Source organism: Pseudomonas sp. UBA3153 (assembly GCF_002364635.1).
Lineage (GTDB): Bacteria > Pseudomonadota > Gammaproteobacteria > Pseudomonadales > Pseudomonadaceae > Pseudomonas_O > Pseudomonas_O kuykendallii.
Genome location: NZ_DEYR01000063.1, coordinates 57309 through 109382, shown reverse-complemented (window position 1 = coordinate 109382; position 52074 = coordinate 57309). Strand labels below are relative to the sequence as shown.

Annotated in this window: 50 protein-coding genes and 2 pseudogenes (1 of these 52 cut by a window edge); 22 read left to right on the top strand and 30 right to left on the bottom strand. The window is 66.7% G+C overall.

What is annotated here, in order from left to right; translation table 11 throughout:
- From B2X67_RS14980 to B2X67_RS14965, 4 genes are all read left to right on the top strand, one after another.
- Positions 1 to 484: NAD(P)/FAD-dependent oxidoreductase (locus tag B2X67_RS14980; RefSeq protein ID WP_286785981.1), on the top strand; the 484-nt coding region annotated here is incomplete at its 5' end.
- 108 nt (positions 485 to 592) lie between these two features.
- On the top strand, positions 593 to 1561 hold the full coding sequence (locus tag B2X67_RS14975) for a YbgA family protein (RefSeq protein WP_286785980.1): 969 nt from the start codon (positions 593 to 595) through the stop codon (positions 1559 to 1561).
- A gap of 42 nt (positions 1562 to 1603) precedes the next feature.
- Positions 1604 to 3025, top strand: coding sequence for a deoxyribodipyrimidine photo-lyase (gene phrB, locus B2X67_RS14970; RefSeq protein WP_286785979.1), 1422 nt, complete (start codon positions 1604 to 1606; stop codon positions 3023 to 3025).
- 190 nt (positions 3026 to 3215) lie between these two features.
- A complete protein-coding gene (locus B2X67_RS14965) occupies positions 3216 to 3533 on the top strand; it encodes a YkgJ family cysteine cluster protein (protein WP_273233521.1) in 318 nt (105 codons plus the stop codon).
- Between the two features lie 46 nt (positions 3534 to 3579).
- Here the strand turns inward: B2X67_RS14965 and B2X67_RS14960 are convergent, their stop codons facing one another.
- Positions 3580 to 4857, bottom strand: coding sequence for a uracil-xanthine permease family protein (locus B2X67_RS14960; RefSeq protein WP_282338978.1), 1278 nt, complete (start codon positions 4855 to 4857; stop codon positions 3580 to 3582).
- Positions 4858 to 4859: 2 nt separating this feature from the next.
- Entirely contained in the window at positions 4860 to 5498 is a 639-nt protein-coding gene (gene upp / locus B2X67_RS14955; RefSeq protein WP_090228767.1) for a uracil phosphoribosyltransferase, read from the bottom strand.
- 256 nt (positions 5499 to 5754) lie between these two features.
- Between upp and B2X67_RS14950 the strand changes: the two genes are divergently transcribed.
- Complete coding sequence (locus B2X67_RS14950; protein ID WP_273233519.1) at positions 5755 to 6312, top strand: hypoxanthine-guanine phosphoribosyltransferase; 558 nt, start codon at positions 5755 to 5757, stop codon at positions 6310 to 6312.
- A gap of 374 nt (positions 6313 to 6686) precedes the next feature.
- On the opposite strand, the gene dauA is transcribed toward B2X67_RS14950, so the two are convergent.
- The gene (gene dauA / locus B2X67_RS14945) at positions 6687 to 8414 is read right to left on the bottom strand and encodes a C4-dicarboxylic acid transporter DauA (protein ID WP_282338977.1); all 1728 of its coding nucleotides are present in this window, start codon (positions 8412 to 8414) and stop codon (positions 6687 to 6689) included.
- 142 nt (positions 8415 to 8556) lie between these two features.
- Between dauA and B2X67_RS14940 the strand changes: the two genes are divergently transcribed.
- Entirely contained in the window at positions 8557 to 8844 is a 288-nt protein-coding gene (locus B2X67_RS14940) for a PA4642 family protein (protein ID WP_282338976.1), read from the top strand.
- Between the two features lie 356 nt (positions 8845 to 9200).
- On the opposite strand, the gene mqo is transcribed toward B2X67_RS14940, so the two are convergent.
- Entirely contained in the window at positions 9201 to 10718 is a 1518-nt protein-coding gene (gene mqo, locus B2X67_RS14935; RefSeq protein ID WP_286785978.1) for a malate dehydrogenase (quinone), read from the bottom strand.
- Between the two features lie 748 nt (positions 10719 to 11466).
- Here mqo and B2X67_RS14930 point away from each other — a divergent pair.
- Both B2X67_RS14930 and B2X67_RS14925 read left to right on the top strand, forming a co-directional pair.
- The gene (locus B2X67_RS14930; protein ID WP_090228754.1) at positions 11467 to 12051 is read left to right on the top strand and encodes a YajG family lipoprotein; all 585 of its coding nucleotides are present in this window, start codon (positions 11467 to 11469) and stop codon (positions 12049 to 12051) included.
- A gap of 353 nt (positions 12052 to 12404) precedes the next feature.
- Positions 12405 to 12647, top strand: a complete 243-nt coding sequence (locus B2X67_RS14925) for a hypothetical protein (RefSeq protein WP_273233512.1) — start codon at positions 12405 to 12407, stop codon at positions 12645 to 12647.
- A 64-nt stretch (positions 12648 to 12711) separates the two neighbouring features.
- Here the strand turns inward: B2X67_RS14925 and B2X67_RS14920 are convergent, their stop codons facing one another.
- Positions 12712 to 13875 carry a 1-acyl-sn-glycerol-3-phosphate acyltransferase gene (locus B2X67_RS14920; protein ID WP_090228748.1) on the bottom strand — a complete coding sequence of 388 codons (1164 nt, stop codon included), beginning with the start codon at positions 13873 to 13875 and terminating at the stop codon, positions 12712 to 12714.
- Positions 13876 to 13974: 99 nt separating this feature from the next.
- On the opposite strand from B2X67_RS14920, the gene B2X67_RS14915 reads away from it, so the two are divergent.
- From B2X67_RS14915 to B2X67_RS14895, 5 genes are all read left to right on the top strand, one after another.
- A complete protein-coding gene (locus B2X67_RS14915) occupies positions 13975 to 14157 on the top strand; it encodes a CPXCG motif-containing cysteine-rich protein (RefSeq protein ID WP_282338974.1) in 183 nt (60 codons plus the stop codon).
- Positions 14158 to 14418: a putative signal transducing protein gene (locus tag B2X67_RS14910; protein WP_282338973.1), complete on the top strand. Its 261-nt coding sequence runs from the start codon at positions 14158 to 14160 to the stop codon at positions 14416 to 14418.
- Positions 14419 to 14427: 9 nt separating this feature from the next.
- Positions 14428 to 15042 (top strand): SOS response-associated peptidase, encoded by a 615-nt coding sequence (locus tag B2X67_RS14905; protein WP_286785977.1) that lies wholly within the window; start codon positions 14428 to 14430, stop codon positions 15040 to 15042.
- Positions 15043 to 15133: 91 nt separating this feature from the next.
- A complete protein-coding gene (locus B2X67_RS14900; RefSeq protein ID WP_282338971.1) occupies positions 15134 to 15949 on the top strand; it encodes a M48 family metallopeptidase in 816 nt (271 codons plus the stop codon).
- Positions 15950 to 16013: 64 nt separating this feature from the next.
- The gene (locus tag B2X67_RS14895; protein WP_286785976.1) at positions 16014 to 17003 is read left to right on the top strand and encodes an NAD-dependent epimerase/dehydratase family protein; all 990 of its coding nucleotides are present in this window, start codon (positions 16014 to 16016) and stop codon (positions 17001 to 17003) included.
- 187 nt (positions 17004 to 17190) lie between these two features.
- Here B2X67_RS14895 and B2X67_RS14890 read toward each other — a convergent pair whose 3' ends face one another.
- Positions 17191 to 18834 (bottom strand): VRR-NUC domain-containing protein, encoded by a 1644-nt coding sequence (locus B2X67_RS14890; protein WP_286785975.1) that lies wholly within the window; start codon positions 18832 to 18834, stop codon positions 17191 to 17193.
- A gap of 92 nt (positions 18835 to 18926) precedes the next feature.
- Complete coding sequence (locus tag B2X67_RS14885; RefSeq protein ID WP_090228731.1) at positions 18927 to 19184, bottom strand: hypothetical protein; 258 nt, start codon at positions 19182 to 19184, stop codon at positions 18927 to 18929.
- A gap of 183 nt (positions 19185 to 19367) precedes the next feature.
- Between B2X67_RS14885 and B2X67_RS14880 the strand changes: the two genes are divergently transcribed.
- Both B2X67_RS14880 and B2X67_RS14875 read left to right on the top strand, forming a co-directional pair.
- On the top strand, positions 19368 to 20252 hold the full coding sequence (locus B2X67_RS14880; RefSeq protein WP_286785974.1) for a pseudouridine synthase: 885 nt from the start codon (positions 19368 to 19370) through the stop codon (positions 20250 to 20252).
- A gap of 141 nt (positions 20253 to 20393) precedes the next feature.
- Positions 20394 to 21398: an Ldh family oxidoreductase gene (locus B2X67_RS14875; protein WP_286785973.1), complete on the top strand. Its 1005-nt coding sequence runs from the start codon at positions 20394 to 20396 to the stop codon at positions 21396 to 21398.
- A gap of 76 nt (positions 21399 to 21474) precedes the next feature.
- Here the strand turns inward: B2X67_RS14875 and B2X67_RS14870 are convergent, their stop codons facing one another.
- The 5 genes from B2X67_RS14870 to B2X67_RS14850 form a co-directional block, all read right to left on the bottom strand.
- Positions 21475 to 22383, bottom strand: coding sequence for a hypothetical protein (locus B2X67_RS14870; protein WP_286785972.1), 909 nt, complete (start codon positions 22381 to 22383; stop codon positions 21475 to 21477).
- Entirely contained in the window at positions 22380 to 23102 is a 723-nt protein-coding gene (locus tag B2X67_RS14865) for a hypothetical protein (protein WP_286785971.1), read from the bottom strand. Before B2X67_RS14865 ends, B2X67_RS14870 begins: the two co-directional genes overlap by 4 nt.
- 220 nt (positions 23103 to 23322) lie before the next feature.
- Positions 23323 to 24900 (bottom strand): aldehyde dehydrogenase (NADP(+)), encoded by a 1578-nt coding sequence (locus B2X67_RS14860; protein WP_286785970.1) that lies wholly within the window; start codon positions 24898 to 24900, stop codon positions 23323 to 23325.
- Positions 24901 to 24966: 66 nt separating this feature from the next.
- Complete coding sequence (araD1, locus tag B2X67_RS14855) at positions 24967 to 25962, bottom strand: AraD1 family protein (protein WP_282341341.1); 996 nt, start codon at positions 25960 to 25962, stop codon at positions 24967 to 24969.
- Between the two features lie 44 nt (positions 25963 to 26006).
- Positions 26007 to 27308, bottom strand: a complete 1302-nt coding sequence (locus B2X67_RS14850; protein ID WP_282341339.1) for an MFS transporter — start codon at positions 27306 to 27308, stop codon at positions 26007 to 26009.
- 191 nt (positions 27309 to 27499) lie between these two features.
- On the opposite strand from B2X67_RS14850, the gene B2X67_RS14845 reads away from it, so the two are divergent.
- Both B2X67_RS14845 and B2X67_RS14840 read left to right on the top strand, forming a co-directional pair.
- Positions 27500 to 29239 (top strand): IlvD/Edd family dehydratase, encoded by a 1740-nt coding sequence (locus B2X67_RS14845; RefSeq protein WP_273235113.1) that lies wholly within the window; start codon positions 27500 to 27502, stop codon positions 29237 to 29239.
- A gap of 99 nt (positions 29240 to 29338) precedes the next feature.
- Complete coding sequence (locus tag B2X67_RS14840) at positions 29339 to 30061, top strand: FadR/GntR family transcriptional regulator (RefSeq protein ID WP_090231813.1); 723 nt, start codon at positions 29339 to 29341, stop codon at positions 30059 to 30061.
- A gap of 128 nt (positions 30062 to 30189) precedes the next feature.
- On the opposite strand, the gene B2X67_RS14835 is transcribed toward B2X67_RS14840, so the two are convergent.
- The gene (locus B2X67_RS14835; RefSeq protein ID WP_286785969.1) at positions 30190 to 31287 is read right to left on the bottom strand and encodes an NADH:flavin oxidoreductase/NADH oxidase; all 1098 of its coding nucleotides are present in this window, start codon (positions 31285 to 31287) and stop codon (positions 30190 to 30192) included.
- Positions 31288 to 31474: 187 nt separating this feature from the next.
- On the opposite strand from B2X67_RS14835, the pseudogene B2X67_RS14830 reads away from it, so the two are divergent.
- Positions 31475 to 31939 (top strand): annotated as a pseudogene (locus tag B2X67_RS14830) (biotin/lipoyl-binding protein); the annotation flags it as partial.
- Between the two features lie 9 nt (positions 31940 to 31948).
- A pseudogene (locus tag B2X67_RS14825) lies at positions 31949 to 32362 on the top strand (FUSC family protein); the annotation flags it as partial.
- 9 nt (positions 32363 to 32371) lie between these two features.
- Here the strand turns inward: B2X67_RS14825 and recJ are convergent.
- The 16 genes from recJ to B2X67_RS14745 all read right to left on the bottom strand — a co-directional run bounded on the left by recJ (position 32372) and on the right by B2X67_RS14745 (position 46981).
- Positions 32372 to 34087 carry a single-stranded-DNA-specific exonuclease RecJ gene (gene recJ / locus B2X67_RS14820; RefSeq protein WP_286785968.1) on the bottom strand — a complete coding sequence of 572 codons (1716 nt, stop codon included), beginning with the start codon at positions 34085 to 34087 and terminating at the stop codon, positions 32372 to 32374.
- A gap of 58 nt (positions 34088 to 34145) precedes the next feature.
- Positions 34146 to 34553 (bottom strand): DUF1330 domain-containing protein, encoded by a 408-nt coding sequence (locus B2X67_RS14815; RefSeq protein WP_286785967.1) that lies wholly within the window; start codon positions 34551 to 34553, stop codon positions 34146 to 34148.
- Positions 34554 to 34659: 106 nt separating this feature from the next.
- The gene (locus B2X67_RS14810) at positions 34660 to 35199 is read right to left on the bottom strand and encodes a YaeQ family protein (protein ID WP_273232298.1); all 540 of its coding nucleotides are present in this window, start codon (positions 35197 to 35199) and stop codon (positions 34660 to 34662) included.
- Between the two features lie 114 nt (positions 35200 to 35313).
- Positions 35314 to 36324 carry an SDR family oxidoreductase gene (locus B2X67_RS14805; RefSeq protein ID WP_286785966.1) on the bottom strand — a complete coding sequence of 337 codons (1011 nt, stop codon included), beginning with the start codon at positions 36322 to 36324 and terminating at the stop codon, positions 35314 to 35316.
- Between the two features lie 285 nt (positions 36325 to 36609).
- On the bottom strand, positions 36610 to 36894 hold the full coding sequence (locus B2X67_RS14800) for a DUF3509 domain-containing protein (RefSeq protein WP_286785965.1): 285 nt from the start codon (positions 36892 to 36894) through the stop codon (positions 36610 to 36612).
- Between the two features lie 226 nt (positions 36895 to 37120).
- Complete coding sequence (gene thrC, locus B2X67_RS14795; protein ID WP_286785964.1) at positions 37121 to 38530, bottom strand: threonine synthase; 1410 nt, start codon at positions 38528 to 38530, stop codon at positions 37121 to 37123.
- Between the two features lie 61 nt (positions 38531 to 38591).
- Complete coding sequence (locus B2X67_RS14790; protein WP_286785963.1) at positions 38592 to 39896, bottom strand: homoserine dehydrogenase; 1305 nt, start codon at positions 39894 to 39896, stop codon at positions 38592 to 38594.
- 140 nt (positions 39897 to 40036) lie between these two features.
- Complete coding sequence (locus tag B2X67_RS14785) at positions 40037 to 40510, bottom strand: GFA family protein (protein ID WP_286785962.1); 474 nt, start codon at positions 40508 to 40510, stop codon at positions 40037 to 40039.
- Positions 40511 to 40583: 73 nt separating this feature from the next.
- Positions 40584 to 41315 carry a bifunctional protein-disulfide isomerase/oxidoreductase DsbC gene (gene dsbC, locus B2X67_RS14780; protein ID WP_282341314.1) on the bottom strand — a complete coding sequence of 244 codons (732 nt, stop codon included), beginning with the start codon at positions 41313 to 41315 and terminating at the stop codon, positions 40584 to 40586.
- Positions 41316 to 41399: 84 nt separating this feature from the next.
- Positions 41400 to 42296, bottom strand: a complete 897-nt coding sequence (gene xerD, locus B2X67_RS14775; RefSeq protein ID WP_286785961.1) for a site-specific tyrosine recombinase XerD — start codon at positions 42294 to 42296, stop codon at positions 41400 to 41402.
- 224 nt (positions 42297 to 42520) lie between these two features.
- Positions 42521 to 42871 (bottom strand): 50S ribosomal protein L19, encoded by a 351-nt coding sequence (gene rplS, locus B2X67_RS14770; protein ID WP_090227287.1) that lies wholly within the window; start codon positions 42869 to 42871, stop codon positions 42521 to 42523.
- Between the two features lie 45 nt (positions 42872 to 42916).
- Positions 42917 to 43660 carry a tRNA (guanosine(37)-N1)-methyltransferase TrmD gene (trmD, locus tag B2X67_RS14765; protein WP_286785960.1) on the bottom strand — a complete coding sequence of 248 codons (744 nt, stop codon included), beginning with the start codon at positions 43658 to 43660 and terminating at the stop codon, positions 42917 to 42919.
- Positions 43661 to 43674: 14 nt separating this feature from the next.
- A complete protein-coding gene (gene rimM, locus B2X67_RS14760; protein ID WP_286785959.1) occupies positions 43675 to 44211 on the bottom strand; it encodes a ribosome maturation factor RimM in 537 nt (178 codons plus the stop codon).
- Between the two features lie 6 nt (positions 44212 to 44217).
- Positions 44218 to 44469: a 30S ribosomal protein S16 gene (rpsP, locus tag B2X67_RS14755; RefSeq protein WP_090227279.1), complete on the bottom strand. Its 252-nt coding sequence runs from the start codon at positions 44467 to 44469 to the stop codon at positions 44218 to 44220.
- A 220-nt stretch (positions 44470 to 44689) separates the two neighbouring features.
- Positions 44690 to 46066: a signal recognition particle protein gene (ffh, locus tag B2X67_RS14750; RefSeq protein WP_282341307.1), complete on the bottom strand. Its 1377-nt coding sequence runs from the start codon at positions 46064 to 46066 to the stop codon at positions 44690 to 44692.
- Positions 46067 to 46138: 72 nt separating this feature from the next.
- Positions 46139 to 46981, bottom strand: a complete 843-nt coding sequence (locus B2X67_RS14745) for a DMT family transporter (protein ID WP_282341305.1) — start codon at positions 46979 to 46981, stop codon at positions 46139 to 46141.
- A 163-nt stretch (positions 46982 to 47144) separates the two neighbouring features.
- Here B2X67_RS14745 and B2X67_RS14740 point away from each other — a divergent pair, with 163 nt between their 5' ends.
- The 3 genes from B2X67_RS14740 to B2X67_RS14730 all read left to right on the top strand — a co-directional run bounded on the left by B2X67_RS14740 (position 47145) and on the right by B2X67_RS14730 (position 50803).
- Positions 47145 to 47945: a cytochrome C assembly family protein gene (locus B2X67_RS14740; RefSeq protein ID WP_286785958.1), complete on the top strand. Its 801-nt coding sequence runs from the start codon at positions 47145 to 47147 to the stop codon at positions 47943 to 47945.
- Between the two features lie 12 nt (positions 47946 to 47957).
- Positions 47958 to 49214, top strand: a complete 1257-nt coding sequence (locus B2X67_RS14735) for an HlyC/CorC family transporter (RefSeq protein WP_286785957.1) — start codon at positions 47958 to 47960, stop codon at positions 49212 to 49214.
- Between the two features lie 278 nt (positions 49215 to 49492).
- Positions 49493 to 50803, top strand: coding sequence for an MFS transporter (locus B2X67_RS14730; protein ID WP_286785956.1), 1311 nt, complete (start codon positions 49493 to 49495; stop codon positions 50801 to 50803).
- 202 nt (positions 50804 to 51005) lie between these two features.
- On the opposite strand, the gene purT is transcribed toward B2X67_RS14730, so the two are convergent.
- On the bottom strand, positions 51006 to 52074 hold the 3' portion of the coding sequence (purT, locus tag B2X67_RS14725) for a formate-dependent phosphoribosylglycinamide formyltransferase (RefSeq protein ID WP_286785955.1). It continues 113 nt past the right edge of the window; only the last 1069 of its 1182 coding nucleotides appear in the window; its start codon lies beyond the right edge, outside the window; its stop codon occupies positions 51006 to 51008.

Below are 52074 nucleotides of genomic sequence, written 5' to 3'. Positions count from 1 at the left end.
GGCCGCGCCGAAGCTGGCCGGGGCCGCGGCCACGGTGGCGATGGAGCCGACCTGGGCGGTGGCGCTGGCCTTCGCCACGCCGCTGGAAACCGGGCTGGAGGGTTGCTTCGTGCAGGACGGCCCGCTCGACTGGCTGGCGCGCAACCGTTCCAAGCCGGGGCGCGACAACCAGCCCGACACCTGGGTGCTGCACGCCACCAGCGCCTGGACCCGGCAGCACCTGGACATGCCCAGGGAGCAGGTCATCGAACACTTGCACGGCGCCTTCGCCGAGATGATCGGCTGCGCGGTGCCGGCGCCGACGTTCACTTTGGCGCACCGCTGGTTGTATGCGAAGCCGTCCCTGGCCCATCAATGGGGGACGCTGGCGGATGTCGATCTCGGCCTGTACGCCTGCGGCGACTGGTGCCTGTCCGGGCGCGTCGAGGGCGCCTGGCTGAGCGGTCAGGAAGCCGCGCGCAAGCTGCTGGAGCACCGCCGCTGATCCGTTGTCGCAGGGCGCCGAGGCCGTCGTAGATTGACTTGGCGAACGCTTTCTTGAACGATCAAAGTTGTACGCGATCAATTTCCTGTACAACCTTGGAGAGTGCATATGGCCAGTGCTATTCCCGCATCGACAAAGCCCCGGCTCGGCATCAGCGCCTGCCTGATGGGCTCCGAGGTGCGCTTCAATGGCGGCCACAAGGAGTCGCGTTTGTGCAGCCAGGCACTGGCGCAGCATGTCGAGTTCGTCGCGCTCTGTCCCGAGGTCGCGATAGGCCTGGGCATTCCGCGTGCGGCTATCCGTCTGATCGATCATCCCCAGGGACCACGCGCGGTGGACAGCCGTGATCCGTCCCGCGATCACACCCAGGCGCTTCACGACTACGGCCAGGGTATGGCGGCAGAGCTGGATGGCCTGAGCGGCTACATCTTCATGCAGAAGTCGCCGTCCTGCGGGCTGCACCGGGTCAAGCTGTATGGCGACAACGGCAACCCGGTCGAGGGCGGCGGGCGCGGCATCTTCGCGGCCGCCATCACCGAGCGGCTGCCGGACCTGCCGGTGGAGGAAGAAGGCCGTCTCAACGATCCGGTGCTGCGCGAGAACTTCCTCACCCGCGTGTTCGCCTACGCCGAATGGCGGGCGCTGCTGCGTGACGGCCTGACCCGCGGCGCGATCATCGGCTATCACTCGCGCTACAAGTACCTGCTGATGGCCACCGACCCGGTGCAGTACAAGGCCATCGGCCGGCTGCTCGGCAGTCTCGGCGAGCACGATCCGCAGGTGCTCGGCTCGCGCTACTTCAGCGCGCTGATGAGGGCGCTGCGCAAATGCGCCACCCGCGGGACCCACAGCAACGTGTTGCAGCACCTGAGCGGTTACCTGCGCGGCAGCCTGGATAGCGACCAGCGCCAGGAAATCCAGCAACTGATCGAGCAGTACCGCCAGGGCATCGTGCCGCTGGTGGTGCCGATGACGCTGCTCAAGCATCACTTCCGCCAGCACCCGCATCCCTACATCGAGCGCCAGGCCTACATGCAGCCGCATCCCGAGACCCTCAGCCTGCGCAACGCCCTCTGAACCCCGCGGCATCGCGCCGCGCTTCACCGGATAAGGACCTCCATGTCCCAGCTGATCTGGTTCCGCAGCGACCTTCGCGCGCAGGACAACAGCGCCCTGCATGCCGCTCTCGGCGCGGGGCCGACCATCGCCGTTTACCTGATCGCTCCCGGGCAATGGCGCCGGCATGATGACGCCGACTGCAAGGTCGACTTCTGGCTGCGCAACCTGGCCGAACTGCGGGGCGCGCTCGGCGCGCTGAACGTGCCGCTGCTGATTCGCCAGGCGGACGACTGGAGCGCCGCGCCGCGCCTGCTCGCGGCCCTGTGTCGCGAGCATGAGATCCGCGCGGTGCAGGTGAACGACGAGTACGGCGTCAACGAAAGCGCGCGCGACGCGGCGGTGGAGCAGGCGCTGAAGGCCGACGGCGTGGCCTTCCGCCGGCACCTCGACCAGTTGTTCTTCGCCCCGGGCAGCGTGCTCACCCAGTCCGACGGCTATTTCAAGGTCTACGGGCAGTTCCGCAAGCAATGCCTCCAGCGCCTGCACGCGGCCTTGCCACATTGCCTGCCGGCGCCCAGGGCGCAGGCGCCGATGAAGCTGGCCAGCGATTCGCTGCCAAAGACGGTCGAGGGTTTCGCCACGCCCTCCCGTTCGCTGATCGAGCTGTGGCCGGCCGGCGAGAGAGCCGCGCGCAAACGCCTGGATGCCTTCGCCGACGAGGACATCGGCGATTACCACGTCGAACGCGACTTCCCCGCGCAGCCCGGCACCAGCCGCATCGGCGCCTACCTCTCGGCCGGCGTGGTCTCCCCGCGGCAGTGCCTGCACGCCGCTCTGGCCAGCAACGGTGGCGAGTTCGACAGCGGCAATCCTGGCGTCACCACCTGGATCGACGAGCTGCTCTGGCGCGAGTTTTACAAGCACATCCTGGTCGGCTACCCGCGAGTGTCCATGCACCGGGCCTTCAAGCCGGAAACCGAGCGCCTGCCCTGGCGCCAAGCGCCGGCGGACCTGGAAGCCTGGCAGCAGGGGCGAACCGGGATTCCCATCGTCGACGCGGCGATGCGGCAGATGCTTGGTTGTGGCTGGATGCACAACCGCCTGCGGATGATCAGCGCGATGTTCCTCAGCAAGAACCTGCTGATCGACTGGCGCGAGGGCGAGCGCTGGTTCATGCGCCACCTGATCGACGGCGATCTGGCGGCGAACAACGGCGGCTGGCAGTGGAGCGCCTCCACCGGGACCGACTCGGTGCCGTACTTTCGCATCTTCAACGCGGTCAGCCAGTCGCAGAAGTTCGACCCGCACGGCGACTTCATCCGCGAGTGGGTGCCGGAGCTGGCAGGGATCAAGGGCAAGCAGATCCATTCGCCCGGCGCCAAGGGCGGCGACCTGTTCGGCCGCGCGGAGTACCCGGCGCCGATCGTCGACCTCGGCGAAAGCCGCCAGCGCGCATTGGCGGCGTTCAGGAACCTGCGCTAGGTGTCGACCGGGCGCCCGCCTGCGGTGCGCATGGCGCACCCTACATGAGACCGCGGCGCACGCTCCTTAGATTGCGCCGCGCGCCCCGGTGACGTTCGTGCAGGCCTCGCCTGCGCAAACTGCGCGTCCTGCTCAAGCCAGCCATCCGCCCATCGCCTGCCGCGCACGCCACCGGCGTACACTGCGCGGCATGTCCGACTCCTCCCGCCATGTTCCCCATCACCAGATCACCGCGCCCGCGGTGTCCTGCTCGACCTGCGCAGCCTGTTGCTGTCGGCTGGAAGTGCTGCTGCTCGGCGACACCGGCGTGCCCGAACGTTACATCGACACCGCGGAGTGGGGCGGCGACGTGATGCGCCGGCTCGACGACGGCTGGTGCGTGGCGCTGGACCGGGACAGCATGCGCTGCACCATCTACGCCAACCGGCCGCAGGTTTGTCGGGACTTCGAGCTGGGTTCGGCGGAGTGCATGGACGAGCGCGAGGGTATCGTCGGCGCCTATCGCTAGGCGGGAAGGGGCGCCGCCGCACCGGGGGCACGGCGGCGGGAGCGGATCACTCCTTGGCGTCGAGCTCCTGGGGCTCGATCAGCGGCTTGCTCTTCCAGTGGCCGCCGCCCGGCAGCAGCAGGTTCAGGCCGATGGCGACGATGCCGCACAGCGAGATGCCTTTGAGGCCGATGTCGCCGTTGCCGATGACCATGCCGCCGATGCCGAACACCAGGGTCACCGAAACGATCACCAGGTTGCGCGCCTCGGCCATGTCCACCTGGTGGCGGATCAGCGTGTTCAGGCCGACCACGGCGATCGAGCCGAACAGCAGGCAGAGAATACCGCCCATCACCGGGACCGGAATGCTCTGCAGGCCGGCGCCGAACTTGCCGATGAAGGCCAGGACGATGGCGAAGCCGGCCGCCCAGGTCATGATCTTCGGGTTGTAGCTCTTGGTCAGCATCACCGCGCCGGTGACTTCGGCGTAGGTGGTGTTCGGCGGGCCGCCGAACAGGCCGGCGGCCGAGGTGGCCAGGCCGTCGCCGAGCAGCGTGCGATGCAGGCCGGGCTTCTTCAGGTAGTCGTTGCCGGTCACGCCACCGACCGCGATGACCCCGCCGACGTGTTCGATGGCCGGCGCCAGGGCGACCGGAACCATGAACAGGATCGCGCCCCAGTGGAATTCCGGCGCGACGAAGTGCGGCATGGCCAGCCAGGGCGCGGCGGCGATGCCAGCGGTGTCGACCAGGCCGAAGGCGAACGACAGCCCGTAGCCGACCACCACGCCGGCGAGGATTGGCACCAGGCGGAAGATGCCCTTGCCATAGATCGCCACCAGCAGCGTGGTCAGCAGCGCCGGCATCGACACCAGCATCGCCGTGCCGTAGGGAATCAGCTGCGCGCTGGCGTCGCCGGTCTTGCCCATGGCCATGTTCACCGCCACCGGCGACAGGCCCAGGCCGATGGAGATGATCACCGGGGCGATCACCACCGGCGGCAGCAGGCGGTCGATGAAACCGACGCCCTTGATCTTCACCGCGAGGCCCAGGAAGGTGTAGACGAAGCCCGCGGCGACCACGCCGCCGAGCACCGCCGGCAGGCCGAACTCACCCTTGGCGACGATGATCGGCGCGATGAAGGCGAAGCTCGAGGCGAGGAACACCGGCACCTGGCGCCCGGTGACCAACTGGAACAGCAGGGTGCCGAGGCCGGCGGTGAACAGCGCGACGTTGGGGTCCATGCCGGTGATAAGCGGCATCAGCACCAGCGCGCCGAAGGCGACGAAGAGCATCTGTGCACCGGAAATGATCTGCTTCCATAGCGGATCGTTGTACTGCTGCATGCTCAGTTGTCCTTCTGCTTGGTGCCGAAGATCTTGTCGCCGGCATCGCCCAGGCCCGGGATGATGTAGCCCTGCTCGTTGAGGTGCGAATCGATCGAGGCGGTGTAGATCGCCACGTCGGGATGCGCCTCGGTGACCGCCTTGATGCCTTCCGGCGCGGCGACCAGCACCAGCGCGCGGACTTCCTTGCAGCCGGCCTTCTTCAGCATGTCGATGGTGGCGATCATCGAGCCGCCGGTGGCCAGCATCGGGTCGATGATCAGCGCCAGACGCTGGTTCAGCTCGCCCACCAGTTTCTCCAGGTAGGTGTGCGCGGCGAGGGTTTCCTCGTTGCGCGCCAGGCCGACGACGCTGACCTTTGCACCGGGAATCAGGCTGAGCACACCGTCGAGCATGCCGATGCCGGCGCGCAGGATCGGCACCACGGTGATCTTCTTGCCGGCGATCTTCTCCACCTGCACTTCGCCGCACCAGCCTTCGATGGCGCAGGTTTCCAGCGGCAGGTCGTTGGTCGCTTCGTAGGTCAGCAGCGCGCCGACTTCCTGGGCCAGTTCGCGAAAATTCTTGGTGCTGATGTCGGCGCGGCGCATCAGGCCGAGCTTGTGGCGGATCAGCGGATGGCGGATCTCACGGATGGGCATGGGAATTGGTCTCCGGCGGGCAAAAAAATCGCGATAGAGTACTGCATTGGCTGGCTCAACGCGCGTTCCGCAGCATCTTGCATAGGCTATTTTTGCGCTGAGTCAGTTCCCCGCGATGATGGCCGCCATCCCCCGCGGCCCGCCGCCGAACGATGTCGCCGCGGGCTTGCGGGGCGGGTGCCGGATAGGTACCTTTGCCGCCCTTCAAAGCTGACGCCCCGATCAACTTCGCCGTCCCACCCAAGAGGATACCGCCATGTCCGCCGAGCTCGCCCACATTCGCCAGGTGATGGCGGAAGCCGATTGCCTGCACACCGAAGCCGACGTGGAAGCGGCCATCGCGAAGATGGCGCTGGCCATCAACGCCGAGCTGGCGGAGCGCAATCCGGTGGTGTTCTGTGTGATGAACGGCGGTTTGATCTTCTCCGGCAAGCTGCTGCCGAAACTGAACTTCCCGCTCGAGTTGTCGTACCTGCACGCGACCCGCTACCGCAACCAGACCAGCGGCGGGGAGCTGTTCTGGAAGGCCAAGCCGGAGATCTCCTTCATGGACCGCGACGTGCTGATCATCGACGACATCCTCGACGAGGGACACACCCTGGCGGCGATCATCGACTTCTGCCGCCATGCCGGTGCCGCCAACGTGCACACCGCGGTGCTGGTGGACAAGGATCACGACCGCAAGGCGCGGCCGGATCTGAAGGCGGATTACGTCGGGCTGTCCTGTGTCGATCGCTACGTCTTCGGCTACGGCATGGACTATAAGGGCTACTGGCGCAACGCTGCGGGCATCTACGCGGTGAAGGGACTCTGACGCACGGAAGCGCCGCGCGACCGTAGCGAGTGGGATGGATGACCTCCTCGAGGCTCGAGCAACTGCCTCGTTGCGCATGGCGCACCCTGCGGTGGCGAATCTGTAGGGTGCGCCGCGCGCACAGTCCACCGCGTAGGGTGGATCGCGCCTCATCGATCCACCGGGCGGTGTGACGGAGCGAGTAGGGCGGCTGACATCCACGAGGCTCAAGCAACTGCCTCGTTGCGCATGGCGCACCCTGCGGTGGAGAATCTGTAGGGTGCGCCGCGCGCACCGTCTGCCGCGTAGGGCGGATCGCGCCTTACCGATCTACCGGGCGGTGTGACAGAGGGTGAAAAGAGCGTCAGCTACGCGCCCCGATCCACCCTGCATCGCTACAGTGGAACCTCCCCCTCCATCCAGCGCAGCGCCTTCTCCCTCGCCTGGCGCAGGTCGCGGACGTAGGCGAGCCGGCCTTCGTGGCGATGGATGCCGGCGCGGCGCAGCTTGAGGCGCACGCGCGGATGGGTGCCGACCAGGACCAGGCCGATGCCCTGCCGGCGGTAGTCGCCCAGTACGTTCTCCAGCGCCGCCAGCGCGGTCATGTCGAGCATGGGTACGGCGCTCAGTTCGACGATCACCACCTTCACTCCGGGGCTGAACTTGCGCAGCGCGCTAAGGGCCTTTTCTGCCGCGCCGAAGAACAATGGGCCGCGGATGGCGTAGGCGGCGACGTGTTCCGGCAGGTCCTGCAGCGCCTGGTGAAAGCCGCGCGGCAGGGCGGCGGTATCGGTCAGCTCGCTCATCCGCTTGATGAACAGCCCGGCGGCCAGCAGCAGGCCGACGCCCACCGCCAGCACCATGTCGAAGACCACGGTGAGCGCCAGGCAGGTCAGCAGCACCAGCACGTCGCTGCGCGGGGCGATTCTCAGCGTGTGCAGCACGTGCGGCGGCTCGCTCATGTTCCAGGCCACCATCAGCAGCAGCGCCGCCAGCGCCGCCATGGGCAGGTAGCTGAACAGGGGCGCGAGCAGCAGCATCGCCGCCAGCACCACGCCTGAGTGGATGATCGCCGCCAGCGGCGAAAAGGCGCCGGCGCGGACGTTGGCGGCGCTGCGGGCGATCGCTGCGGTGGCGGTGATGCCGCCAAACAGCGGCGCCACCAGGTTGCCGATGCCCTGGCCGATCAATTCGGCATTGGGGTCGTGCTTGCTGCCGCTCATGCCGTCGGCGACCACCGCGCAGAGCAGCGATTCGATGGCGCCGAGCATGGCGATGGCGAACGCCGGCGCGAGCAACTGGTGGATCAGCTCGAAGCTCAGCACCAGCGGCTGGCCGTCCGCGCCGGGCAGGTTCCAGGGCCAGGCGAAGGCCGGCAGGAACGGCGGGATACCGGGATGACTGACGCCATCCTGCAGGTAGCTGAAGCGTTCGCCGAGGGTCGCCACCGGCAGACCGACGCGCTCAAGCAGCAGCCCGAGACACGCCCCGAGCAACAGCGCCACCAGGTGGCCCGGCACCTTGCGACTGACCCGCGGCCAGATGATCAGCAGCGCCAGGCAGGTGATCCCCACCAGCGCGTCGCCCAGTTGCAGGCTGGGCAGCGCGCGCAGCAATGCGCCGAGCTGTTGCAGGTAATGCTGGGGGTGGCCGTCCAGGCTCAGGCCGAGGAAATCCTTCATCTGCAGGGTGGCGATGACGATGCCGATGCCGGCGGTGAAGCCCAGCGTGACCGGATAGGGCACGAATTCGATCAGGCGCCCGGCGCGCAGCAGGCCGAGGGCGACGAGGATCAGCCCGGCGAGCAGGGTGCACAACAGCAGGCCGCCGATGCCGTATTGCTGGGTAATCGGCAGCAGGATCACCACGAAGGCGGCGGTCGGTCCGGAGATGTTGAAGCGCGAGCCGCCGAACAGCGCGATCAGCGGCGCGCCGACCAGCACCGTGTAGAGCCCGTGCTGCGGCGGCACGCCGACGGCGATGGCCAGCGCCATGGCCAGGGGGATGGCGATCACCCCGACGGTCAGGCCGGCGGCGATGTCGCCGCGCAGGGCGTTCCATGAATAACCGGCGCGACGGGTCTGGCGCCAGGCGGCGAATAGCGGAGGAAAGGAAATCGACATGACGGCTCCAGGGCGGATGCCCGCCCAGTATACGGCGCGTCCCAGGCGCTTCGCATGACCTGAAGCGTCCGCCGCGTTGAGCCTCGTGCGCCGCGCGGAGTACACTGCCGGCCCCGTGAAATTCGCTGTGCTGGAGCCCAGAATGCGCAAAGACAAGAAACAGGTGATTGGTGAAGAAATCGGCGACGAGCCGATCAAGCTGTTTCTCGAGGTGGAGCCGGCCGATGACACGCCGCCCTCGCTGCACAAGCTGGTCAAAGCCTACCGCGGCCTGCGCGTCGACGACTTCGAGCGCTTCGTCCGTTTCTTCGTCGAGGCGGGCTACGACCTCGACGCGCAGGACGCACAGGGCAACGACTTCGTTGCGCTGATCCGCGACCAGCGCATGGCCCAGGCCTATATCGAGATCATCGAAGCCGCGCGCCGCTGAGATTCTTCATCGAGCCGCCTGCCGCAGGGTGCGACATGCGCACCGCCTGGCGATGCAGCGGACCCTGCTGGTGCGCGCGGCGCACCCTGCGTTTAGCCTTGAAGCGCCGGATTGACCGCCGTAGGGTGCGGCATGCGCACCGCCGGGCGACGCAGCGTATCTCGCCGGTGCGCGCGGCGCACCCTACGTTGAGCCCCGAAGTGCCGGATTGGCTGCCGTAGGGTGCGCCATGCGCACCGCGTGGTGATGCGGCGCATCCAGCGGCGGGATCATCGAATTACCAAGCCTTCCGGACCTGGACCGCGACCATAAAAAAACCGCCATCGCTGGCGGTTTTTTGTTTGCGCAGGGCCTGCTCAGATCACGCCTTCCGCCACTTCCTGACGGGCGACCAGCTGCAGACGTTCGTTGCAGCGTGCGCTGACCTCGCGGTACAGCGCGGCGTCGCTTTCCAGCTGTTTCTCGCGAGCCGGGAAGATCTCCTGCAGCTTGCTCGTCCACTGCTCCGAGCGAGCCTGCTCGGCGAAGCAGCGCTCGATCAGGCCGAGCATGATCGACACGGTCACCGAAGCGCCCGGCGAGGCGCCCAGCAGCGCGGCGATGGAACCGTCGCGCGAGGCAACCAGCTCGGTGCCGAACTGCAGCACGCCGCCTTTCTTGGCGTCCTTCTTGATGATCTGCACGCGCTGACCAGCGATCTCCAGGCGCCAGTCCTCGGGCTTGGCCTGCGGGTAGAAGCGTCGCAGGGCGTCGAGGCGCTGCCCCATGGACTGACGCACTTCGCTGATCAGGTAGCGGGTCAGGTCCATGTTGTCGCGCGCCACGGCCAGCATCGGGCCGATGTTGCCCAGGCGGATCGACAGCGGCAGGTCGAGGAACGAGCCGTGCTTGAGGAACTTCGTGGTGAAGCCGGCATAAGGCCCGAACAGCAGGGACTTCTTGCCGTCGACCACACGCGTGTCGAGGTGCGGAACCGACATCGGCGGCGAGCCGACCGCCGCCTGGCTGTAGACCTTGGAGTCGTGCTGCCTGACCACCTCGGGGTTGTCGCAGCGCAGCCACTGGCCGCTCACCGGGAAGCCGCCGTAGCCTTTGCTTTCCTCGATACCCGAGGCCTGCAGCAGCGTCAGCGCAGCGCCGCCGGCGCCGAGGAACACGAAGCGCGCGTTGACTTCACGCTCGGCGCCGCTTTCGTTGTGCTTGATGGAGACCGTCCAGCCCTTGCCGGTGCGCTTCAGGCCGGTGACCTTCTGGCTGTAGGTGACAGTGCTGTTCGGCTGGCTGACCAGGTGCGCCAGCAGCGAGGTGGTCAGGGCGCCGAAGTTGACGTCCGTGCCATTCTCCACGCGGGTCGCGGCGATGGCCTCGCCGGCCGGGCGGCCGGGCATCATCAGCGGCATCCAGCGCGCCAGGGTGGCCTTGTCTTCGCTGTATTCCATGGAGGAAAACGCGTGGTGCCCGGACAGCGCGGCGAAGCGCTTCTTCAAATACTCGATGCCCGCCTGGCCCTGGACGAAGCTCAGGTGCGGCACCGGATTGATGAAGGACTTCGGCGAGGCGAAGGTGCCTTTCTCCACCAGGTGTGCCCAGAACTGCTTGGACACCTCGAACTGGGTGTTGATGTGCACGGCCTTGTCGATATTGATAGTGCCGTCGGCAGCCTGTGGCGTGTAGTTCAGTTCACAGAGGCCGGCGTGGCCGGTGCCGGCATTGTTCCAGGGGTTGGAACTCTCCGCCGCGCCGGAGGACATCGACTCGACGACTTCCAGACGCATGCTGGGGTCGAGTTCCTTGAGCAAGGCCGCCAGTGTCGCGCTCATGATGCCGGCTCCCACCAGCAGCACGTCCAGCGTTTCGTTTTCGTGTTGCGCCATCAACGCTTCTCCAAAACCTGCATCGTCAAAGGAAATGCAGACGACCTTTCAAGCTGAAAGCCGCAGGGGCCTCGAGTTCCGTCAATCGGAGTCGCGACCCGGTCGTCCTGTCCGGTCACGCGTCGATCGCCCAGGCAAGGCCAGTGGGGCAAGTCGGCGCGCTGTTCGCCCGTCTCCGCGAGGAGGAAGGCGCAAATGCCGTCAGTGGGTCAGGTGGAAGCGCTGTCTTTCTTGTTGGTTACAGACCTGTTCATGCTCGCCACACTCTCGTGAAGTTGTGAAAACCCGTCATCCCACGCTCTTTTGGAGTCGTGAACCTCGAAGTCGGTGCTGCCGGTTCCGCCGATCGGGGGCGATTAAACGCCGCCTTCAGGCAAATTGCTCTACGCAATTAGTGGAAGCTCGGCGCGGCGGGGCAGCACGCTTGGGCGACTCTCCTCGCCGATCGGTGGCGCGCGGGTCGCGCGATGGCCGTCGGCATGGGGTGCCCTTTTATAATCGGGGGCGATTATACCGGCGAATTCCCGGTCGTGGCTGCTCGCTTGTGACTTTCCTCCGTCGTCCGGTCAGATCGGCGACACCCGCCTGAAGCCTGCTCCGAGGTCGAACGATGGGACGTTCGATCGATAGAATCGGCGCGCCCGCAGTCATATGCCCAAGGCCCGCGAGAATCCGCTCCCGGCCGCTGTCGGCGCCACGCGACGCTCGTTATACTCGCGCCCATCGATGCCCACCAGGAGAGAAGAGCATGCGAAATCGCCTGTTGCTGAGTCTGTTCGCTGTCGCCAGCGTGACTCTTGCCGGTTGTGCCCTCAGCCCGCAGCAACTCGACCCGGATCCGAAGATCAATGCCCAGATCAACCCCGTTGGCCACGGCCAGCCGGTGGTGGTTCGCGTGGTGGACGGGCGTCCGTCGCCGTCGCTCGGTACCCGCGGTGGCCTGTACGCCGAAACCAGCACCATCAGCGTCGCGAGCACCAGCGTCGTGCCCAAGCTGCAAACCCAGGCCGAGGCCGCGGTTCGCCTGCTCGGCTTCACGCCGTCGGCCAACGCCTACAACGCGCCGCAGCTGACCATCATCCTCTCCGAGCTGAAGTACCAGTCGCCGAAGGACGGCGTGTACGTCACCGAGGCGGATATCACCGCGACCTTCCGCACCGAAGTGAAGAACAGCCAGCGCAGCTACAACGGTCGCTACGGCGCTTCGCTGAACCAGCGTTTCGGCAGCGCGCCGAACCAGCAGACCAACACCAAGCTGGTCAGCGACGTACTGAGCGATGCGCTCAGCCGCGTGTTCAAGGACCAGACCATCGGCCAGATGCTTTCGCAGTAAGCACCCGGTCGATCGAGAAAGCCCGGTTCGCCGGGCTTTTTTGTGGGCGCCTGCCGGTCAGGGATGCGATCTTCGCGGAGGGTGCGCCATGCGCACCATGGGCCTCCACGGTGCGCGCGGGGCACCCTACGTCTGCGTATAAGGACCAACCCGCGGCAGATGCTTTACCGTGATTGGCAGGCGCCTTCGCGGTGCGCTATGCGCATCACGGGTCTGCGCGGTGCTGCGGCGCACCCAGCGGCGATCTGCTGGCACTGTGACATTCGTCGGAAAGCCGCTACGGTCGCGTGGCGTTGGGTAGACTCCTGCGCCGTATTCGCTGATGCCCGTGTGGCTTTCTCGCCGAGGTTTCGATGTCCCTGTCGTTCTGGCTTTCCAATCCCGCGCAGTCGATCAACCTGCTGGCGCTGTTCTTCGCCGTGGCCGGCAGCTGGGTGCTGATCGCCACCCAGCTGCGCGGTGCGCTGTGGCGCCCGGTCGCCGCCGTTGAAGGGGCCGAGCCTCGGCGCGCGCGGCTGGACCGCTTCTTCAACCGCTTCGGCGGCGCCTGCCTGGGCGTGGCGCTGGTGGTTTCCTGGGAAAGCACACGTCTGTAACACGGCCTCCGCGAACCAAGGAAAAGGCGACCGAGGTCGCCTTTTTTCATGCCTCGCGCCGACGCTAGAGCGGCAGGCCGGCCTTGACGCGGTACTGGTTGCGCACCGGCGTGGCGTATTGCAGGACCATGTACGGGCGTTGCTCCGGCAGGCAGGCGTCCAGGCGTTTCTGCCATTCCTGCCGGGCGCGCGCCACTTCCGCTGCCGGGAACACCTGTTCGGCGCTGGGCACTTCCAGCGCGGGGTCGCGCTCGGCCCACATCGAATAGGCCAGGTAGTGCACCGGGAACAGCCGGTAATGGGCGAGGATGCGGCGGTCCAGCTCCTGCGCCAGGCCCTTGCTGTCGGTGAAGCCGCTGTCCACTACTTCGCCGAAGTTGATGTGCACACGACCCTTGTAGCCGGTGATTCCCAGGGCGATGCTGGTGTCGTCCTCGCCGGGCGATTTGACGTACTCGCCGGTGGTCGCGCGAATGCACAGCTCGCGCGCCTTGGCCTGATCGCAGGGGTCATACTCGTAGCTGATCGACACCGGGACCAGGCGCAGGCTGGCGATGACCGCGGCGAAGTCCTCGTCCTTGCGGCTCATGTGGAACATCTTCAGGATCGCCGAATCGGTACGGTCGTCGCCGTCCTTGGCGCGGCCTTCGGCCTGGGCGATCCAGATCGACTGGCCGTCGTTGCGGATCGAGTGACTGATGTAGGCCGAGAGCAACTGGTAGGCGGCAAGCTTCTCGCGGCGACCGGTCAGCGAGCGGTGCACGATGAAGCTCTTGTTCAGGCGCATCAGGTCGCTGACGAAGGGTCGTTGCAGCAGGTTGTCGCCGATGGCGATGCGCGGGGTCGGCAGGCCGGCGTGGTACACCGCGTAGTTGACGAAGGCCGGGTCCATCACGATGTCTCGGTGGTTGGCGAGGAACAGATAGCTGCAACCGGCCTTGAGCTGCTCTACGCCGGAGTAGGTGACACCGTCGGTGGCGCGCTCGATGGTGCGGTCGACGTAGGTCTCGATCTTGTCCTGCAGCGCGGAGACCGATTCGATGCCGCGCACTTCCTTGTTGAGGCGCCGCGCGATCAGCGGCTTGAGTGCCCAGCCGAACGGCCCGGCCAGTCGCGGGAAGCGGAAGCGGGTAAGGATGTCGAGGAATTGCCGGTCGGCGAACAGGCGGGCCAGAACTGCTGGCACTTCGGCGTCGTCGTAAGGTCGGATGGCGTCGAATTCGCCCATCTTGTTCTCTATGGAAAGGGTCATGGGAATACGGTTGGCGCAGGCGTCGCGCTGCCGGAGTAAAAGGCGATTATACCTGCAAGTCGCATGGAGACCGTGATGCTCGAATCCCAGGAATATCAGTGCCCCTACTGCGGCGAATCGGTCGAGTCGCTGCTCGACCTCTCGGCGGGCGACCAGCAATACATCGAGGATTGCGCGGTGTGCTGCCGGCCGATTGTTTTCGATCTGCGCAGCGACGGCATTGACTGGCGTCTCGATGTGCGGCGGGAGGATGAATGAATGCGGCGAATCTACGAACCACAGGACCTGATCGAAGCAGAGATGCTCATCGGCATGCTCGCCAGCGAAGGCATCACCGTGCACCTCAGCGGCCGGCATCTGGTCGGCGCGCTCGGCGAGCTGCCCCTGGGTGGCCTGCTTGGGCTGCTGGTGGATGATGCCGAGGCGCTGCGCGCGCAAGCCTTGATCGCCGCGTACAATGCCGCGCAGCCGCTGGCTGCCGACGAGCCGGACAGCATTCCCGGCTCCCTGTTGTGTTGAGATAACCGCATGTCTGGACGTATCGCCCTGTTTCGCTGGACGCCTGCGCTGGCGGCGCTTCCGGGTTTTCCTGCCGACCACCGGCCGCACTGGAACCAGGCGCCGGGCGCCAACCTGCTGATGCTGCGCCAGGGCGAAGGCTCGCGCGAAGTGGCGCGGGCGCGCTGGGGGCTGACGCCGGCCTGGCTCACCGACCTGTCGCGCACGCCGGCGCACGCGCGCAGCGAAACCCTGGCCGAGCAGCCGATGTTCCGCGAGGCGTTCCGCGAGCGCCGCTGCCTGGTACCGGCAAACGGCTTCTACGAGTGGCGTGGCGCGCGCAAGCGGCCCTACTGGATCACCGGCGAGGCCAGCGTGCTGCACCTGGCGGCGATCTGGGAGGCGTATCCGGTGGGCGAAATTCTCTACCTGAGCCTGGCGCTGATCACCCAGGCCGCCGCCGACCTGCGTCGTCCGCTGTTGCTGGACGACGCCGAGCAGCAGCAGTGGCTCGATCCGCAGAGCAGCGACACGACCCTGCGCAGGCTGCTGATCAAACCGCCGACGGCGCTGCGGGAACGCGCCCTGGCCGGCATTGTCAACGACCCGAAGGTCGACGCGCCCGAGTGCCTGACCCCTGCGTGAACCGGGCGATGTCGCCCTCGACCGACGTGCCGCTCGGTTGCCGCGCACCGACCCGCGGCCTAGCATACGGGCACTTTTCTGGAGAACCCCGATGACCAAACCCTTCTTCCTTTCCGGCCTGTGCGCGGCACTCCTGCTGAGCGGTTGCCAGGCGGTGAACACCACCAACGGCGGCGCCGTCGGCGTCGAGCGCAAGCAGTACATGTTCAGCATGCTGTCGACCGAGCAGGTCAACCAGATGTATGCCCAGTCCTACCAGGAAACCCTTACCGAGGCGTCGGGCAAGGGGCTGGTGGACAACAACTCGGCGATCGGCAAGCGCGTGCAGGCGGTCGGCAAGCGGCTGATCGCCCAGGCACCGGTGTTCCGCCCGGATGCCGCGCAATGGCAGTGGGACATCAATCTGATCAAGAGCGACGAGCTGAACGCCAACTGCGGTCCCGGCGGCAAGATCATCGTCTACAGCGGCCTGGTGGAGCAGCTCAAGCTGAGCGACGACGAACTCGCCGCGGTGATGGGCCACGAAATCGCCCACGCGCTGCGCGAGCACGGCCGCGAGGCGATGTCCAAGGCCTACGGCGTGCAGATGGCCAGCCAGCTCGGCGCGGCCTTCGGTGTCGGCCAGGGCAGCCTGCAACTGGCCAACACCGGCGTGCAGTACCTGATGACCCTGCCCAACAGCCGCGCCAACGAGAACGAGGCCGACCTGATCGGCCTGGAGCTGTCGGCGCGTGCCGGCTACAACCCGAACGCCGCCATCAGCCTGTGGGAAAAGATGAGCAAGGCCAGCGAAGGCGCGCCGCCGGAATTCATGAGTACGCACCCCTCGTCCAGCTCGCGGATCTCCTCGTTGCAGGCCGCGGTGCCGAAGGTCATGCCGTTCTATCAGCAGGCCAAGGGCGGCTAAGCCGCGACACGGTCATCGACCCGGACCGCGCGCGTCGCGGTCCCCGGCGGGAAAGGGAGTTCGCTTGAAAGTCGCCATTTTCGGTGCCACCGGCCTGATCGGCCACCATGCGGCGCGCGCGGTACGGGCGGCCGGCCACGAGCTGGTGGTGATCAACCGGCCGTCCTCGCGCACCGCGCGCGTGGCCTACCTCGAGCCGGAGCAGCGCTCCGCCGAGCTACTCGACCACGCCGCGCTGTGCCGCGCGCTGGATAATCTCGACGGCGTGATCTTCTGCGCCGGGCACTATCCGGGACGGCCGCGGCGCTGGCAGGACGAGGTGGCCAGCGCGCTGGACCAGACCAGCCACTTCTACGCCGCCTGCCGCCAGGTCCAGGTGCCGCGCATCGTCTACGTCGGCTCGGCGATCGCCATGCCGGTGCATCCGCAGGGTCTGCCCGGGCATGAAGGGCTCTTCTACGAAGGGCTGCCGCCGTGGCACAACGCTTATCTGATGTGCAAGTGGGCGCTCGACGAACAGGCCCGCGAGCAGGCGCGCAACGGTTTGCCGGTGGTCATCGGGATTCCCGGAATGGCCATCGGCGAGTTCGATTTCGGCCCATCCACCGGGCGCATCGTCACCGCCATCGGCAACCGCGAGATGAGCCGGTACGTTCCTGGCCGGCGCAACCTGATCGACGCCGGCGAGGCGGGCGTAGGGCTTCTCGCGGCACTGCAGAAAGGCCGCGCCGGCGAGCGCTACCTGCTCGTCGGCCATGACATCGAGATGGCCGAGCTGACCGAGATGATAGCTGCTGCGCTGGGTGTCGAGGCGCCGCAGCCGCTGTCGCTGGTCCGCGCCAAGGCGATTGCCCGTCTCGGTCGGCTGCGCCAGCGGCTGACCGGATACGAGGCGCTGCTGGACGATACCGCCATCGCGGTGATGGCCGGCGGGCAGTTCCTCGACGGCCGCAAGGCGCGCGAGGAGCTCGGCTTCCAGAGCCGCGTGCCGTTGCATGAATCCCTCGCCCGCGCCATCGCCTGGTTCCGCGAGAACGGCTACCTGCGCGGCTGACGTAGAATGGGCCAGGCGCATCGCCCGATGTGCCGGTCACGCGCCGGTGTCACGTGCGCCGCAACCCGACGGGCGTGGTATCGCCGAACACCGCCTGGTGGGCTACGCGGCGGGGGGCTGGTGGGGTATCTGTCGATCCGGCACTCGCCGCTAACCCACCCTACTGCGTTCGTCTGCTGCAGCAGCGCTACGCCAGCCATTGCACATGACACACGGCCACCGGCAGGCCGCGCGCCAGGCAGTAGTCGAGCCAGCGGATCTGGTTGTCCTGCAAGCGATCGCCGGGGCCTTTCACTTCGATCATCCGGTAGCGGCGTTCGGCCGGCCAGAACTGGATCAGGTCGGGCAAGCCGCTGCGGTTCGCGCCGATGTCCAGCAGGATGCGTTCGAAGCATCGTTTGAGGTGCTGCGCCGGTATGCACTGCAACGCCTGCTCCAGCAGCGTTTCGTCGAACAGGCCCCAGGCGACGAAGGGCGACTGCAGGCCGAACTTGGCGGCGAAGGTGTCGCGGATGCGCTGGCGATAGGTGTCGTCCTCCAGCAGCGCCAGGCAGCCGTCGAACAGCGCCTGGCGGCGGCGCACGAAGTCGGCGTCGAGCAGGTCCGCCGGGGCGGCGTGGAAGGGGTGGAAGAACGCCCCCGGCAGCGCGGCGAACAGCGCCGGCCAGCAGAGCAGGCCGAACAGCGAACCGATCAGGGTGTTTTCCACGTAGTGCACCGGGGCGTCGGTTTGCGTCAGGTGATCGCGCACCACGAATTCCACCGAGGTCGGCATCGCCGGCGGCGCCAGCTGCAGGTCGAGGCGTTGCAGCGCCAGCGGTGGGCGGCGGGGACTGGCCGGCAAGCCGGCCTTGCGGTGCAGGCGCGGCAGCACGCGCGACAGGTGTTGGCGCTCGGCCTCGCTTTCCGGTTGTTCGCTGGCGTGCGTGGCGAGTTGCAGCGCCTCGTCGATGCGCTCGCAGCGCTCCAGCACGCGGATCGTGCGCAGGCGGGCGCCGGCGTGGCAGCACCCGGCGTACATCCGTAGCGCCTGCTGCAACTCGCCGAGGCGCTCGTATTGCTGGGCGATGCGGAAGACCAGCTTGCCGCGGCGCGCCTCGATCCATGGATTATCCAGTCGTTCCGGCAGGCTGGCGACGACCTCGGCCAGCGCCTCGCCCTGCTCGAAGTGATCGCGGCAACGCTGCAGGCGCAGGTAATCATCGATGTCCTCGCGGTTGCGAAAGGCGCGGGAGGCTTCGGAAAACTCGACCTTCTCGTAGCGATGGATGCCGAGGTCGGCGAGGACGAATTCGGACCAGCCCTGGCGCAGGTTGCCGAAGAACATCAGCCGCAGGCGTTCGCCCAGCTCGACCATTAGCACGCGGTAGACGCACTCGTCGGCTTCGGCATGCCAGGCCTGCAGCGGCCGGCTTTCGTCGGCGAAGCGCTCGCGCAGGCAGGCCAGCAGCTCGCTCTTGTTCATCAGGTGCGCGCGCTGCAGGCAGTCGCCGAAGGCCGCGGCGATCTCCGCCTTGCGCAGCACGGCGAACAGTTGCTCCAGGCTCAGCACGGGCGCGTCGTCGAGCCAGCCATGGCCGAGCAGCGGTTCGGCGGCCTGGTGCGGACAGCCGATCTCGGCGTAGGCCAGCTTGCTGGCGCGGAACAGCTCGCCCTTGCGCATCAGCATGCGCACCAGCAGCGCGCGCGAGGCCTGCGGCAGTTCGGCGAAGGCCTCGATGAAGCGCCGTTCGGCGCTGCAGAGCAGATCGGCATAGCGCGCGCCGACCCAGTCCAGCACGCGCTGGAAGTTCGCCAGGTAGTAGAACGGGTCGGGTAGCGGGGTGGGCATGGGGCGGAACGGACAGGGTCGAAGTGGACGATGGACTGGCTGTTTATACAGTCATTCGTCCGCTTCGACCATGCCGGTCCGATCGGAGGCGATCAACTCGAGCCACCTGCCTGGCGCAGCGTGGCGCGAAGGTCGTCGGCGCTGTAGGTCTCGCCGGGTTGCGGGTTCATGATGGCGTCCCAGCGGCGCAGGTACTCTTCCATCGAGAGGCTGCGGCGACTCAGGTCTTCGAGTGCCAGCTGCTTGATTTCGGCGGCACTGTAGGGACGTTCGGCCGGGTTCGGATGGCTGCTGCAGGCACCGAGAAGGAGCGCGGCGACCAGAAGAAGCGGAGTAGTGAATGCGTTCATGGCGGTTTACCTGAAAGGTCTGTCTCTGGAGTGGTGACAGGCTAACGCCCGCTCCGAAGCGGTAGAAATCATCCAGTTCGATAGTGGTTATCGCTGCGCCGATGAGTCGTGCCGGACCCTGGTTTTGACGGGTGCGGCAGGCTGCGGCCTAATAGCCGGCCCACGTCGTTCAAGGCTTCCCGAATGAGCGCTCCCCGCGTTTCCCTGGCCGGTTCCAGCGTCCTGCATCTGCCGGCCGGCCCCTGGCGCAGCGTGCTCGACTGTCTCTGCGAGCGCTTCCCGGCGATCGACCGGCAGACCTGGCTCGAGCGCATGGCCCGCGGCCGCGTGCTGGACGCCGAGGGACTCCCGCTGGACGCCGCGCATCCGTATCGCGAGGGCCTGCGCGTGCACTACTTCCGCGAGGTGGCGCAGGAGGTGGCGATTCCGTTCGAGGAGCAGGTGCTGCATGTCGACGAGCATCTGGTGGTGGCCGACAAGCCGCATTTCCTGCCGGTGATCCCGTCCGGCGGCTACGTCGAGCAGACGCTGCTGGCACGGCTGATCCGCCGCCTGGGCAATCCGCAGCTGGTGCCGATCCATCGCATCGACCGCCTGACCGCCGGGCTGGTGCTGTTTTCCGCCAACCCGGACAGCCGCGCCGCCTATCAGGCGCTGTTTCGCCAGCGCAGCATGCACAAGCGCTACGAGGCGATCGGCGCCGCGCCGGACGGGGTGGCGTTTCCGCAGCTGCGGCGCACCCGGCTGGTCGCCGCCGAGCCGTTCTTCCTGATGCGCGAGGGCGAAGGCGAAGCCAACAGCGAGACGCGCATTGAGCTGCTCGAACGCAAGGGCGCCCAGGCGCGCTACCGGCTCTATCCGCTGACCGGCAAGAAGCACCAGCTGCGCGTGCACCTCGCCGCGCTGGGCGCGGGCATCGACAACGACCCCTTCTACCCGCAGCTCACGCCGTACCCCACCGACGACTACAGCCGACCGCTCAAGCTGCTGGCCCAGGCGCTGGCCTTCGACGATCCGCTGAGCGGCGAGCGACGGACGTTCGAGAGTCGCCTGCGGCTCGACTGGTGAGGCGTCGCTGTGCCGAATTCGTCGACCCCCAGGCCGATTGCCGACAAGAACGCGGCGCCTGAACACGCCACTGTTAGGCTTTCCTGAACCGCCGTCGCGCGGTTTCGTACCCACGTGCAACCCATCCAGAGGAGCCCCGTCGTGATCGCTTTGTCCCTGCAGGAAGTTCAAGAGCTGGCCGAGGCGATCCTTCGCCACCATGGTTTCAGCGAGCCCCACGTCCACGCGGTCGCCCGCGCGGTGCTCGCCGGTGAGCGCGACGAATGCGCTTCCCACGGTCTCTGGCGACTGCTCGGCTGCATCGATACGCTGCGCGCCGGCAAGGTTTCGCCGGATGCCGAGCCCGAAGTGATCGACCAGGCGCCGTCGATCGTGCGCGTCGACGCCCGCGGCGGGTTCGCCCAGGTGGCCTTCGAGCGCGGCGCGCCGGTGCTGGTGGAGAAAGCCCGCGCCAATGGCATCGCCGCCCTGGCGATCAACCGCTGCGTGCATTTCTCCGCGCTCTGGACCGAGCTGGAAGTGCTCACCGAAGCCGGCCTGGTGGCGCTGGCCTGCACGCCAAGCCACGCCTGGGTGGCGCCGGCCGGCGGCAGCAAGCCGTTGTTCGGCACCAACCCGATCGCCTTCGGCTGGCCGCGCACCGGCAAGCATCCATTCATCTTCGATTTCGCCACCAGCGCCATCGCGCGCGGTGAAATCCAGCTGCACGAGCGCGCCGGCAAGGCGATTCCGATGGGCTGGGGCATCGACGCCGCCGGTCAGCCGAGCACCGACGCCAGCGCCGTACTCAACGGCGCCATGCTGACCTTCGGCGGGCACAAGGGCTCGGCGCTGTCGGCGATGGTGGAACTGATCGCCGGGCCGCTGATCGGCGACCTCACCAGCGTCGAATCGCAGGCCTGGGATGCCGGCAGCAAATCCTCGCCCTACCACGGCGAGCTGCTGATCGCCCTGGACCCGAAGCGCTTCCTCGGTGACGCGGTGGACCAGCACCTGGCCCGCGCCGAGGCGTTGTTCGACGGCATCCAGGACCAGGGCGCGCGTCTGCCGTCGCAGCGCCGTTACGAGGCCCGCGAGCGCAGTCTGCAAGACGGCGTGAAGATTCCCGAGGCGCTCTACGAGGATTTGCAGGGCTTGCTGGCGTAAGGCTCGCCCCGACGGGGCAGGCGTTCTTTCTCCGACAGGCGAGGGCGCCCCGTACGGTTCCCGGGCGGGATGCCGATCAGGGCGCGATCGCCACCGGCACCGATTTCACCCAGCCACGCAAGCTCAGGTACAGGCTGCGCCCGGCCTGGCTATCCACCAGCCGTCCCCGCTCGACGTAGCGGCTGTCGCCCAGCTGATAGCTCAGCGTGCGTTCCGGGTTGTTGCTGCTGGCGAAGTGCCGGGTCTTCCAGTCCAGCAACAGCACCCGCACGGTTTCATCCACGCCGGCCCGCAGCGCGGCCTGGTAGGGTTTGCCCTGCTCGGCGGCCCAGTCGGCCAGGCAGTCCTCACAGGCAAGCGGGGCGCTGTGCACTTCGATGCGGCCCTGGTAAAGCGCGCTGCGACCGAGCATCAGCCGTACCTCGCTGATCACCCGCACGCTGTGCAGGTCCTGGCTGAGCAGCGCCTGGGGCGCGATGTCCAGCGTCAGTGCCGCGGACGGGTTGCTGGGGCGCCCGGCGTTGGCGAACGCGTCCGCGAAGGCATTGCCGTACCAGCCCTCCAGGTTCTGCGCGGCAATCGCCTCGCGCAGGCCCGCCACGCGCTTGTCGGCTTCCGCCTTGGCCTGTCCCTGCACCGCGTTCTGGTTCATCTGCGCGACGATCAGGCTGCCCAGCACCACGCCCGCGGCCACGCCGGCACCGCTGCCATTGCCCGCCATGCCATTGGCTGCGGCGTTGCGGGCGGCCATGTCGATGCTGGTGGCGGTGCCCAGGCCGCTCTGGACAGCGGCGCTGCCGTCGTGCGCCTGCTCGCCCCCTACCAGCCGTTCGCTGCCCGGCGCCACCTGCACGCGGAAGGGCTGGTCGAGGTTGTTCGCCAGCTCCGTGGTCATGCTCGGCTTCAGCGACCTGGACGGCGCGCATCCGCCCAGCAGCGTCAGGGCGATCAGCAGCGCGAGGCCGCGGTTGCAGCGCGCGCTCATGGTTGCACGGCGGAAATCTGCTGCGCCTTGAACGGCAGCATCAGGTTCTGCTGCGTCTGGTCCAGCGCCTGGTAATAGGTGTTGGTCAGATTGGGGAATTCCGGGCCCTCGTCCCACTCGCCATCGACGACGCGATTGGTGGTGAAGGGCTGGTAGTACAGCAGGCGGTTGTCGTCGAGGTCGATGACGTAGGCGGAAACCACCACCTGGGTAATCGGCGCGCTGGTGGGGATGAAACCGTAGTAGGTGCGGTAGGTGCCGGTGCTGGCCACCGCGAACACCACCAGCTTGTCGACGTTATACGTGGCCTTGAACGAGGTGTAGTCGAGCTTGGAGTAGCCCAGCTTGGCGCCCTTGACGGGCTTCAGTGCGTTCAGCTTGAGCGGTTGCTCCAGCACCGTCGCCTGGTAGCCACGCTCGGTGAGCGTCTTGGCGACCTCCTTGGGAAAGTCCTTCAGGCTGGTGGTGTCCCAGGTCTCGACCTTGCTGCGCATCGTGGCGGAGGTGGCGGTGTTGATGGCGACATCCAGCAGGCCCTGCTGGCCGGCCATCAGGGCTTGTGGCTTGGGCACTTCGGTGATGGCGATGCCGATGCGTTCGTGCTGATCGGCCCAGAAGGCCTGGTCCAGGGGCACCGGTCCCTGCGGCGTGGCGCAGCCGGTGAGAACGAGCAGGAACATGACGGGTAGGGCAAAAAGGGCGCGGCGAATCCGGTCCATTGGACGTTCCTTCTATCGATCCTTGATAAGCGCTGGAGCGCTGACTATGCGGCTGATGGCACATTGCTGGCCGCGGCGGCGGATAGTACCGCAAACCGCCGGGATTTGGCCCAGCGGTTCTTCCGCGCAGCAGGTGTAGCGCGAATGGATCGGACGAAACCCGAAGGCAATGCGGTTGAAACAGCGCGGGCCGGGCGTTCTGCCCAGCCCGCCGTGGGGGTTACAACGCCTCGCGGCTCGGCGTGCCGTCCACCAGGCGCTGGATGCCCAGCGGGTTGGCGTTTTGCAGCGCCTCGGGAAGGAAGGCGTCCGGGTAGTTCTGGTAGCACACCGGGCGCAGGAAGCGGTCGATGGCAAGCGTCCCGACCGAGGTGCCGCGCGCGTCCGAAGTCGCCGGGTACGGCCCGCCGTGCACCATCGCATCGCAGACTTCCACGCCGGTCGGGTAGCCATTGAGCAGCAGGCGCCCGGCCTTCTGTTCCAGCAGCGCCAGCAGGTCGCCGTAGGCGTCCAGGTCCGCCGGTTCGGCGATCAGGGTGGCGGTGAGCTGCCCGTGCAGGCCGTGCAGCGCCTGGATCAGCTCGGCCTTGTCGGCCACTTCGACGACGATGGTGGTCGGGCCGAAGACCTCTTCCTGGAGCAGTTCGTCACCGTTGAGCAACAGGCTGACATCGGCCTTGAACAGCTGCGGCCGGGCCTGGTTGCCCTCCTGTTTCGAGCCGGCCAGGTGGGTGATGCCCGGCTGTTTGTGCAGGTTGTCCAGGCCGTGGCAGTAGCTCTTCAGGCCGCCCGGATTGAGCATGGTCTGCGCCGGCTGGTCGCCCATCAGCGCGGCAAAGCGCTCGAGGAAGGCGGAAAACTCCGCCGACTTGATGCCGATCACCAGGCCGGGATTGGTGCAGAACTGCCCGGCGCCGAGGACCACGGAGCCGGTCAGCTCGGCGGCGATCTTCTCGCCACGGGCCTTGATCGCCTCGGGCAGCAGGAGCATCGGGTTGATGCTGCTCATCTCGGCGAACACCGGGATCGGCTGCGGACGCGCCGCCGCCATGTCGCAGAGCGCACGACCGCCGCGCAGCGAGCCGGTGAAGCCGACCGCCTGGATCGCCGGGTGTTTGACCAGCGCTTCGCCCACGCCGCCGCCGTAGATCATGTTGAACACACCTTTCGGCATGCCGGTTTTCTCGGCGGCGCGCACGATGGCGTCGGCGACGAACTCGGCCGTCGCCATGTGCCCGCTGTGGGCCTTGAACACCACCGGGCAACCAGCGGCCAGCGCGGCGGCGGTGTCGCCACCGGCGGTGGAAAACGCCAGCGGGAAGTTCGACGCGCCGAACACCGCGACCGGGCCGAGGCCGATGCGGTACTGGCGCAGGTCCGGGCGCGGCATGGGCCGGCGCTCCGGCAGCGCGCGGTCGATGCGTGCGCCATAGAAATCGCCACGCCGCAGCACCTGGGCGAACAGGCGCATCTGCCCGCTGGTGCGGCCACGCTCGCCCTGGATACGCCCGGCCGGCAGCGCGGTTTCCTGGCAGACCAGGGCGACGAAGTCATCGCCCAGCGCATCGATCTCGGCGGCGATGGCGTCGAGGAAGTCGGCGCGTTTGGCCGCCGACAGCGTGCGGTAGGTCGGATAGGCGGCTGCGGCGGCCTTGGCGGCGGCGTCGACCTCGCCAAGCGTGGCCTGGTGAAAGTCGTAGGGCAGCTTCTCGCCGGTGCTGGCGTCGAGGCTGTGCACGACGACGTCGCCCAGGGCGCTGCGCGCGCCGTTGATGTAGTTCTGTCCGAGTATCTGCATGTTCGTCTCCTCGACTCGCGGGTCTGGATGGATCGCCGGCGGCGCCGGCGTCGCTGGGAAAAGTGCTTAGAGCTTGCCCACCCCGCCGGCAGGCAGTTCGGCCGCGGTCGGCGCAATGCCGTTGACCAGCGGCTCGCCGAATTCAGGCAGGCCGATCTCGAAGCGGTCGCCTGGCTCGGCACGCACGCCATCGGCGAACGACAGCGTCGCGGTGCCGAAGAAATGCACGTGCACGTCGCCCGGCCGGAGGAACTGCGCGTACTTGAAGTGGTGGTACTCGAGGTTCTCCAGGCTATGGCACATGTTGTCCTCGCCGGAGAGGAACTCCTTCTCCCAGAGCACCTCGCCGTTGCGCCGGATGCGGCTGAAACCCGACAGGTGCCGGGGCAGTTCGCCAAGGCGCAGCTCCGGGCCGAAGGCGCAGAAGCGCAGCTTGGAGTGCGCCAGGTACAGGTAATTGCGTCGCTCCATGACATGGTCGGAATACTCGTTGCCAAGGGCGAAACCCAGGCGATACGGCTTGCCGTCATGGCCGATGACGTAGAGCCCGGTGAGCTCCGGTTCCTCGCCGCCGTCCTCGGCGAACGGCGGACGCGGCAGCGCGGCGCCCGGGCGCACGACGATGCTGCCGTCGCCCTTGTAGAACCATTCCGGCTGCGCGCCGACTTGCCCGGCGGCCGGCTTGCCGCCTTCGACGCCCCATTTGAAGATGCGCATGGTGTCGGTCAGGGTGGCTTCGTCGACGCCGGCCTGCTGGTGCATCTTGTCCCGCGCGGAGGCGCTACCCAGGTGGGTCAGCCCGGTGCCGCTGACCAGGCAGTGCGCCGGGTCCGGATGGTCCAGCGGCGGCAGCACGCGGTCCTGGCCGAGCAATGCCGAATAGTCGTGCGCCTCGCCGAGCCCCTGCAAGTCGACCCGCTGGGCCAGGCTCTGGCCGGCGTCGATGGCGGCCAGCGCCAGCTCCCGCACGCTGTTGGCACCCAGCACTTCACGCACCAGGCCGCCATCCACCAGGCCAACCCGGCGTTCGCCGCCGGCCAGTTCGAACTGAATCAAGCGCATCGCAATCCTCACTTTCTATCTGTCATTGTCGGGGTCGGCAGCGCTCAGGCGTTGCCCATGGAAACCTGTTGCTGCGCGTGGCGGCGTTCCAGGCGCTGGTAGACCACCCAGGTCAGCAGCAGGCCAAAGCACAGCACGGCCGTGAGGAAGTACAGGCCCGACGCCAGGTTGCCGGTGTACTCCTTCAGCGCGCCGATACCGAACGGCCCGATGTAGCCGCCGAGGTTGCCCACCGAGTTGATCAGGGCGATGGCCGCCGCCGCACTGGTGCCGGTGAAGAAGCGCCCCGGCAGGGTCCAGAACAGCGCGGTGGTGGAGAACAGGCAGAACGCGACCAGCGACAGCGCCATCAGTTGCAGCGCCGGCGCGCTGAGCCAGGCGCTGAGGAACATCGAGCAGGCGGCCAGGGCGTAGAGCACGGCAAGGTGGCCATAGCGGTCGTTCAGCCGGTCCGAACTGCGCGGCACGATGAGCAGGCCGACGATGCCGAACACGTAAGGAATCGCCGAGAGGAAACCGGTGGTCAGGTCGCTGCCGCCGAACTGCTTGAGGATGGTCGGCAGCCACAGGCCGAGACCGTAGATGCTCAGCGTCACCGGCAGGTAGAACAGCGCCAGCAGCAGCACGCGCTTGTCCTTCAGGGCATGCAGCGGGTTGCCGTGGCGGGTCTGGGCGTATTCCTGCTTGTCCTTCTCCAGCTCGCCGGCGAGCCAGGTCTTCTCCTCCGCGGAGAGCCATTTCACCTTGTGCAGGTTGTCCGGCAGGAAGCGCAGGGTCGGCCAGGCGAGCAGCACCGCCGGAGCGCCGATCATCAGGAACAGCCACTGCCAGCCGTGCAGGCCGGAGAGCCCATCCATGCCCAGCAGCGCGCCCGCCAGCGGACCGGTGATCATCATCGCGATCGGCTGCGACAGGATGAAGAAGCCGATGATCTTGCCGCGATGGCGAACCGGGTACCACTGGGTGATGAAGTACAGCACGCCGGGGAAGAACCCGGCCTCGGCCGCACCGAGCAGGAAGCGCATCACGTAGAAGCTCGTCGGCCCCTGGATGAACGCCATGCCCATGGTGATCGCACCCCAGGTGATGAGGATGCGCGCGAACCAGCGTCGCGCGCCGAAGCGATCGAGCAGCAGGTTGCTGGGTACTTCGAAGATGAAATAGCCGATGAAGAACAGACCCGCGCCCAAGCCGTAGGCGGCATCGCCGATGCCCACGTCGGCGCCCATGTGCAGCTTGGCGAAGCCAACCGCCGAGCGATCGATGTAGGCGACCAGATAGAGGAGGATCAGGAAGGGGATCAGTTTCAGGGTGATGAGGCGTATCAGCCGCTGCTCGGGGCTCATGTGTCGCGGTCTCCATTTGTTTTTGTATGGACCAGCACGTCAGTAGGCACGGCGTCTCGAAGGGGCGTCCTCTCACGTTGAACCGACTATATAGTATTACTATTTACTCAACAAGCCTTCCAAATGCTCTTTGAAAGGGCTACTTTTGGCTAACTCATCGCTATTAGTAATACAAAACAAGAGAGAACCCCATGACCGAGCAAAAACGCCCGCTTCGCTCCGCCTCCTGGTTCGGCACCACCGACAAGAACGGCTTCATGTACCGCAGCTGGATGAAGAACCAGGGCATCCCGGACCATGAATTCCAGGGCAAGCCCATCATCGGCATCTGCAATACCTGGTCCGAACTGACCCCGTGCAACGCGCATTTCCGCAAGATCGCCGAGCACGTAAAGAAAGGCGTCCTCGAAGCCGGCGGCTTCCCGGTCGAGTTCCCGGTGTTCTCCAGCGGCGAATCCAACCTGCGCCCCACCGCCATGCTCACCCGCAACCTGGCCAGCATGGACGTCGAGGAGGCGATTCGCGGCAACCCGGTGGACGCCGTGGTGCTGCTCACCGGTTGCGACAAGACCACCCCCGCCCTGCTGATGGGCGCCGCGAGCTGCGACGTGCCGGCCATCGTGGTCACCGGCGGGCCGATGCTCAACGGCAAGCACAAGGGTCGCGACATCGGCGCCGGCACCATCGTCTGGCAGATGCACGAGTCCTATAAGGCCGGGCTGATCGACCTCAACGAGTTCCTCTCCGCGGAAGCCGGCATGTCCCGCTCCGCCGGCACCTGCAACACCATGGGCACGGCCTCGACCATGGCCTGCATGGCCGAAGCCCTCGGCACCTCGCTGCCGCACAACGCGGCGATCCCGGCGGTGGACTCGCGCCGCTACGTGCTCGCGCACCTGTCCGGCATGCGCATCGTCGACATGGTGTGGGAAGACCTGCGCCTGTCGAAGGTGCTGACCAAGGAAGCCTTCGAGAATGCGATCAAGGTCAACGCCGCCATCGGCGGCTCGACCAACGCGGTCATCCACCTCAAGGCCATCGCCGGGCGCATGGGCGTCGACCTCGAACTGGACGACTGGACCCGCGTCGGCCGCGGCACGCCGACCATCGTCGACCTGCAACCCTCCGGGCGCTTCCTGATGGAAGAGTTCTACTACGACGGCGGCCTGCCGGCGGTGATCCGGCGGATGGGCGAAGGCGGCATCCTGCCGAATCCAGATGCGCTGACGGTGAACGGCCGCTCGCTATGGGAAAACTGCAGCGAAGCACCGATCTACGGCGAGAACGAGGTGATCCGCACGCTGGACAACCCGATTCGCGCCGACGGCGGCATCTGCGTGCTGCGCGGCAACCTGGCGCCCAAGGGCGCGGTGCTCAAGCCCTCCGCCGCCACCGCCGAGCTGATGCAGCATCGCGGTCGCGCGGTGGTCTTCGAGAACTTCGACGACTACAAGGCGCGCATCGCCGACCCGGAACTGGATGTCGACGAAACCTGCGTGCTGGTGCTCAAGAACGCCGGGCCCAAGGGTTATCCGGGCATGGCCGAAGTCGGCAACATGGGCCTGCCGCCGAAGGTGCTGGCCAAGGGCATCACCGACATGGTGCGCATCTCCGACGCGCGCATGAGCGGCACCGCCTACGGCACCGTAGTGCTTCACGTGGCCCCGGAAGCGGCCGCGGGCGGCCCGCTGGCAGCGGTGCGCAACGGCGACATGATCGAGCTGGACGCCTACGCCGGCCGCCTGCACCTGGACATCAGCGACGAGGAACTGCAGGCGCGCCTGGCCGATATCCCACCGCCGGCACCGCTGCTCTGGGACGGCGGCTATCGCCGACTGTACATCGACCACGTGCTGCAGGCCGACGAAGGCTGCGACTTCGACTTCCTGGTCGGCTGCCGCGGCTCCGAGGTACCGCGCCACTCGCACTGAACCGGCGAAACGCCCGCCGCAGCGGCGGGCGACGGCCTGGCGAAAGCTTGCCGATGCTATGCTGTCGCGCTCAAGTCAGGTCGGACGCCAAGCGCCCCCATGGATTACAAACAGCCAAAACCCCGCAAGAGTCGCCACGCCAACATCGTTCAGGAACTGGGCATGCGGATCGTCTCCGGCCAGCTCCAGCCGGACGAGAAACTGCCCCAGGAAGCCGTGCTCTGCGAGGAATACGCGGTCAGCCGGCCGGTGGTCCGCGAGGCCATCCGCGTGCTGGTGGCAAAAGGGCTGGTAGCCTCCAAGCCGCGCGTCGGCACCCTGGTGAAGCCGCGCCGCGACTGGCACATGCTCGACCCCGACGTGCTCTACTGGCTGGTCGAAAGTACCCCGCAAAGCGAGTTCTTCAGCACGCTGGTCGGGGTGCGCTGCATCATCGAACCGGCGGTCTGCGCGATGGCGGCGAGCACCGCCAACGCCGAGGACATCGCCGCCATCGAAGAGGCCTACACGCGCATGGAAGCCGCCACCAGCCGTGCCGAAATGCTCCAGCCGGACCTCGACTTCCACCGCCGCATCGCCGAGGCCACGCACAACGACCTGCTGGTGTACCTGAGCAACATGCTCTCGATCGCCCTGCGCGAATCGATCAAGTTCTCCAGCCACCGGCCCAACCTGCAGGCCCTCACCCTGCCCCGCCACAAGGCGATCCTCACCGCGATCAAGAACCGCGACGCCCTCGCCGCGCAACAGGCCTCGATCGTCCAGCTCGACGACACCCGCGTCGCACTGAACACCGTGCTCAACGAACTGACACCGCTCTGACACGAGCATGAAAAAGCCCCGCCGGTTTCAGCCGGCGGGGCTTTTTTCATGCCTGTTTCGACCAAGAGCCGCGTCCACGCATGCGGGGAACCACTGAAGGGTGAGCCCGGCGGTGGGTGCGCTCGCGGTCAGACCGGTTTGCGCATCGGCGTGTCGCGGTGCGCGGCGCGCAGGTATTGCGCCGGCCAGGGCTGCGAGCGCTCGTTGAGGTATTCCGCAGCGTGCAGGGGCCAGTACGGGTCGCGCAGCAGTTCGCGGGCGAGCAGGATCAGGTCTGCCTGGCCGGTGCGCAGGATGTGCTCGGCCTGCACCGCCTCGGTGATCATCCCCACCGTGCCGCTGGCGATGCCGGCCTCCTTGCGCACGCGCTCGGCGAACTCGGTCTGGTAGCCCGGCCCGGTGGGGATTTCCGCGTTCGCCGCGGTGCCGCCGGAAGATACGTCGATCAGATCGACCCCCAGGGGTTTCAGGCGCCGCGCCAGTTCCACCGTTTCGTCAGGGTTCCAACCATCCTGCACCCAGTCGGTCGCCGAGACGCGGACGAACAGCGGCAGTTCCTGCGGCCAGACTTCGCGCACCGACTCGGTCACCTGCAGGAGCAGGCGGATGCGGTTCTCGAACGAGCCCCCGTAGCCGTCGCGACGCTGGTTGGAGAGCGGCGAGAGGAACTGATGCAACAGGTAGCCATGCGCCGCGTGGACCTCGACCACCTTGAAGCCGGCCGCCAGCGCGCGTTCGGCGGCGCGCACGAAGGCCTGGATCACCTCGCCGATCTGCGCCTCGTCGAGCGCCGTCGGCACCGCGTGCTCGGGGCTGAAGGCGATCGCCGAGGGACCGCTCGGCGCCCAGCCTCCGGCCGCCACCGGCACGCTGCCGTGCTTGTTCAGCCACGGCGCCCAGGTGCTCGCCTTGCGCCCGGCATGGGCCAGCTGGATGCCGGCGAAGGCGCCCTGGGACTCAATGAAACGGGTGATGCGCTGCAAGGGTTCGATGTGCTCGTCGGACCAGATGCCCAGATCCTCAGGGGTGATGCGGCCGTCGGCGGTCACCGCGGTGGCCTCGATCAGCACCAGGCCGGCGCCGCCCACGGCGCGGCTGCCCAGGTGCACCAGATGCCAGTCATTGGCCATGCCCTCCTTCGCCGAGTACTGGCACATGGGCGACACGGCGATGCGGTTGGGCAGGCTGAGCTGGCGCAGCTGCAAGGGTTCGAAGAGATGACTCATGGCGGAACTCCAAATGGCGACATTGTTGTTATCGACCCCCTTAGCTTAGGCCGGGTTCTTCGAATCAGGGATCGAGGCGCCCATCGTCACGCTGGCGGAACGGTTTATTGCCGAAACACCGCCAATCGCCCGCCTTCTCTGCCAGTAAACTCCGCCGCTTTGCCTGCCGTGCCGAGGAAATGCCCCGATGACTCCCGATCGACGCTTCGCCCGCGCGGTGCGCTGCGCCATCGCCCTGTTCGTCGCGCTGTTCGTCTACTTCCTGATCGCCGACCTGTGGATGCCGCTGACGCCGCACGCGCAACTGACCCGCCCCGTGGTGCGCCTGGCACCGCGCGTCGGCGGCCAGGTGCTGGAGGTAGCGGCGCGAAACAACGCCCACGTGCAGCCCGGCGACCTGATCTTCCGCCTCGACCCGCAGCCCTTCGCACTGGCCGTTCGCCAGGTCGAGCTGGCGCTGGAAGAGGCGCGCCGCACCAACCTCGAGCTGGATGCGGCAATCGCTTCGGCCGAAGCCGGCCTGCTCGCCGCGCGCAGCACCGCCGACGAGCTGGACAGCGAAGTGCGCCGTGTGAAGGTGCTGGTGGAGCGCGCCAACGTTTCCCGCCAGCAGCACGACCAGACCCTGTCCCACGCACAGGCCGCGCGCGCCTAGGTGGCAGCGGCGCAGATCGCCTCGATCCTGGTGCTGTTCCCGATGCACTGGAACGGCGTGCGCTTCGCTGGCCGGGTGCGCGCCCTGGGCACGCTGCGCGGCTGCCTGATGGCGCTGGCGCTGCAACTGGTGCTCTACGACCACTACGACATCCTGCCCTTCGTGGCGATCCTGCTGTGGATCGCGGCGATGCACTGCGCGCGCATCCACATGCTGGAGAACGGCATGCCGGGCCAGGGCTTCGGCGCCCTCACCACACTGGCCATAGTCTTCGGCCAGTACCTCACGCCGACCCACGACATGATGTACAGCGTGCTCTACCGGCTCAGCTCGGTGTGCCTGTCGGTGTTCGTCACCCTGCTGGTGGTATTGGTGCTGCACAGCCTGCTGGATCGCTTTCCGGCCACCCGCCACGCCTGACGCGCCGCCTCAGCGTGGCGCGAGGTGGGCCACCAGCAGTTGCACGCTTTCCTGTCCGCGAAACTCGTTGACGTCGAGCTTGTAGGCCACGTCGACCCAGCCCAGCTTCGGGTTGGCCAGCAGCTCGCTGTCGACGTTGAAGGCGATGCCGTCCAGGGTGCGACCGCCGCACTCGGTCTTCAGCACCAGCTTGAGGTGCTTCGCGCCGACGATGCGCTGCTGCACCACCTGGAACACGCCGTGGAACATCGGCTCGGGGAACTGCTGGCCCCAGGGCCCGGCCTGGCGCAGTGCCTTGGCCAGCTCCAGATGGAACTCCTCGATGCCCAGCTGGCCGTCGGAGAGCATCCGTCCGGTCAGGTCGTCCTCGTCCAGCTGCTTGCGCACCTCGGCGTCGAAGGCCGCGGCGAACGCCCCGAGGTTGGCCTGCGGCAACGACAGCCCGGCCGCCATGGCATGGCCGCCGAACTTGCTGATCAGCCCCGGATGGCGCGCCGCCACGGCGTCCAGCGCATCGCGGATGTGGAAGCCCTGCACCGAGCGCGCCGACCCCTTGAGCAGGCCGTCGCCGGCGTCGGCGAAGGCGATCGCCGGGCGGTGGTAACGCTCCTTCAGACGCGAGGCGAGAATGCCGATCACGCCCTGGTGCCAGTCCGCATCGAACAGGCAGAGGCCGAACGGCAGGTCGTCCAGCGCCAGATCCTTGAGCTGCGCCAGGGCTTCGCGCTGCATGCCCTGCTCGATGGACTTGCGGTCCTGGTTGAGCTGGTCGAGCTGCACCGCCATGTCGCGGGCCAGCGCTTCGTCGTCGCAGAGCAGGCATTCGATGCCCAGGCTCATGTCGTCCAGCCGCCCCGCCGCGTTCAGCCGCGGGCCGATGATGAAGCCCAGGTCGGTGGAGGTGATCTTGCGCGCATCGCGACCGGCGACCTCCAGGATCGCGCGCAACCCGGGCCGCGCGCGACCGGCGCGGATGCGTGCCAGGCCCTGGTGGACCAGGATGCGGTTGTTGGCGTCTAGCGGCACCACGTCGGCGACGCTGCCCAGCGCCACCAGGTCGAGCAGCTCGGCGAGGTTGGGCTCGGCCAGCGACTGGCGGGCGAACCAGCCGTTCTCGCGCAGTCTGGCGCGCAGCGCCAGCAACACGTAGAAGATCACCCCGACGCCGGCGATGCACTTGCTCGGGAAGCTGCACTCGGGCTGGTTCGGGTTGACGATGGCGTCCGCCACCGGCAATTCCTGGCCCGGCAGGTGGTGATCGGTGATCACCACGCCGAGCCCGGCCGCCTTCGCCGCCGCCACGCCCTCGACGCTGGAGATGCCGTTGTCCACGGTCACCAGCAGGTCGGGGTTGCGCTGCAGCGCCACGGCGACGATTTCCGGGGTCAGCCCGTAGCCGTAGTCGAAGCGATTGGGTACCAGGTAGTCGACGTGGCTTGCGCCGAGCAGACGCAAACCCAGCACGCCCACCGCGCTGGCGGTGGCGCCATCGGCGTCGAAGTCACCGACGAAGAGAATCCGCTGGCGCCGCTCCAGGGCGACCACCAGCAGTTCGACGGCGCGCTCGATACCCTTTAGCTGCCCATACGGAATCAGGCGTGCCAGGCCCTTGTCCAGCTCCGCCGGGGAGCGCACGCCGCGCGCGGCATACAGGCGGCGCAGCAGCGGCGGCAGCTCGCCGAGGTCGGGCAGGGTTTCGGGTAGCGGGCGGGGTTCGATGCGCATGGGATTCTGGTCTACTGAAACGAAAGATGAACGAAGGCGGCGGACGGTCCGCACACCTTCAACCGGGTGCGCTGCAGCCGATCAGCCGCGAATCGGCCAGGGCCGCGCTGCGATGCACGGTCGCTGCCTGGTACTCGGCATCGGCGAGCATGCCGAGGAACGCCTCCTTGCTCGGATAACGCACCAGCAGCACGTCGTCCCAACGCTCGCCGGGCGGCGCGATCAACGCCGCGTGGGCCTGCACCAGTATCTCTACCGCGCCGCCGGCGCCCTGCACCTTGGCAAGTGCGGCACGACTATAGCGGGCGTAGGCCTTACGCCCGGTGCAGGGGCTTTCGCCGCTACCGGCCGGGTAGTTGGCCTGCTCGCGGTAACGCAGCAGGTTGAGCATCAGGATCGGTTGGGCGGAGGGCATGCTGCGGACAAACTCGGCCAGTTGTTCGGCGCTGGGATTCAGGGTGGACATGGGGCGCTCCTTCTCGTGCGAATCGACAGCCTGAGCAGGCAGCCCAAGGCGGTCAACGTTCATTGGAGGCCCTGATGGCACGCCATCGGAACGCTGGCGAAGATGCTCAGCGTTCGCCGGCCAGCCATTCCAGTTGCAGTTCGTGCTGGCCGTTCTCGTCGGTGATGAACAGCGTGCCTTCGCTGATCATCACCGCCCAGTTGATCGAGCGCGGCAGGTCGCGCGCCACGGTTTCCAGCGCTTCCTGCGGCACGGCGACGACGTTGATGTTCTTCAGGCTCCTGACGCCATCGAGCACCTTGCTCTGCCACACGCGCAGGTTGCCGTAGGCGACCAGGCTGAAGCGCTCGGCGCGGCGCGAACACCAGGTGATGCGCTCGGCATCCGGCTGGCCGACTTCGATCCAGTGCAGCACCCGATCGTCGAGGCTCTTTTCCCACAGCGCCGGCTCGTCGACGTCGGACAGCCCGCGGCCGAAGGACAGCAGCTCGCCGTACCACAGCAGGTAGGCGATCAGCCGCACCACCAGGCGCTCCTCGGTTTCCGAGGGGTGGCGGGCGACGGTAAAGCGCGCGGTGTCGTAGACCGAACGGTCGAGGTCGGTGAGGTTTATTTCGACTTTGTAGGTTGTCGCTTGCAGGGCCATGTACGGCTTCCTGGCGGAATGGAAGCCGGCAAGTCTAGCGCGAATGCCCTCGCGGCACGACCACCGCCGGGAGCCTGGCGGCGTGCGCGAGGGACATGGGAAGCGCCGCGGCCTCTAGCGTGCGCGGCCCTTGAAGAGCAGCGCGCCAATGGCCACGGCGCCGAGACCGAGCAACGCCACGGTGGCGACCGGGTGCAGACTGGCGTGGGTGTAGAGGCTGTGGCGCAGCACGCGCCCCGGATAGTAGCCACGGGTACGACCGGTCAGGCGGCCACCGTTCGGGCCGTGCAGGGCACCCTGCCAGTTGGCGTCCGGCTGACCATTCTGCAGGCGGTCGTAGATGACCTTCTCGCTGAGCCAGTCGTAGAAGCGCGGGAAGTTCTGCGCGATCACCGTGAAGGCCTTGGAGGCGCCGATGTAGATGTCGCGGGTGGGATGCACCGCCGCATGGAGGATCGCCTCGGCGACCTCTTCCGGCGCATACAGCGGCGGCGGCAGGACCGGCGCGCTGGCGGTGTAATCCCGGGCGTGGTCGGTGAACAGCGTGTCGGTGGCGGCTGGCCGGATCAACGTTACCGATACCGGCGCGGCATCCTTGCGCAGCTCGACCCGCAACACATCGGTCATGGCCTTCACCGCATGCTTGGACGCCGCGTACATGCCGTGCACCGGAATCGGCGCGGCCGATTCGGAACTGCCCAGGTTGATGATCGCCCCGCCGTGCTCGCGCAGGTATTTGGCCGCGATGGTCGAGCCGTAGTAGGTGCCCCAGAAATTGGTTTCGAACAGACGGCGATGATCGGCGTCGCTGGCGTCCTCGATCTTGCCGATCACCGCGATGCCGGCATTGTTCACCCAGGTATCGAAACGGCCGAACTTCTCGATGGCGAGGTCGGCGACCCGCTGCATGGCCTGGCGGTCACCAACGTCGGCGGCCATCGTGACCACCTGGGCGCTGCCGCCGAGTTCGCCGGCGATCTGCTCCAGCGCCTGTTCGTTGCGGGCCACCAGTACCAGGCGGGCGCCCTTGGCGACGGCGGCGCGCGCTGTGGCGAGGCCGATGCCGCTGGACGCGCCGGTGATGACGATGACCTGCTGGGCGAGCGGACGAAGATTGGGCTTCATGAAGTCCTCCTGTTCGGAAAAGGAACGCGGCGAAGGCGCTGTACCGGCGCCGCGCGGGGGGGGCTAACCGGGTTCCTCGGGTGGACCAGTGGTCCGACGGCAGCGGCTGCCATACGCCGAAAAAAAGAAACCCCGAGCCTTGGGGGAGATGCTCGGGGTTCAACGCCAGCCACGAGGGCCAGGCGGCCGGCACATGGACCTGGGAGCGGTAAGGTTTCATGTGCCGTGTAATTACTGACCGGCGAAAAAGCCCAATCGTTCAACCGGTCGTCGGGCAGGCGTGGATCACAGCGAGGCGTAGTTTTTCACCCGGCTATTGCCGTGCAGATGGGCAATCACCTCGGGTGCGATACGGCCTTCGATCAGCAAGAGGTCGCGCAGGATGCCATCCACCACATCGGTCAGGGCGAAGCGGTCGCTCAGCTGCCCCTTGCTCAGCGTGCGCTGGAGGACGGGTTCTCCCGCCTCGTTGGTCAGGGTCATCAACCTGCCGCCGTCGGCACGGTCAGGCCCCAACACCACCTTGTACGGCGCCAGGGCGCCTTCCAGCAATTCCGTTGTGCTTTCCATGTCCATCTCCACTTAAGGTTCTGAAAATAAAGGAGGTGTAGCAAAGACTCGATAAGCGCAAGGAAAGTTCGTGATCGCCCCGCGTGGAGAAACGCCGGCGCGAGGGCAACCTCAGGGTAAGCAGGGTTCGTTGCAGTGGCGTGACGCGGATGCGAACAGGCCGGCACAACGAGGCCGGCCTGAACGGAGGGGCGAAAACGCGCCGGCAAGCCGGCGAGGCGTTCGCTCAGAGAGGTTTGCCGCGGTTACCGTGCCCGGCGACGAAGGCCTGCACAGCCTTCAGGTCGTTCGCGAGCACGCTGTAGCGCTCCTCGCGGACGAACAGGTCGGCCAGGTGCACCGGCAGTTCGATGGCCTTGGCGATGCCGGCCTTCTCCACCGCTTCGGGGAATTTCACCGGGTGCGCGGTGCCCAGCACCACCATGGGCGTGCTCAGGCTGCGACGGCATTCACGACCGGCACGCACGCCGATGGCGGTGTGCGGGTCGAGCACCTCGCCGGTTTCGGCGAATACCGCGGCGATGGTCGCGCAGGTCTGCTCGTCATCCACCGCCAGCGAGTCGAAGAGCTTGCGCGCCTCGCTCCAGCGGTCCTCGTCCACGCTGAAACCGCCGCCCCGCTTGAAAGTGTCCATCAGCCCGGCGATGGCCGCGCCGTTGCGCCCGTGCAGGTCGAACAGCAGGCGCTCGAAGTTGGACGAAACCATGATGTCCATCGACGGCGAGAGAGTCGGATGCAGGGTGTCCTTGGCGTAACTGTTGCCGCTCATGAAGCGGTGGAGGATGTCGTTGCGGTTGGTGGCGACGATCAGCTGGCTGACCGGCAGGCCCATGTTGCGCGCCAGGTAGCCGGCGAAGATGTCGCCGAAGTTGCCGGTCGGCACCGAGAAGGCGATGGAACGCGCCGGCGCGCCGAGCTGCAACGCGGCGTAAAAGTAATAGACGATCTGGGCCATGATCCGCGCCCAGTTGATCGAGTTGACCGCCACCAGGCGCGTGCCCTTGAGGAAGGCCTGGTCGGCGAAGCTGGCCTTGACCATTTCCTGGCAGTCGTCGAAGTTGCCTTCGATGGCGATGTTGTGGATGTTTTCGCCGAAGATGGTGGTCATCTGCCGGCGCTGCACTTCTGACACGCGGTTGTGCGGGTGCATGATGAAGATATCGACGTTGTCGCAGGCCTTGCAGCCCTCGATCGCCGCCGAGCCGGTATCGCCGGAGGTGGCGCCCATGATCACCACGCGCTCGTTGCGCTTGGCCAGCACATGGTCGAGCAGCCGGCCGAGCAGTTGCAGGGCGAAATCCTTGAACGCCAGCGTCGGGCCATGGAACAGCTCGAGCACCCACTCGTTGCCGTTCAGCTGACGCAGCGGCGCGATGGCGCTATGGGCGAACACGCCGTAGGTGTCTTCGAGGATGCGCTTGAAGTCGGCGTCCTCGATGCTGCCGGCCACGAACGGGCGCATCACCCGGAAGGCCAGCTCGTGGTAAGGCAGGCCGGCCCAGGAAGCGATTTCCTCCTGGGTGAAGCGCGGCAGGTTTTCCGGTACGTAGAGGCCGCCATCGCTGGCCAGGCCGGCGAGCAGGACGTCTTCGAAGTTCAGGGCAGGTGCCTGGCCGCGGGTGCTGATATAGCGCATTTCGACAAACCTTCGCTGTGCGCCACGTCCCGGTGCGTCTGGCCCCGGGCGCGTGGCTGGATTAATTCAGTTGCTCGACGCGAATCCGTACGACGTCGCCGGAAACGCCTTCCAGCGCCTCGAGGGCGGTGATGGCGTCGTCGATACGCGCTTCCTGCACGCGGTGGGTCACCAGGATCATCGGCACCAGGCCGTCCTGCTCCTCGGCTTCCTTCTGCATGATCGATTCGATGTTGATGCCGCGATCGGAAAGGATGCTCGCCACCTGTGCCAGCACGCCGGGCAGGTCCTTCGCCTGGATGCGCAGGTAGTAGGCGCTCTCGCATTCGGCGATCGGCAGGATCGGGTGATCGGACAGCGAATCCGGCTGGAAGGCCAGGTGCGGCACGCGGTTGTGCGGGTCGGTGGTCAGCGCGCGAACCACGTCGACGACATCGGCCACCACCGCCGAAGCGGTCGGTTCCATGCCGGCGCCGGCACCGTAATAGAGGGTGCTTCCGACGGCATCGCCGTTGACCATCACCGCGTTCATCACGCCGTTGACGTTGGCGATCAGGCGATCGGCCGGGATCAGCGTCGGGTGCACGCGCAGCTCGATGCCGGCCGCGGTACGACGCGCCACGCCGAGGTGCTTGATGCGATAGCCCAGCGCTTCGGCATAGTTGACGTCGGCCGTGGTCAGCCTGGTGATGCCTTCGGTGTAGGCCTTGTCGAACTGCAGCGGAATGCCGAAGGCGATGGACGCAAGGATGGTCAGCTTGTGCGCGGCGTCGATGCCCTCGACGTCGAAGGTCGGGTCGGCTTCGGCGTAACCCAGCGCCTGGGCTTCCTGGAGCACGTCCCCGAAGGTACGCCCCTTCTCGCGCATCTCGCTGAGGATGAAATTCCCGGTGCCGTTGATGATCCCGGCGAGCCAGTTGATCTGGTTGCCGGCGAGGCCCTCGCGGATCGCCTTGATGACCGGAATGCCACCGGCCACCGCCGCTTCGAAGGCGATGATCACGCCCTTCTCGCGCGCCTTGGCGAAGAGCTCGTTGCCGTGCACGGCGATCAGCGCCTTGTTCGCGGTGATCACGTGCTTGCCGTTCTCGATGGCCTTGAGCACCAGGTCGCGCGCCAGCGTGTAGCCGCCGATCAGTTCGATGACGATGTCGATGTCCGGGTTGCTGGCGACCTCGAAGATATCGGCGGTAATGGGGGTACTACCGGTATCGACTTTCGGGTTGGGGCGACGCGCGGCAATCTGGGCGACCTCGATTCCACGCCCGGCACGGCGGGAAATCTCATCGGCATTGCGTTTGAGTACGTTGAAGGTGCCGCCGCCGACGGTCCCCAGCCCACAGATTCCCACTTTCACCGGTTTCACGCTGTACTCCCCATTACCGCGACCGCGCCCGGCTGACGGGCGCATAAAAAGAGTCGCACTTTAGAAACCGGGGGGGCTTTAGTCAATCGCGCCCGGCGAGCGGAAAACCGCTGCCGGCGTGGCGCGGGAGCGAAAGGAGACTATCGGGTCAGACCGAGCCGCTCGTGCCACTGCGCGAGGGATTCCTCGGGGTACTCGTCGTACAGCTTGTCATCCTGGCCCTGCTGCACTTCGACCCAGCTGGCCTTCGAGCCGAGCATCAGGTGGGTGTGCTGCGGCGGCACCGGCAGGTCGGTGTCGATGGCCGAGGCATGCGGGTGGATCAGGTCCGGCCAGCTCGGGTCCCAGAGCCAGAGCGCGCTGCCGCATTCGCGGCAGAAATTGCGCTCGCCGGAACTTACCTGGCCGCCCTCCATCTTCGCCCGATAGACGCCGAGGTGCTGCCTGCCCTGAACTTCTAGCGTGCGGTTGTCGGCGCCGAGGTTGATGGCGAAACCGCCCCCGCCCGCCGTCTTGCGACAGATCGAGCAGTAGCAGCGCATGAAGGGATAGGGTTGTGCCGATTCGACGGAAAAACGCACGCTGCCGCAATGGCAGGAACCTTCGAGTTTCATCGCTCGCTCCAGGTCGGGTCATGTCTGCATGTGACCCGACTGGAACGCTATCGCTCGCGCCGTCCGTCAGCCCTCACTGGGCCGCGAGCGCCTGCTTGATCAGCTCGGGCGCCGGCTGATAGCCGGGGATCAGTTGACCGTTGCCGAGCACGATGGCCGGTGTGCCATTGACCCCGATCGACTGACCGAGGGCGAACTGCTCGGACACCGGGTTGGCGCATTTAGCGGCGCTGACCTTCTTGCCGCTGACCATCTGATCCATCGCCGCACGACGATCGCTGGAGCACCAGACCGCCTGCAGCTGCTGGTCGCCGGGAGAATCCAGGCCCTGCCGGGGGAACGCCAGGTAGCGCACTTCGATGCCCTGCCGGTTCAGCTCGGCCACTTCGCCGTGCAGCTTGTGGCAGTACGGGCAGGTGGTGTCGGTGAACACCGTGATGTGGCCCTTGGTCTCGCCCTTGGCCGGGTAGACCACCATCTGTTCCAGCGGCACCGCCGCGATCACCTTGGCGATGCCACGGCTCTCGGCCTGCTCGGTCAGGTTGACCGGGTCGGCGCCGGCCTGCATCTGATAGAGGTAACCCTGCATCAGGTACTTGCCGTCGGCGCTGGCGTAGAGCACGCGACCGCCCTTGAGCTGGACTTCATACAGACCGTTGAGCGGGCTCTTGGCGATGCTCTCGATGGGCAGGTCCTGACCCAGACCGCCGAGGGACTGGCGAATGGTTTTTTCCGCATCGTCCGCGTGTACGGCACCGATGACGAGGGCGAAGCAGGCCCCGATGAGAAAACGAATACTGCGCATGGAACACTCCTGAATGGGTGCGAAAAGACTACCACAGGCACGCCAGCGCCTTCCTTCGCCGTTTGCCGCGAGAGACACCGGCCGTCAGCCGCGGGGGTGATGCTGGGCGTGCAGCTCCTGGAGACGCGCACGGGCGATGTGGGTATAGATCTGCGTGGTGGAAAGGTCGCTGTGGCCGAGCAACATCTGCACCACCCGAAGGTCGGCGCCGTGGTTCAGCAGATGGGTAGCGAAGGCGTGCCGCAGGGTGTGCGGCGACAGCGATTTGGCGATTCCGGCGACTTTCGCCTGCAGCTTGATCCGGTGCCAGAAGGTCTGCCGAGTCATCTGTTCGCCGCGCGAACTGGGAAACAGCACATCGCTTGGCCGGCCATCGAGCAGCGCCCCGCGCGCCTCGCGCACGTAGCGCTCGATCCACAGCATCGCCTCCTCTCCCAGCGGTACAAGGCGCTCCTTGCTGCCCTTGCCGAACACCCGCACCACGCCCTGGCGCAGGTTGACCTGTTCCAGCGTCAGGCCGATCAGCTCGCTGACACGCAAGCCGCAGGCATAGAGCACTTCGAGCATGGCGCGGTCGCGCAGGCCGATCGGCGTTTCCAGGTCTGGCGCCGCCAGCAGCGCCTCGACATCCGCTTCGGACAGCGACTTGGGCAGCGGCCGGCCCAGTTGCGGAAGCTCCACCAGCAGGGTCGGGTCGCTGTCGATCAACCCCTCGCGCAACAGGTAGCGGTAGAAACCCCGCGCGCTGGAGAGAAAGCGTGCCGTCGAGCGGGCCTTGTAGCCCTCGCCCAGACGCCAGGCCAGATGATCAAGAACCGCCTCGCGGCCAGCAAGCTGCAGCTCGACGCCACGCTCATCGAGCCAGCCGTTGAAATGCGTCAGATCGCTTAGGTACGCCGAACGGGTGTGCGGCGACAGGCCCTTCTCCAGCCACAGGGCATCAAGGAAACGATCGATTAGCGGATGGTCTTTGGCGGGCATGGGGCGAACACGACAGGAACGGACCGGCAGTCTTTCACAGCGGCGGGCTGGCGCAAAGCACGGGGCAGGATCGCTCGGCGGCGGAATGAGGCCGCGCTTGCACGGCGGGAAACCGAAGAGACGGACGATCACGGCTCGCAGCAAAAAGGGCTTCCACCGTGGACGAATCGCAGGCAATAAAAAAGCAGCCCGCGGGCTGCTTTTTTTCGTCAAGGCGACCGGTCTTAGACCAGTTTTTCCTTGATGCGCGCTGCCTTGCCGGACAGTTCGCGGAGGTAGTACAGCTTGGCTTTGCGAACGTCACCACGACGCTTCACGCTCAGGCTGTCGACCAGCGGCGAGTAGGTCTGGAAAGTACGCTCGACGCCAACGCCGTTGGAGATTTTGCGAACGGTGAACGCGCTGTTCAGGCCGCGGTTACGCTTGCCGATCACTACGCCTTCGAAGGCCTGCAGACGCTGACGGTCGCCTTCCTTCACCTTGACTTGAACGATAACGGTGTCGCCCGGGGCGAAGGGCGGAATTTCTTTGCCCATCTGTTCGGCTTCGATCTGCTGGATGATCTTGTTGGTCATGTCGTGCGCTCCTAAGACAAACCCTCTGGGCCTGCCATCGATACGTTAACTATCGTCCCGCTGGCGAAGGTATTCCGCCAACAGCTTTTGCTCTTCTCCAGAAAGCGAGCGGCTATCCAGAAGATCGGCACGTCGTTCGAAGGTCCGCCCTAGGGCCTGCTGCAAACGCCAACGCCGGATGTGTTCGTGGTTGCCGCTGAGCAGCACCTGCGGAACACTTTTATCCGCATACACTTCGGGTCGAGTGTAGTGCGGACAATCGAGCAGGCCGTCGGTGAACGAGTCCTCCTCGGCGGAATCCGCATGCCCCAATGCACCGGGCAACAAGCGGGTCACCGCATCGATCAGCACCATCGCCGGCAGCTCACCGCCGGACAACACGTAATCGCCAATCGACCATTCTTCATCCACGTGCGCTTCGATGAAGCGTTCGTCGATACCTTCGTAGCGTCCGGCGATGAGGATCAACGACTCTTCCTGCGCCAGTTGCTGTACGGCCGCCTGTTTCAGCTGGCGACCCTGGGGCGACAGGTAGATCACCTTCGCCCGCTCTCCGGCGGCTTGCCTGGCAGCTGCCAGCGCCCGTTCCAGAGGCTCGATCTTCATCACCATGCCTGGGCCGCCACCGAACGGTCGGTCGTCCACCGTCTGGTGGCGATCTTCGGTGAAGCTCCGCGGGTTCCAGCAGGTCAGCGCGAGCAGACCCTGTTTCACCGCACGGCTGGTGATGCCGTATCCGCTGATGGCGGAAAACATCTCCGGGAAAATGCTGATGACTTCAACCCGCATGGCATTCACGCAAATCAGAAGTCCGCATCCCAGTCGACCCGCATCTCTCCGGCGACCAGATCGATCGACTGCACGCACTGCTCCGTGTAGGGCAGCAGGCGTTCGCGATCATCAAGGCTGCCGGTGCAGGGCTTGACCACCATCACGTCGTTGGCACCGGTCTCCAGCAAGTGGTCGATCACGCCGAACAGTTGTCCGAGCTGATCGATGACCCTCAAGCCTTCCAGTTGGTGCCAGTAGTACTCGTCGGTGCCGAGTGCCGGCAACTCGCTGCGGGGAACGCAGATTTCGAAGCCCGCGAAGGTCAGAGCGACATCGCGATCATCGAGCCCCTTCAGCTTCGCCACCAGGAACTTGCCCTGTGGCCGTCCGCCAATCAGCTCAACCTGCTTGACCTCGTTGTCACGCCTGAGCGTCCAACGGCGATAGTCCAGCACGTTGTCGACCGGGTCGGTAAAGGAATACACCTTCACTTCGCCGCGAATGCCGTGCACCGAGAAAATCTTGCCGAGAACGATGAGATCCTCGGCGGGCGCCGGCAACGTATTCATGGAGGCTTAGGCCGCAGCCTTGGCAGCTTCCTTGAGCAGTTGTGCAACGCGCTCGGACGGCTGTGCGCCCTGGCTCAGCCAGTAGCTGGCGCGTTCCTGATCGACCGACAGCTTGACTTCAGCGCCGGAAGCAACCGGGTTGAAGAAGCCGATACGCTCGACGAAGCGACCGTCGCGCGCATTGCGGCTGTTGGTCACGGTCAGGTGGTAGAAGGGGCGCTTCTTGGAGCCGCCACGGGCAAGACGGATGGTTACCATTGAACTTCGTTCCTGTAGTCGGTGCTTTGCAAATCAAAACAAGCAATGGGCCATAGGGGCCCGAAAGGCCGCATATTCTAAGGATTATCCGGATATTTGCAAATGGCTTTTTCAAAATGGGCGGCTGTAACGGCCGGACGGCACGAATTGCTCGCGCCACCCGACTCGCCGCCTCGAAACCCGCTCACGATTTCCCCAGCGGGTCATCGCGGGCAGTCTCTCAGAGCTTGGGCATGCCGCCGCCGGGAAGCATACCGCCCATCCCGCGCATCATCTTGGCCATGCCGCCCTTGGCGGTGAATTTCTTCATCATCTTCTGCATCTGCTTGTGCTGCTTGATCAGCCGACCGATGTCCTGCACCTGGGTCCCCGAACCCATGGCGATGCGGCGCTTGCGCGAGCCGCTGATGATGTCCGGATCGCGGCGCTCGTGCGGGGTCATCGAGTTGATGATCGCTTCCATCTGCTTGAACTGCTTCTCTGCCGCGCCCTGGGCGTTACCCATCTGCGCCAGGTTCACCCCGCCCATCTGCGGAAGCTTGTCCATCAGGCCGCCGAGGCCACCCATGTTCTTCATCTGTTGCAACTGGTCGCGGAAGTCTTCGAGGTCGAAGCCCTTGCCCTTCTTCAGTTTCTTGGTGAGTTTCTCGGCCTTCTCGCGATCCAGGGTCTGCTCAGCCTGTTCGATCAGGCTGAGCACATCGCCCATGCCGAGGATGCGCGAGGCGATACGGTCCGGGTGGAACGGCTCGAGCGCATCGCTCTTCTCGCCCATGCCGAGGAACTTGATCGGCTTGCCGGTCACGTGGCGCACGGACAGCGCCGCGCCGCCGCGGGCGTCACCGTCGACCTTGGTCAGCACCACGCCGGTGAGCGGCAGCGCCTCGCCGAAGGCCTTGGCGGTGTTGGCGGCGTCCTGGCCGGTCATGGCATCGACCACGAACAGCGTCTCGGCCGGTTTCACCGCCGCGTGCACGGCCTGGATCTCGGCCATCATCTCGGCATCGACGTGCAGTCGGCCGGCGGTATCCACCAGCACCACGTCGATGAATTTCAATTTGGCTTCGCGGATCGCCGCTTCGGCGATCGCCACCGGCTGCTGGCCGATGTCGGACGGGAAGAAGGTGACGCCGACTTCCCCCGCCAGGGTTTCCAGCTGCTTGATCGCCGCAGGGCGGTAGACGTCGACCGACACCACCATCACGGACTTCTTCTTGCGCTCCTTGAGGAAGCGCGCCAGTTTGCCGACTGTGGTGGTCTTGCCCGCGCCCTGCAGACCCGCCATCAGCACCACCGCGGGCGGTGTGACGTTGAGGACCAGGTCCTCGTTGGCCGCCCCCATCAGCTCTTCCAGCTCGGCGCGCACCACCTTCACGAACGCCTGGCCCGGCGTCAGGCTCTTCGACACCTCGGTACCGACCGCGCGGTCCTTGACCTTGTTGACGAAGTCCTTCACCACCGGCAGTGCGACGTCAGCCTCGAGCAGCGCCATGCGCACTTCGCGCAGGGTGTCCTTGATGTTGTCCTCGGTCAGCTTGGCCTTGCCGGTGACATGGCGAAGCGTCTGGGACAAACGGTCGGTCAAGTTTTCGAACATGCGCGTTCCTTTGAAAAATGCGGGCTGGCGGCAAGGCCGGGGAGTATATCAACAGCATTGGCGAATGGCTTCTCAGGCCAGACGGATCACCATCGCGCCCGCCGCGATGAAGGCCGTCGCCACGCCACGTCGCGGGCCGATGCGTTCGCCGAGCAGCAGCACCGAGAGCAGCGTGGCGAACAGGATCGAGGTTTCCCGCAAGGCCGCGACACTCGCCACCGGCGCCAGCGTCATCGCATACAGCGCGATGCCATAGGAGCCGAGGGTGCCGCTGCCGCCCACCAGCGGCAACGCCGGCCGCGACCGGGCGTAGCGCAGCAGCTCGCGCGGCCGGCGAAACAGCGTCCAGCCGAGCAACGGAATGGCGGTCAGGAAGAAGATCCACAGCGTGTAGCCGACCGGCGCCTGCGACAGACGCACGCCCACCCCGTCGATCAGCGTGTAGCTGGCGATCACGCAGGCATTCAGCAGCGCCAGCCCGGTGGCTCTCGCGCTCACGCCATCACGCAGCCAGGCATCCACCGCCAGGCCGAGGACGCCCGAGCAGATCAGCAGCACACCGCCCCAGCCGGTGAGCGACAGCGATTCGCCGAGCAGCGGTGCGCTCGCCAGGGCCACCAGCAGCGGCGCAGTGCCGCGCATCAAGGGGTAGGCCTGGCTCAGGTCGCCGTGCCGATAGGCCGCCGCGACCAGCCGGTAGTAGATGACCTGCGCACAGACCGAGCATGCCAGGTACGGCCAGCTCGCCGGCGAGGGCGCCTCGACGAAGCACAGCCCGAGCGCCGCGATGGCGCCGGCGCCGGCACTGACCAGTACGGCATTCAGCGACTTGTCGTGACCGGACTTCACCGCCGTGTTCCAGCCGGCATGCAGCAGCGCGGCGAACAGCACCATCAATACAACGCTTGCGGACATGGCGGACTCCTGATCGGCGCCACAGCATAGCAACAGCCGATCGCCGCCCGCGAAATGAGCGTCGACCCCGTGGCGGAGCGCCTCCCGGCGGGGCCGATACTTTCGTGGACGCCTGCTTGTATGCCACACTCACGCCCTTTTCGGGCCCATGCCTCAAGGATCTATGCACCCTCTGCTGCCCAGCCTCGCCGCCGCCCTCCTCTATCTTGGTGTCACCGCTTACCAAGGCCTGCGCGTTCGCCAGCGCGTCAAGCCGAACAAGCTGCTGATCGGTGTATTCGGCGCGCTCGCGCTGTTCTTCCATGGCGGCAGCCTGTTCATGCAGTTGCACGCGACCCAGGGCCTGGCGCTGGACTTCTTCAATGCGTCCAGCCTGATCGCCTTCGCGGTGATCCTTATTACCCTGCTCGCCTGCCTGCGCATTCCGGTGGAGAACCTGCTGTTGCTGCTGATGCCGCTGGGCGCGCTGACCGCCATGCTGGCGCAGCTGATGCCGGCCGGTACCGTGCAGCCGATCGACGAGGAGCCGGGGATTCTCGCGCACATCCTGCTGTCCATCGTCGCCTACGGCCTGCTCACCATCGCCGTGCTGCAGGCGCTGCTGCTGTTGCTCCAGGACCACCAACTGAAACACAAGCACCCTTCCGGACTGATCAAGAACTTCCCGCCGTTGCAAACCATGGAAAGCCTGCTGTTCGGCTTTCTCTGGGCGGGCTGGGTCCTGCTCTCGCTGTCGCTGTTCTCCGGCTGGCTGTTCTTCGAGGACCTGTTCGCCCAGCACCTGGTGCACAAGACCCTGCTCTCGTGCCTGGCCTGGGTGGTCTTCGGCGTGCTGCTCTGGGGCCGCCACCAGCTCGGCTGGCGCGGGCACAAGGCGATCCGCTGGACCCTGGCGGGTTTCTGCCTGCTGATGCTGGCCTACTTCGGCAGCAAGCTGGTCCGCGAATTCATCCTGCACATCTGACCCTAGGTTGCCGTGGACACTCTCGATCAAGGCTCGCTGATTGGCCTGCTGGTTTTTCTCGCGCTGGCCTCGGCGTTCTTCTCGGCGAGCAAGAGCGCCGTCCTCGGGCTCGACCGGCAGCAACTGCGCGAGCTGGCCAGCCAGGGCTCGCTCGGCGCCAAGCGCATCAACGCCCTGCTCAAACGTCCGCAACGCCTGTTCGGCAGCCTGCTGCTCGGCAACAGCCTGGCGCTGATGTTCGGCGCGGCGGTGGCCGGGCTGATCGGTCTGCGTCTGCGCGGCGAGCCCGGCCTGTTCGGCGCGGTGGCCGTCCTGCTGATCGCCTGGCTGATCGTCGCCACGCTGCTGCCGCGCAGCATCGCGGCACGCCATCCGCAGGCACTGGCATTCGCCTGCGCCGGGCCGCTGAAGATTGCCGTCAAGCTGCTCTACCCGCCCTTCTGGCTGCTCGACCGCATCGCCGGCGCGCTGCTGCGGCTGCTTGGCATCCGGCCACCGCCGCAGGGTGAGAACCTGTCTGGCGAAGAGCGTGCGCCCGAGGAGATCGACGAGGTCCTGCCGGAACAGCGCCAGCACCTGCTGCTGGGTATCCTCGACAAGATGACCGTCGACGACATCATGATCCCGCGCAACGAGGTCGAGGGAATCGACCTGAACGACGACATCGAGCGGATCGTCGCCCAGTTGCGCAGCACCTCGCATACCCGCCTGCCGGTATTCCGCGGCGACATCAACCAGATCGAAGGCATCCTGCACATGCGCCGGATCGCCCGCCTGCTGACCCACGACCAGTTGACCAAGGACGCCGTGCGTGGTGTGTGCCACGAGCCGTACTTCGTGCCGGAAAACACTCCGCTGTCGGTGCAGCTGATGAACTTCCAGAAGCACAAGCGGCGCATCGGCATCGTCGTCGACGAGTACGGCGAAGTGCTTGGCATCTGCGCGCTGGAAGACCTCCTGGAAGAGATCGTCGGGCAGTTCCACAGCAGCGACGACAGCCAGGATGCCGACATCCAGACCCAGCCGGACGGCACCCAGGTGATCGACGGTGCGGCCCATGTCCGCGACATCAACCGCGCCCTTGGCTGGCAACTGCCGGTGGAAGGCCCGCGCACGCTGAACGGCCTGATCACCGAGGCGCTGGAAGGCATCCCCGACAGCGGCGTGTGCCTGAAGATCGGTCGCTATCGCCTGGAGATCCTGCAGGCCGCGGAGAACCGCGCGACCCGCGTGCGTGTCTGGCTCGCGCCGCGCCCGAACCAGGGCTGAGACGATCGGAGGGGTTGCCCGGCGCCCCTTCGCCCCCCGTATAATCGCCGTCAGCTTACCCAGCCCCTGCCTTCGTCCGCTTGCCATCCGCGATGCCGACGCAGGCCCGCCACTGCCGCTTCCCGCCCGGTCCGCCGGTGCACCGAAGTTCTCGCTGCCGCGCCAACCCCGCCGCGACAGCGCCCTCCTCGCCCAACCCGGGCGCCCGCTTCCCAGGCGGCACGACGAAAGCCAACCGGCCACCGCCAAGGCCGGCCAGACAATAACGGGATCCGTGCATGAATACCGCCACCTATACCGCTGCGCGCGATGCCGACGCCCCCGTGCAGGCCAACTCGACCGCGCGCGTCGCCGTCGCCAGCCTCATCGGCACCGCCATCGAGTTCTACGACTTTTACATCTACGCCACCGCCGCCGCGCTGGTGATCGGCCCGGTGTTCTTCCCGCAGACCTCCGGCACCGCCCAGGCGCTCTCCGCCTTCATCACCTTCGGCATCGCCTTCCTCGCCCGACCGCTGGGTTCGGCGCTGTTCGGCCACTTCGGCGACCGCATTGGGCGCAAGTCGACGCTGGTCGCGTCGCTGCTGCTGATGGGCCTGTCCACCACGCTGATCGGCCTGTTGCCGGGCTACGACGCCATCGGTGCCTGGGCTCCGATCCTGCTCTGCGTGCTGCGTTTCGGCCAGGGCCTCGGCCTCGGCGGCGAATGGGGCGGCGCTGCGCTGCTGGCCACGGAGAATGCACCCAAGCACCGCCGCGCCTGGTTCGGCATGTTCCCGCAGATGGGACCGTCGATCGGCTTCCTCGCCGCCAACGGGCTGTTCCTGACTCTGGCGATGACCCTCAGCGAAGAGCAGTTCCGCGCCTGGGGCTGGCGTATCCCGTTCCTCTTCAGCGCGCTGCTGGTGATTGTCGGCCTCTACGTGCGCCTCAAGCTTCACGAAACCCCGGTGTTCGCCAAGGCGCTGCAGCAGCACGATCGCGCGCGCCTGCCGATCGCCGAGATGTTTTCCCGGCACTGGCGCAACGTGGTGCTCGGCTCGCTGGCGATGGTGGTGTGCTATGCGCTGTTCTACATCTCGGCGGTGTTCTCGCTGAGCTACGGCGTCAGCTCGCTGGGTTTCACCCGCGAGGAATTCCTCGGCCTGCTGTGCTTCGCCGTGCTGTTCATGGGCGCCGCCACGCCGGTATCGGCGCTCGCCTGTGACCGCTTCGGGCGCCGCCCGGTGCTGATCGTCGGCTGCCTGGCCGCGGTGGCGTCCGGCTTCACCATGCAACCCTTGCTGAGCAGCGGCTCGGTGGTGGACGTAGCGATCTTCCTGTCGCTGGAGCTGTTCCTGATGGGCGTCACCTTCGCCCCGATGGGCGCACTGCTGCCGGAACTCTTCCCGACCCGCGTGCGCTATACCGGTGCGTCCGCGGCGTACAACCTGGGCGGCATCCTCGGCGCCTCGCTGGCCCCCTACGTGGCGCAGAAACTGGTGGCCGCCGGCGGGCTGGGCTGGGTCGGCGGCTATGTTTCGGTGGCGGCCGGGCTGAGCCTGCTGGCGGTGCTGCTGATGCGCGAAACGCGCGAAACGGATCTGTAAGCGGTCGCACAGGGTGGGCTTCAGCCCACCCTACGAGGTGTCGAGGGCCTTGGCCCGCAGTCGCCCCACTGACGAACATGAAAAAGCCGGCGCCAAAAGCGCCGGCTTTTTTTTGTGGTTTGCCCTCCATGGCAACTACCCTCCGGGCAGTCGCAGGGCGATGTCAAAAATGGCTCCAGGCCATTTTTTGTGGCCGGTGGACTCAGAGCGTGACGTCGACCGCCTGTGCGACACGGGTCGCCTTGGCGCGGGCGGCCTCGATCGACTCGTCGCGCGCCAATGCCACGCCGAGACGGCGCTGGCCGGAGACTTCCGGCTTGCCGAACAGGCGCAACGCGGTGTCCGGCTCGCTCAGCGCGGCGCCGAGGTTGCCGAAGCTCATCTCGCGCGACTCGCCGGCCACCAGGATCACCGCCGAGGCGGACGGGCCGAACTGGCGGATCGCCGGAATCGGCAGGCCGAGGATCGCCCGCGCATGCAGGGCGAATTCGGAGAGGTCCTGGGAGATCAGCGTGACCAGGCCGGTGTCGTGCGGGCGCGGGGAAATCTCGCAGAACCAGACCATGTCGCCTTTCACGAACAGCTCGACACCGAATAGCCCGCGGCCGCCCAGCGAGCCGGTCACCGCCAGGGCGATACGCTCGGATTCGGCGCGCGCGGCCTCGCTCATCGCCTGGGGCTGCCAGGATTCCTGATAGTCGCCCTTGGCCTGGCGATGGCCGACCGGATCGCAGAAGGTCACACCGTTGGCGTGGCGCACGGTAAGCAGGGTGATCTCGTAGTCGAAATCGATGAAACCCTCGACGATCACCCGACCCTTGCCGGCGCGGCCGCCGGCCTGGGCGTAGTCCCAGGCGGTCTGCAGGTCATCGGCGCTCTTCAGCACGCTCTGGCCCTTGCCCGAGGAACTCATGATCGGCTTGATCAGGCACGGGAAGCCGAGCGCCACGGTGGCGTCACGGAATTCCTCGAAACTGTCGGCGAAACGGTACGGCGAGGTCGGCAGGCCAAGTTCCTCGGCGGCCAGGCGACGGATGCCTTCGCGGTTCATGGTCAGCTGCGCGGCGCGCGCGGTGGGGATCACGGTGAAGCCCTCGGCCTCCAGCTCGACCAGGGTCGCGGTGGCGATGGCTTCGATCTCGGGAACGATGTAGTGCGGCTTCTCTTGCTCGATCAGCGCGCGCAGGGCCGCGCCGTCGAGCATGTCGATGACGTGGCTGCGGTGCGCGACCTGCATCGCCGGGGCGTTGGCATAACGGTCGACGGCAATC

Excerpts from the sequence above, each read along its gene's own strand:
- B2X67_RS14975 (WP_286785980.1), top strand. The coding sequence starts at position 593 with ATGGCCAGTGCTATTCCCGCATCGACAAAGCCCCGGCTCGGCATCAGC.
- phrB (WP_286785979.1), top strand. The coding sequence starts at position 1,604 with ATGTCCCAGCTGATCTGGTTCCGCAGCGACCTTCGCGCGCAGGACAAC.
- B2X67_RS14965 (WP_273233521.1), top strand. The coding sequence starts at position 3,216 with ATGTCCGACTCCTCCCGCCATGTTCCCCATCACCAGATCACCGCGCCC.
- B2X67_RS14960 (WP_282338978.1), bottom strand. The coding sequence starts at position 4,857 with ATGCAGCAGTACAACGATCCGCTATGGAAGCAGATCATTTCCGGTGCA.
- upp (WP_090228767.1), bottom strand. The coding sequence starts at position 5,498 with ATGCCCATCCGTGAGATCCGCCATCCGCTGATCCGCCACAAGCTCGGC.
- B2X67_RS14950 (WP_273233519.1), top strand. The coding sequence starts at position 5,755 with ATGTCCGCCGAGCTCGCCCACATTCGCCAGGTGATGGCGGAAGCCGAT.
- dauA (WP_282338977.1), bottom strand. The coding sequence starts at position 8,414 with ATGTCGATTTCCTTTCCTCCGCTATTCGCCGCCTGGCGCCAGACCCGT.
- B2X67_RS14940 (WP_282338976.1), top strand. The coding sequence starts at position 8,557 with ATGCGCAAAGACAAGAAACAGGTGATTGGTGAAGAAATCGGCGACGAG.
- mqo (WP_286785978.1), bottom strand. The coding sequence starts at position 10,718 with ATGGCGCAACACGAAAACGAAACGCTGGACGTGCTGCTGGTGGGAGCC.
- B2X67_RS14930 (WP_090228754.1), top strand. The coding sequence starts at position 11,467 with ATGCGAAATCGCCTGTTGCTGAGTCTGTTCGCTGTCGCCAGCGTGACT.
- B2X67_RS14925 (WP_273233512.1), top strand. The coding sequence starts at position 12,405 with ATGTCCCTGTCGTTCTGGCTTTCCAATCCCGCGCAGTCGATCAACCTG.
- B2X67_RS14920 (WP_090228748.1), bottom strand. The coding sequence starts at position 13,875 with ATGGGCGAATTCGACGCCATCCGACCTTACGACGACGCCGAAGTGCCA.
- B2X67_RS14915 (WP_282338974.1), top strand. The coding sequence starts at position 13,975 with ATGCTCGAATCCCAGGAATATCAGTGCCCCTACTGCGGCGAATCGGTC.
- B2X67_RS14910 (WP_282338973.1), top strand. The coding sequence starts at position 14,158 with ATGCGGCGAATCTACGAACCACAGGACCTGATCGAAGCAGAGATGCTC.
- B2X67_RS14905 (WP_286785977.1), top strand. The coding sequence starts at position 14,428 with ATGTCTGGACGTATCGCCCTGTTTCGCTGGACGCCTGCGCTGGCGGCG.
- B2X67_RS14900 (WP_282338971.1), top strand. The coding sequence starts at position 15,134 with ATGACCAAACCCTTCTTCCTTTCCGGCCTGTGCGCGGCACTCCTGCTG.
- B2X67_RS14890 (WP_286785975.1), bottom strand. The coding sequence starts at position 18,834 with ATGCCCACCCCGCTACCCGACCCGTTCTACTACCTGGCGAACTTCCAG.
- B2X67_RS14885 (WP_090228731.1), bottom strand. The coding sequence starts at position 19,184 with ATGAACGCATTCACTACTCCGCTTCTTCTGGTCGCCGCGCTCCTTCTC.
- B2X67_RS14880 (WP_286785974.1), top strand. The coding sequence starts at position 19,368 with ATGAGCGCTCCCCGCGTTTCCCTGGCCGGTTCCAGCGTCCTGCATCTG.
- B2X67_RS14870 (WP_286785972.1), bottom strand. The coding sequence starts at position 22,383 with ATGAGCGCGCGCTGCAACCGCGGCCTCGCGCTGCTGATCGCCCTGACG.
- B2X67_RS14865 (WP_286785971.1), bottom strand. The coding sequence starts at position 23,102 with ATGGACCGGATTCGCCGCGCCCTTTTTGCCCTACCCGTCATGTTCCTG.
- B2X67_RS14860 (WP_286785970.1), bottom strand. The coding sequence starts at position 24,900 with ATGCAGATACTCGGACAGAACTACATCAACGGCGCGCGCAGCGCCCTG.
- araD1 (WP_282341341.1), bottom strand. The coding sequence starts at position 25,962 with ATGCGCTTGATTCAGTTCGAACTGGCCGGCGGCGAACGCCGGGTTGGC.
- B2X67_RS14850 (WP_282341339.1), bottom strand. The coding sequence starts at position 27,308 with ATGAGCCCCGAGCAGCGGCTGATACGCCTCATCACCCTGAAACTGATC.
- B2X67_RS14845 (WP_273235113.1), top strand. The coding sequence starts at position 27,500 with ATGACCGAGCAAAAACGCCCGCTTCGCTCCGCCTCCTGGTTCGGCACC.
- B2X67_RS14840 (WP_090231813.1), top strand. The coding sequence starts at position 29,339 with ATGGATTACAAACAGCCAAAACCCCGCAAGAGTCGCCACGCCAACATC.
- B2X67_RS14835 (WP_286785969.1), bottom strand. The coding sequence starts at position 31,287 with ATGAGTCATCTCTTCGAACCCTTGCAGCTGCGCCAGCTCAGCCTGCCC.
- recJ (WP_286785968.1), bottom strand. The coding sequence starts at position 34,087 with ATGCGCATCGAACCCCGCCCGCTACCCGAAACCCTGCCCGACCTCGGC.
- B2X67_RS14815 (WP_286785967.1), bottom strand. The coding sequence starts at position 34,553 with ATGTCCACCCTGAATCCCAGCGCCGAACAACTGGCCGAGTTTGTCCGC.
- B2X67_RS14810 (WP_273232298.1), bottom strand. The coding sequence starts at position 35,199 with ATGGCCCTGCAAGCGACAACCTACAAAGTCGAAATAAACCTCACCGAC.
- B2X67_RS14805 (WP_286785966.1), bottom strand. The coding sequence starts at position 36,324 with ATGAAGCCCAATCTTCGTCCGCTCGCCCAGCAGGTCATCGTCATCACC.
- B2X67_RS14800 (WP_286785965.1), bottom strand. The coding sequence starts at position 36,894 with ATGGAAAGCACAACGGAATTGCTGGAAGGCGCCCTGGCGCCGTACAAG.
- thrC (WP_286785964.1), bottom strand. The coding sequence starts at position 38,530 with ATGCGCTATATCAGCACCCGCGGCCAGGCACCTGCCCTGAACTTCGAA.
- B2X67_RS14785 (WP_286785962.1), bottom strand. The coding sequence starts at position 40,510 with ATGAAACTCGAAGGTTCCTGCCATTGCGGCAGCGTGCGTTTTTCCGTC.
- dsbC (WP_282341314.1), bottom strand. The coding sequence starts at position 41,315 with ATGCGCAGTATTCGTTTTCTCATCGGGGCCTGCTTCGCCCTCGTCATC.
- xerD (WP_286785961.1), bottom strand. The coding sequence starts at position 42,296 with ATGCCCGCCAAAGACCATCCGCTAATCGATCGTTTCCTTGATGCCCTG.
- rplS (WP_090227287.1), bottom strand. The coding sequence starts at position 42,871 with ATGACCAACAAGATCATCCAGCAGATCGAAGCCGAACAGATGGGCAAA.
- trmD (WP_286785960.1), bottom strand. The coding sequence starts at position 43,660 with ATGCGGGTTGAAGTCATCAGCATTTTCCCGGAGATGTTTTCCGCCATC.
- rimM (WP_286785959.1), bottom strand. The coding sequence starts at position 44,211 with ATGAATACGTTGCCGGCGCCCGCCGAGGATCTCATCGTTCTCGGCAAG.
- rpsP (WP_090227279.1), bottom strand. The coding sequence starts at position 44,469 with ATGGTAACCATCCGTCTTGCCCGTGGCGGCTCCAAGAAGCGCCCCTTC.
- ffh (WP_282341307.1), bottom strand. The coding sequence starts at position 46,066 with ATGTTCGAAAACTTGACCGACCGTTTGTCCCAGACGCTTCGCCATGTC.
- B2X67_RS14745 (WP_282341305.1), bottom strand. The coding sequence starts at position 46,981 with ATGTCCGCAAGCGTTGTATTGATGGTGCTGTTCGCCGCGCTGCTGCAT.
- B2X67_RS14740 (WP_286785958.1), top strand. The coding sequence starts at position 47,145 with ATGCACCCTCTGCTGCCCAGCCTCGCCGCCGCCCTCCTCTATCTTGGT.
- B2X67_RS14730 (WP_286785956.1), top strand. The coding sequence starts at position 49,493 with ATGAATACCGCCACCTATACCGCTGCGCGCGATGCCGACGCCCCCGTG.